Source organism: Rhodococcus sp. NPDC077669 (assembly GCF_040686915.1).
GTDB lineage: Bacteria > Actinomycetota > Actinomycetes > Mycobacteriales > Mycobacteriaceae > Rhodococcoides > Rhodococcoides fascians.
Genome location: NZ_JBFBMD010000007.1, coordinates 56120 through 113790, shown reverse-complemented (window position 1 = coordinate 113790; position 57671 = coordinate 56120). Strand labels below are relative to the sequence as shown.

The 57671-nt window shown below is 65.8% G+C and carries 54 protein-coding genes (2 of these 54 running past the window's edge); 42 read left to right on the top strand and 12 right to left on the bottom strand.

Going from position 1 to position 57671, the window contains the following annotated elements; all coding sequences use genetic code 11:
- From rplO to map, 4 genes are all read left to right on the top strand, one after another.
- Window positions 1–408 carry the 3' portion of a 50S ribosomal protein L15 gene (gene rplO / locus AB0P23_RS11370; RefSeq protein WP_027496326.1) on the top strand. 36 nt of this gene lie to the left of the window's left edge, so 408 of the gene's 444 nt are visible here — the last part of the coding sequence; its start codon lies beyond the left edge, outside the window; it ends in the stop codon at window positions 406–408.
- 314 nt (window positions 409–722) lie between these two features.
- Window positions 723–2045, top strand: a complete 1323-nt coding sequence (secY, locus tag AB0P23_RS11365) for a preprotein translocase subunit SecY (RefSeq protein ID WP_027496327.1) — start codon at window positions 723–725, stop codon at window positions 2043–2045.
- Window positions 2042–2596 carry an adenylate kinase gene (locus AB0P23_RS11360; protein ID WP_363797625.1) on the top strand — a complete coding sequence of 185 codons (555 nt, stop codon included), beginning with the start codon at window positions 2042–2044 and terminating at the stop codon, window positions 2594–2596. Before secY ends, AB0P23_RS11360 begins: the two co-directional genes overlap by 4 nt.
- Window positions 2596–3393, top strand: coding sequence for a type I methionyl aminopeptidase (gene map / locus AB0P23_RS11355; protein WP_027496329.1), 798 nt, complete (start codon window positions 2596–2598; stop codon window positions 3391–3393). The genes AB0P23_RS11360 and map overlap by 1 nt, the downstream gene beginning before the upstream one ends.
- Before the next feature lie 17 nt (window positions 3394–3410).
- Here map and AB0P23_RS11350 read toward each other — a convergent pair whose 3' ends face one another.
- The gene (locus AB0P23_RS11350) at window positions 3411–4265 is read right to left on the bottom strand and encodes a glycosyltransferase family A protein (protein WP_363797623.1); all 855 of its coding nucleotides are present in this window, start codon (window positions 4263–4265) and stop codon (window positions 3411–3413) included.
- 331 nt (window positions 4266–4596) lie between these two features.
- Here AB0P23_RS11350 and infA point away from each other — a divergent pair, with 331 nt between their 5' ends.
- The 9 genes from infA (at window position 4597) to AB0P23_RS11305 (ending at window position 9917) form a co-directional block, all read left to right on the top strand.
- The gene (infA, locus tag AB0P23_RS11345; protein ID WP_005140011.1) at window positions 4597–4818 is read left to right on the top strand and encodes a translation initiation factor IF-1; all 222 of its coding nucleotides are present in this window, start codon (window positions 4597–4599) and stop codon (window positions 4816–4818) included.
- 88 nt (window positions 4819–4906) lie between these two features.
- Window positions 4907–5020, top strand: a complete 114-nt coding sequence (gene rpmJ / locus AB0P23_RS11340; protein WP_025347279.1) for a 50S ribosomal protein L36 — start codon at window positions 4907–4909, stop codon at window positions 5018–5020.
- Window positions 5021–5224: 204 nt separating this feature from the next.
- Window positions 5225–5599, top strand: coding sequence for a 30S ribosomal protein S13 (gene rpsM, locus AB0P23_RS11335; protein ID WP_027496330.1), 375 nt, complete (start codon window positions 5225–5227; stop codon window positions 5597–5599).
- Window positions 5599–6012 carry a 30S ribosomal protein S11 gene (gene rpsK, locus AB0P23_RS11330; RefSeq protein ID WP_027496331.1) on the top strand — a complete coding sequence of 138 codons (414 nt, stop codon included), beginning with the start codon at window positions 5599–5601 and terminating at the stop codon, window positions 6010–6012. Before rpsM ends, rpsK begins: the two co-directional genes overlap by 1 nt.
- Before the next feature lie 21 nt (window positions 6013–6033).
- On the top strand, window positions 6034–6639 hold the full coding sequence (gene rpsD, locus AB0P23_RS11325; protein WP_008718223.1) for a 30S ribosomal protein S4: 606 nt from the start codon (window positions 6034–6036) through the stop codon (window positions 6637–6639).
- A gap of 99 nt (window positions 6640–6738) precedes the next feature.
- Window positions 6739–7803 carry a DNA-directed RNA polymerase subunit alpha gene (locus AB0P23_RS11320; protein ID WP_027496332.1) on the top strand — a complete coding sequence of 355 codons (1065 nt, stop codon included), beginning with the start codon at window positions 6739–6741 and terminating at the stop codon, window positions 7801–7803.
- Window positions 7804–7837: 34 nt separating this feature from the next.
- Window positions 7838–8425 carry a 50S ribosomal protein L17 gene (rplQ, locus tag AB0P23_RS11315; protein ID WP_027496333.1) on the top strand — a complete coding sequence of 196 codons (588 nt, stop codon included), beginning with the start codon at window positions 7838–7840 and terminating at the stop codon, window positions 8423–8425.
- Between the two features lie 5 nt (window positions 8426–8430).
- Window positions 8431–9327 (top strand): tRNA pseudouridine(38-40) synthase TruA, encoded by an 897-nt coding sequence (gene truA, locus AB0P23_RS11310; protein ID WP_032400137.1) that lies wholly within the window; start codon window positions 8431–8433, stop codon window positions 9325–9327.
- A complete protein-coding gene (locus AB0P23_RS11305) occupies window positions 9324–9917 on the top strand; it encodes an NAD(P)H-dependent oxidoreductase (RefSeq protein WP_230591651.1) in 594 nt (197 codons plus the stop codon). The genes truA and AB0P23_RS11305 overlap by 4 nt, the downstream gene beginning before the upstream one ends.
- 5 nt (window positions 9918–9922) lie before the next feature.
- On the opposite strand, the gene eccE is transcribed toward AB0P23_RS11305, so the two are convergent.
- Window positions 9923–11614, bottom strand: coding sequence for a type VII secretion protein EccE (gene eccE / locus AB0P23_RS11300; protein ID WP_363797619.1), 1692 nt, complete (start codon window positions 11612–11614; stop codon window positions 9923–9925).
- Between the two features lie 131 nt (window positions 11615–11745).
- Here eccE and eccB point away from each other — a divergent pair, with 131 nt between their 5' ends.
- Window positions 11746–13200, top strand: a complete 1455-nt coding sequence (gene eccB / locus AB0P23_RS11295) for a type VII secretion protein EccB (protein ID WP_363797617.1) — start codon at window positions 11746–11748, stop codon at window positions 13198–13200.
- A 22-nt stretch (window positions 13201–13222) separates the two neighbouring features.
- Here the strand turns inward: eccB and mycP are convergent, their stop codons facing one another.
- From mycP to AB0P23_RS11280, 3 genes are all read right to left on the bottom strand, one after another.
- Window positions 13223–14533, bottom strand: coding sequence for a type VII secretion-associated serine protease mycosin (gene mycP / locus AB0P23_RS11290; protein ID WP_230591649.1), 1311 nt, complete (start codon window positions 14531–14533; stop codon window positions 13223–13225).
- Between the two features lie 68 nt (window positions 14534–14601).
- Complete coding sequence (gene eccD / locus AB0P23_RS11285; RefSeq protein ID WP_283542220.1) at window positions 14602–16158, bottom strand: type VII secretion integral membrane protein EccD; 1557 nt, start codon at window positions 16156–16158, stop codon at window positions 14602–14604.
- Between the two features lie 128 nt (window positions 16159–16286).
- On the bottom strand, window positions 16287–17276 hold the full coding sequence (locus AB0P23_RS11280; protein WP_027496339.1) for an LLM class flavin-dependent oxidoreductase: 990 nt from the start codon (window positions 17274–17276) through the stop codon (window positions 16287–16289).
- 208 nt (window positions 17277–17484) lie between these two features.
- Here AB0P23_RS11280 and eccCa point away from each other — a divergent pair, with 208 nt between their 5' ends.
- From eccCa to glmM, 8 genes are all read left to right on the top strand, one after another.
- Entirely contained in the window at window positions 17485–21471 is a 3987-nt protein-coding gene (eccCa, locus tag AB0P23_RS11275) for a type VII secretion protein EccCa (protein ID WP_283551072.1), read from the top strand.
- Complete coding sequence (locus tag AB0P23_RS11270) at window positions 21468–22964, top strand: type VII secretion-associated protein (protein WP_283542218.1); 1497 nt, start codon at window positions 21468–21470, stop codon at window positions 22962–22964. Before eccCa ends, AB0P23_RS11270 begins: the two co-directional genes overlap by 4 nt.
- Before the next feature lie 187 nt (window positions 22965–23151).
- Entirely contained in the window at window positions 23152–23490 is a 339-nt protein-coding gene (locus AB0P23_RS11265; RefSeq protein WP_032365623.1) for a WXG100 family type VII secretion target, read from the top strand.
- A 64-nt stretch (window positions 23491–23554) separates the two neighbouring features.
- Window positions 23555–23836, top strand: coding sequence for a WXG100 family type VII secretion target (locus AB0P23_RS11260; protein ID WP_032365622.1), 282 nt, complete (start codon window positions 23555–23557; stop codon window positions 23834–23836).
- 112 nt (window positions 23837–23948) lie between these two features.
- Window positions 23949–24290, top strand: coding sequence for a TraR/DksA C4-type zinc finger protein (locus AB0P23_RS11255; RefSeq protein WP_027496343.1), 342 nt, complete (start codon window positions 23949–23951; stop codon window positions 24288–24290).
- Between the two features lie 183 nt (window positions 24291–24473).
- Complete coding sequence (gene rplM / locus AB0P23_RS11250) at window positions 24474–24917, top strand: 50S ribosomal protein L13 (RefSeq protein WP_027496344.1); 444 nt, start codon at window positions 24474–24476, stop codon at window positions 24915–24917.
- Window positions 24914–25438 carry a 30S ribosomal protein S9 gene (gene rpsI, locus AB0P23_RS11245; protein ID WP_027496345.1) on the top strand — a complete coding sequence of 175 codons (525 nt, stop codon included), beginning with the start codon at window positions 24914–24916 and terminating at the stop codon, window positions 25436–25438. Before rplM ends, rpsI begins: the two co-directional genes overlap by 4 nt.
- 106 nt (window positions 25439–25544) lie before the next feature.
- Window positions 25545–26891 carry a phosphoglucosamine mutase gene (glmM, locus tag AB0P23_RS11240; RefSeq protein WP_027496346.1) on the top strand — a complete coding sequence of 449 codons (1347 nt, stop codon included), beginning with the start codon at window positions 25545–25547 and terminating at the stop codon, window positions 26889–26891.
- Window positions 26892–26912: 21 nt separating this feature from the next.
- Here glmM and AB0P23_RS11235 read toward each other — a convergent pair whose 3' ends face one another.
- Window positions 26913–27953 (bottom strand): LLM class F420-dependent oxidoreductase, encoded by a 1041-nt coding sequence (locus tag AB0P23_RS11235; protein ID WP_032371046.1) that lies wholly within the window; start codon window positions 27951–27953, stop codon window positions 26913–26915.
- Window positions 27954–28103: 150 nt separating this feature from the next.
- Here AB0P23_RS11235 and AB0P23_RS11230 point away from each other — a divergent pair, with 150 nt between their 5' ends.
- Window positions 28104–28409: a type VII secretion target gene (locus AB0P23_RS11230; protein WP_027496348.1), complete on the top strand. Its 306-nt coding sequence runs from the start codon at window positions 28104–28106 to the stop codon at window positions 28407–28409.
- The gene (locus tag AB0P23_RS11225; protein WP_283551074.1) at window positions 28406–30307 is read left to right on the top strand and encodes a hypothetical protein; all 1902 of its coding nucleotides are present in this window, start codon (window positions 28406–28408) and stop codon (window positions 30305–30307) included. The genes AB0P23_RS11230 and AB0P23_RS11225 overlap by 4 nt, the downstream gene beginning before the upstream one ends.
- 283 nt (window positions 30308–30590) lie before the next feature.
- On the opposite strand, the gene AB0P23_RS11220 is transcribed toward AB0P23_RS11225, so the two are convergent.
- Complete coding sequence (locus AB0P23_RS11220) at window positions 30591–31451, bottom strand: dienelactone hydrolase family protein (protein WP_032388212.1); 861 nt, start codon at window positions 31449–31451, stop codon at window positions 30591–30593.
- Window positions 31452–31550: 99 nt separating this feature from the next.
- On the opposite strand from AB0P23_RS11220, the gene glmS reads away from it, so the two are divergent.
- The 8 genes from glmS (at window position 31551) to tsaD (ending at window position 40034) form a co-directional block, all read left to right on the top strand.
- Window positions 31551–33413, top strand: a complete 1863-nt coding sequence (gene glmS / locus AB0P23_RS11215; protein WP_363797611.1) for a glutamine--fructose-6-phosphate transaminase (isomerizing) — start codon at window positions 31551–31553, stop codon at window positions 33411–33413.
- 52 nt (window positions 33414–33465) lie between these two features.
- On the top strand, window positions 33466–34899 hold the full coding sequence (locus AB0P23_RS11210; RefSeq protein ID WP_363797609.1) for an NAD(P)H-hydrate dehydratase: 1434 nt from the start codon (window positions 33466–33468) through the stop codon (window positions 34897–34899).
- A gap of 95 nt (window positions 34900–34994) precedes the next feature.
- Window positions 34995–36179: an alanine racemase gene (alr, locus tag AB0P23_RS11205; protein WP_363797607.1), complete on the top strand. Its 1185-nt coding sequence runs from the start codon at window positions 34995–34997 to the stop codon at window positions 36177–36179.
- Between the two features lie 3 nt (window positions 36180–36182).
- Entirely contained in the window at window positions 36183–37196 is a 1014-nt protein-coding gene (locus AB0P23_RS11200; RefSeq protein WP_027496355.1) for an alpha/beta hydrolase, read from the top strand.
- Between the two features lie 49 nt (window positions 37197–37245).
- Window positions 37246–37716, top strand: a complete 471-nt coding sequence (gene tsaE / locus AB0P23_RS11195) for a tRNA (adenosine(37)-N6)-threonylcarbamoyltransferase complex ATPase subunit type 1 TsaE (protein WP_283348309.1) — start codon at window positions 37246–37248, stop codon at window positions 37714–37716.
- A 124-nt stretch (window positions 37717–37840) separates the two neighbouring features.
- Complete coding sequence (tsaB, locus tag AB0P23_RS11190; RefSeq protein WP_206498600.1) at window positions 37841–38515, top strand: tRNA (adenosine(37)-N6)-threonylcarbamoyltransferase complex dimerization subunit type 1 TsaB; 675 nt, start codon at window positions 37841–37843, stop codon at window positions 38513–38515.
- Window positions 38512–39000 carry a ribosomal protein S18-alanine N-acetyltransferase gene (gene rimI, locus AB0P23_RS11185; protein WP_027496358.1) on the top strand — a complete coding sequence of 163 codons (489 nt, stop codon included), beginning with the start codon at window positions 38512–38514 and terminating at the stop codon, window positions 38998–39000. The genes tsaB and rimI overlap by 4 nt, the downstream gene beginning before the upstream one ends.
- Window positions 38997–40034: a tRNA (adenosine(37)-N6)-threonylcarbamoyltransferase complex transferase subunit TsaD gene (gene tsaD, locus AB0P23_RS11180; RefSeq protein WP_283542213.1), complete on the top strand. Its 1038-nt coding sequence runs from the start codon at window positions 38997–38999 to the stop codon at window positions 40032–40034. Before rimI ends, tsaD begins: the two co-directional genes overlap by 4 nt.
- Here tsaD and AB0P23_RS11175 read toward each other — a convergent pair.
- Window positions 40019–41704 carry an Hsp70 family protein gene (locus AB0P23_RS11175; RefSeq protein ID WP_363797605.1) on the bottom strand — a complete coding sequence of 562 codons (1686 nt, stop codon included), beginning with the start codon at window positions 41702–41704 and terminating at the stop codon, window positions 40019–40021. The two genes, tsaD and AB0P23_RS11175, sit on opposite strands and share 16 nt — an antisense overlap.
- Before the next feature lie 522 nt (window positions 41705–42226).
- On the opposite strand from AB0P23_RS11175, the gene groES reads away from it, so the two are divergent.
- Both groES and groL read left to right on the top strand, forming a co-directional pair.
- Window positions 42227–42526, top strand: a complete 300-nt coding sequence (gene groES, locus AB0P23_RS11170; RefSeq protein WP_008718149.1) for a co-chaperone GroES — start codon at window positions 42227–42229, stop codon at window positions 42524–42526.
- Between the two features lie 98 nt (window positions 42527–42624).
- On the top strand, window positions 42625–44238 hold the full coding sequence (gene groL / locus AB0P23_RS11165; protein ID WP_027496360.1) for a chaperonin GroEL: 1614 nt from the start codon (window positions 42625–42627) through the stop codon (window positions 44236–44238).
- A gap of 79 nt (window positions 44239–44317) precedes the next feature.
- On the opposite strand, the gene AB0P23_RS11160 is transcribed toward groL, so the two are convergent.
- A complete protein-coding gene (locus AB0P23_RS11160; protein WP_027496361.1) occupies window positions 44318–44611 on the bottom strand; it encodes a WhiB family transcriptional regulator in 294 nt (97 codons plus the stop codon).
- A 686-nt stretch (window positions 44612–45297) separates the two neighbouring features.
- On the opposite strand from AB0P23_RS11160, the gene AB0P23_RS11155 reads away from it, so the two are divergent.
- From AB0P23_RS11155 to AB0P23_RS11145, 3 genes are all read left to right on the top strand, one after another.
- Window positions 45298–46140: a hypothetical protein gene (locus AB0P23_RS11155; protein ID WP_080733357.1), complete on the top strand. Its 843-nt coding sequence runs from the start codon at window positions 45298–45300 to the stop codon at window positions 46138–46140.
- 135 nt (window positions 46141–46275) lie between these two features.
- Window positions 46276–46854: a sigma-70 family RNA polymerase sigma factor gene (locus AB0P23_RS11150; protein WP_027496363.1), complete on the top strand. Its 579-nt coding sequence runs from the start codon at window positions 46276–46278 to the stop codon at window positions 46852–46854.
- On the top strand, window positions 46847–47863 hold the full coding sequence (locus tag AB0P23_RS11145; protein WP_045841989.1) for an anti-sigma-D factor RsdA: 1017 nt from the start codon (window positions 46847–46849) through the stop codon (window positions 47861–47863). Before AB0P23_RS11150 ends, AB0P23_RS11145 begins: the two co-directional genes overlap by 8 nt.
- A gap of 89 nt (window positions 47864–47952) precedes the next feature.
- Here the strand turns inward: AB0P23_RS11145 and AB0P23_RS11140 are convergent, their stop codons facing one another.
- Window positions 47953–48357 (bottom strand): DUF5319 domain-containing protein, encoded by a 405-nt coding sequence (locus AB0P23_RS11140; RefSeq protein ID WP_027496364.1) that lies wholly within the window; start codon window positions 48355–48357, stop codon window positions 47953–47955.
- A 299-nt stretch (window positions 48358–48656) separates the two neighbouring features.
- Here AB0P23_RS11140 and guaB point away from each other — a divergent pair, with 299 nt between their 5' ends.
- The 4 genes from guaB (at window position 48657) to guaA (ending at window position 54957) form a co-directional block, all read left to right on the top strand.
- On the top strand, window positions 48657–50180 hold the full coding sequence (guaB, locus tag AB0P23_RS11135; RefSeq protein WP_032365609.1) for an IMP dehydrogenase: 1524 nt from the start codon (window positions 48657–48659) through the stop codon (window positions 50178–50180).
- A gap of 54 nt (window positions 50181–50234) precedes the next feature.
- Window positions 50235–51374, top strand: coding sequence for a GuaB3 family IMP dehydrogenase-related protein (locus AB0P23_RS11130; RefSeq protein ID WP_027496367.1), 1140 nt, complete (start codon window positions 50235–50237; stop codon window positions 51372–51374).
- Between the two features lie 188 nt (window positions 51375–51562).
- Window positions 51563–53317 carry a GMC family oxidoreductase gene (locus tag AB0P23_RS11125; RefSeq protein WP_032400130.1) on the top strand — a complete coding sequence of 585 codons (1755 nt, stop codon included), beginning with the start codon at window positions 51563–51565 and terminating at the stop codon, window positions 53315–53317.
- Between the two features lie 50 nt (window positions 53318–53367).
- Complete coding sequence (guaA, locus tag AB0P23_RS11120; RefSeq protein ID WP_363797602.1) at window positions 53368–54957, top strand: glutamine-hydrolyzing GMP synthase; 1590 nt, start codon at window positions 53368–53370, stop codon at window positions 54955–54957.
- Window positions 54958–54962: 5 nt separating this feature from the next.
- Here guaA and AB0P23_RS11115 read toward each other — a convergent pair whose 3' ends face one another.
- Complete coding sequence (locus AB0P23_RS11115; protein ID WP_032374666.1) at window positions 54963–55220, bottom strand: hypothetical protein; 258 nt, start codon at window positions 55218–55220, stop codon at window positions 54963–54965.
- Window positions 55217–56608, bottom strand: coding sequence for a PspC domain-containing protein (locus tag AB0P23_RS11110; RefSeq protein WP_363797599.1), 1392 nt, complete (start codon window positions 56606–56608; stop codon window positions 55217–55219). The genes AB0P23_RS11115 and AB0P23_RS11110 overlap by 4 nt, the downstream gene beginning before the upstream one ends.
- Before the next feature lie 278 nt (window positions 56609–56886).
- On the opposite strand from AB0P23_RS11110, the gene AB0P23_RS11105 reads away from it, so the two are divergent.
- Window positions 56887–57671 carry the 5' portion of a PspC domain-containing protein gene (locus AB0P23_RS11105; protein WP_363797681.1) on the top strand. 463 nt of this gene lie beyond the right edge of the window, so 785 of the gene's 1248 nt are visible here — the first part of the coding sequence; its start codon is at window positions 56887–56889; the stop codon falls past the right edge of the window.

Sequence of the window (57671 nt, the reverse complement as noted above, 5' to 3'; positions counted from 1 at the left end):
GGATCCAAGTCGACGAAGATTCGCGTCGGCCGTGGTGAAGGTGGCAAGCGCGGCAAGACCGCAGGTCGCGGTACCAAGGGAACCGGCGCACGCAAGAACGTGCCGGCACGCTTCGAGGGTGGCCAGATGCCCCTCCACATGCGGCTCCCGAAGCTCAAGGGCTTCACCAACCGCAACCGTGTCGTGTTCCAGGTCGTGAACCTGCGCGACATCGAGCGCCTGTTCCCCGAGGGTGGTCAGATCGGTATCCCCGAGCTGATCGCCAAGGGAGCTGTTCGCAAGAACGAGCTCGTCAAGGTTCTCGGAGACGGAAACCTCACCGTGAAGGTCGATATCTCGGCCAACAAGTTCACGGGCTCCGCCAAGGAAAAGATCGCCGCTGCCGGCGGTTCTGCAACCGAGGTATGAGCATTGCTTCGATGTGCTGAGTAGCAGCGCGTCGAGCAGCAGTTCGTGACGATGGCCGCAGCCACAGCTCTCGGAGCTGAGCTGCGGCCATCGTTGCCTACAGGGAATGTCGTGTGTGTCGACCGATCGGCCAGGGTCCAACACTGACCGTCGGTCCGTTCGATGCGCACTGTTAGAGTTCTAGAGTTCAGAGAAGTTCGTATCGATGCGGTCGACGCATGTCGTCCGCAGTCCATGCTCGTGAGGCTCACGGGAGCATCAGTCGCTCCCGACGAAGCACTCGCGGCGTCAACGCAGTCGTGCCAGGAGGATCTTTGCTTTCCGCCTTCGTGTCGGCCCTCAGGACTCCTGACCTGAGACGGAAGATCCTCTTCACGCTCGGTCTGGTGGCCCTGTATCGCTTCGGTGCAACACTGCCGTCGCCGGGTGTCGACTACGCCAATGTCCGAGCATGCATCGACCAGGTCTCCGGTGGAGATTCGGCGGGCATCTACTCGTTGATCAACTTGTTCTCCGGTGGAGCGCTCCTCCAGCTCTCGGTGTTCGCGATCGGCATCATGCCGTACATCACCGCCAGCATCATCGTGCAGCTGCTCACCGTCGTCATCCCCAAGTTCGAGGAACTCCGCAAGGAGGGACAGTCGGGCCAGGCCAAGATGACGCAGTACACGCGTTACCTGTCGATCGCACTGGCCATCCTGCAGGCGACCGGCCTGGTGGCCCTCGCTTCGCGCGGCCAGTTGCTCCAGGGATGTCAGCAGGACATCATCGCCGACCAGTCCATCTTCGGGCTCGTCATCATCGTGCTGGTCATGACTGCAGGCGCAGCCGTCGTGATGTGGTTCGGCGAGGTCATCACCGAGCGCGGTGTCGGCAACGGAATGTCGCTGCTGATCTTCGCCGGAATTGCCTCGCGCATCCCGTCCGAGGGCAACTCGATTCTGGAGAGCCGCGGCGGGTTGGTCTTCGGGTTCGTCTGCTTCGCAGCGTTCCTCATCATCACCGGTGTGGTCTTCGTCGAGCAGGGTCAGCGCCGAATCCCGGTCCAGTACGCCAAGCGCATGGTCGGCCGGAAGATGTACGGCGGCTCGTCCACGTATCTGCCGCTCAAGGTCAACCAGGCCGGCGTCATCCCGGTGATCTTCGCGTCCTCGCTCCTCTACCTACCAAATCTCATCGCCCAGCTCACGTCCGCCAGCACCGCAACCGATCCGAGCTGGTGGCAGCGGATCATCAACGAGTATCTGGTGAACCCGGCGAACCCGGTGTACATCGCTATCTTCTTCGGGCTGATCGTCTTCTTCACGTACTTCTACGTGGCGATCACGTTCAACCCCGAAGAGCGGGCCGACGAGATGAAGAAGTTCGGTGGATTCATCCCGGGCATCCGACCGGGTAAGCCGACAGCCGATTACCTCAACTACGTTCTCAGTCGCATCACGCTGCCCGGTGCGGTGTACCTGGGCACCATTGCGGTGCTTCCCAACCTGTTCCTCGACATCGGCAGTTCGGGCGGAGCTCAAAACCTTCCGTTCGGTGGTACCGCCGTGTTGATCATGGTCAGCGTGGGCCTCGACACCGTCAAGCAGATCGAAAGCCAGCTGATGCAGCGTAACTACGAAGGGTTCCTCAAGTGAGACTTGTTCTGCTCGGTCCCCCCGGTGCCGGCAAAGGCACTCAGGCCGTCCTCCTCTCCGAGAAGCTGGGCGTGCCACACATTTCGACAGGCGATCTCTTTCGCGCCAACATCGGCGAGAAGACCCCGCTCGGATTGGAAGCGAAGAAGTACCTCGACGCGGGCGACCTCGTGCCGAGCGAACTCACCGTGGACATGGTGCGCAGTCGACTCGCCGAGCCCGACGCCGTCAACGGATTCCTTCTCGACGGTTTCCCGCGTTCGGTCGGCCAGGCCGAAGCTCTGGTCGACATCCTCTCCGACCTGAACGCGCATCTCGATGCAGTGCTGTCCTTTGTCGTCGACGAGGACGTCGTCGTGGACCGCATGCTGTCGCGCGGCCGTGAGGACGACAAAGAGGACGTCATCCGTAATCGGCTCAAGGTGTACCGCGACGAGACGGCACCGCTGTTGGACTACTACTCCGACAAGCTGGTCACCGTCGATGCGATCGGTGAGGTGGACGAAGTCAACGCCCGCGCGCTGAAGTCCATCGAGGACCACGGCAAGTAATGGCGTTCGGCCGTAAACGAAAAGTTGTCCCGTTCAAGAGCGCCGGTGAGCTCGACGCGATGGCGGCAGCCGGTGCCGTGGTAGGTGCCGCTCTCGTCGCCGTACGGGATGCAGCCAAGCCCGGGGTCTCGACGCTCGAACTCGACCGAGTTGCCGAGGCGGTCATCCGTGATGCCGGTGCGGTGCCCTCTTTCCTGGGGTACCACGGTTTCACCGGCAGCATCTGCTCCTCGGTGAACGACCGCGTGGTGCACGGCATTCCGTCGGCGGACGAGTTGTTGGTCGCCGGGGATCTCGTGTCCATCGACTGCGGTGCCGTTCTGGACGGTTGGCACGGAGATTCGGCGTGGACGTTCGGCGTCGGCGACATCATCGAGGCCGATGCGTTGCTGAGCGATGCGACGAGGCTTTCCATGGAGGCCGGGATCGCAGCGATGATCCCCGGCAATCGTCTGACCGACATCTCCCACGCCATCGAGTCCGGTACGCACGCGGCCGAGGATGCTCACGGTCGTAAATACGGAATCGTCGACGGTTACGGCGGCCACGGAATCGGCCGCGAAATGCATATGGACCCGTTCCTCGCGAACGAGGGCGCGCCGGGCAAAGGCCCGGAACTCGTGGTGGGTTCCACGCTGGCCATCGAACCGATGTTGACGCTCGGTACCTACGAGACCGACATTCTCGACGACGGGTGGACCGTGGTGACCACCGATGGTTCACGCGCGGCGCACTGGGAACACACGGTCGCGGTGACCGAGGACGGCCCGCGAATCCTGACGGTTCGGCCTCGCTAGAACTACCAGGTCAACGCTCACCAGGTGAGTGACGAGTACCGGCGGCCCCCTCGGATGAGTCCGAGGTGGGCTGCCGTCAGGCGCAGCCAGAGGCGAGTCGGCATCCGAGTCAGTGCGGTCGGCAGCAATGGGTTTCGTACCGCGAGCGCGAGGAGCGCTACGGAAATTGTGCGGATTCGGAACGGCGGGCATCCGGCAGCCCGATACATTCCGCGGACGTGGGCCGATCCGTATCCGAGTGCCCCCGCCTGTTTCCAATTGTCCCGGTAGCCGGTACGCAGACGATATTCGACCAGCGGCTCGGCTATGAAGTGCAGGCGGGCACCCGATTGCTGTGCGCGCCAGGAGAATTCCATGTCCTCGCTCGCATGAACGAATTCGAACATCCCGCCGAGATCTCGGTAGGTCGACGCGCGGCACGCCATACTCGCCCCGATGACGAACGGGCGAAAGGGCGACTTGCCCTGATTCGAAGGTGGGGCGAACGGAACTGCGGCGCGCGTCGCTTCGGAGTTCAGCGCCTCGGTGCTCAGGCCGGTTCCCACGAGGTCGTAGCTGTTCAGTTCGGCGGTGATGCGCCGCAGCCATGTCGGGTGTACGACGTCGTCGGCATCGCAGAAGGCCAGCAGCGGGCCCTCGGCTGCTTCCGCTCCGCGATTGCGGGCATGCGACGCGCCTGGGGTGCCGGACGAATCGACGTACTTCAGATTCAAGTGGGCCCGTAGTGCGTGGTCCTCCACGAACTCGCGCACTCCGTCGGTCGAGCCGTTGTCGCTGACGACGACCTCGAACGGGCCGTCGTAGTCCTGGTGTGCGAGCGCGCGTAGTTGCTCGTCGAGCACATCTCTGGCGTTGTGTACGGGAATGATCACGGAGACGGCTGGGCCGGACGGGTTGGAACTCGAGAGGGCACCTTGCGGGCTCGGTGGCTGAACGATGGCGGGCGGACGAAAGGTTAGCTCAGTTAATCTAACGTCGCCATCCGACGCGTTTCGTGCCCGCTTCGCGCGCATTTGGCCAGATCTGTCTTTGCCGGTAACATAGATCGACGGTGCGCCCTGCGTACCGGATGTTCGCATGCCTCGAGGGCTGTGCGGCCCTCCGGCGATACTCCGACTCGGTTCCGAGGAGTCGGTCAGTGGGCATCACGGTAACGGAAACAGATGCAATCAACCAGGTGTGAGAGCCAGGATCGCGGAGGATATGGCCAAGAAAGACGGTGCTATCGAGGTAGAGGGCCGAGTTGTCGAACCGCTGCCCAATGCGATGTTTCGCATTGAGCTCGAAAACGGCCACAAGGTACTCGCCCACATCAGCGGAAAGATGCGTCAGCACTACATCCGCATCCTTCCCGAGGATCGCGTCGTGGTAGAGCTTTCGCCCTACGACCTCACGCGTGGACGCATCGTTTACCGCTACAAGTAAGAGCTTCCTCGGCCATGTCCGGTCGGGGAGAACCATGCTCGGTCCGCTGCTCGCAGCGCGTCCGAGCTACACACAGGAGATCAACGACGTGAAGGTTCAGCCGAGCGTCAAGAAGATCTGCGAGAAGTGCAAGGTGATTCGTCGTAACGGACGCGTCATGGTGATCTGCGACAACCTGCGTCACAAGCAGCGTCAGGGATAACCACCGAGCATCACGCACGTCGGCTTGGCAACAGCTAGAAGATGACCTCCCAGCACCAACCGCAACACACGCGTTGCGGCAGACCCCCGGCACGGAGGCCGGGGCCCCACTGAGTTTGTTGAAAGACGCTTCCCACCCCAGCGGTGAGAAGGACACAGGGGACGGACTGGGAGCAGACCTCCGGACAAGAAAAGGAAATGCCACATGGCACGTCTCGCAGGTGTGGATCTGCCGCGCGAAAAGCGCATGGAGATCGCACTGACTTACATCTACGGCGTCGGCCGTACCCGCTCCAAGGAAATTCTCGCAGCAACGGGCGTCAGCCCCGACCTGCGCAGCAAGGATCTCGGCGACGACGATCTGCGCAAGCTCAGCGATTACATCAACGAGTCCCTCAAGGTCGAGGGCGATCTGCGCCGCGAGGTGCAGGCCGACATCCGACGCAAGATCGAAATCGGCTGCTACCAGGGTCTTCGCCACCGTCGTGGTCTGCCCGTCCGTGGACAGCGCACCAAGACCAATGCGCGTACCCGTAAGGGACCCAAGCGCACCATTGCCGGCAAGAAGAAGGCGAAGTAATGCCCCCCAAAGCACGCGGTACCGGTCCGAAGAAGGCGCAGAAGACGCGTCGCAGGGACAAGAAGAACGTCCCGCACGGATCTGCGCACATCAAGAGCACGTTCAACAACACGATCGTGTCGATCACCGACCCCGCCGGAAACGTCATCTCGTGGGCGTCCTCGGGACACGTGGGCTTCAAGGGCTCGCGCAAGTCGACTCCGTTCGCCGCACAGCTCGCAGCCGAGAACGCTGCGCGCAAGGCTCAGGAGCACGGCGTCAAGAAGGTCGACGTGTTCGTCAAGGGTCCCGGCTCCGGCCGTGAGACCGCGATCCGCTCACTTCAGGCCGCAGGCCTCGAGGTCGGCACCATCTCCGATGTCACCCCTCAGCCGCACAACGGCTGCCGTCCGCCCAAGCGGCGTCGGGTCTAGCGGGAAGGAAAGGTTTAGAAAATGGCACGTTATACCGGTCCTATCACCCGCAAGTCGCGTCGTCTGCGCGTCGACCTCGTCGGAGGCGACCAGGCGTTCGAGCGTCGTCCCTACCCGCCCGGCCAGCACGGCCGCGCGCGGATCAAGGAGAGCGAGTACCTGCTCCAGCTGCAGGAGAAGCAGAAGGCTCGCTTCACCTACGGCGTCATGGAGAAGCAGTTCCGTCTGTACTACAAGGAAGCCAACAGGGCCGCCGGCAAGACCGGTGAGAACCTGCTGACCATCCTCGAGACTCGCCTCGACAACGTCGTCTACCGTGCGGGTCTCGCACGTACGCGTCGTCAGGCACGCCAGCTGGTCACCCATGGCCACTTCCTCGTGAACAACAAGCGAGTGGACATCCCCAGCTACCGCGTCTCGCAGTACGACATCATCGATGTCCGCGAGAAGTCCGCGCAGACCCTGCCGATCCAGATCGCTCGTGAGAGCTACGGCGATCGTCCGGTGGCTCCGTGGCTGCAGGTCGTCCCCAACCGTCTTCGCATCCTGGTTCACCGGGTGCCGGAGCGCGCACAGATCGATGTGCCGCTCCAGGAGCAGCTCATCGTCGAGTACTACTCGAAGTAAGGCGCAGCACGCATGTGAGTCTCCCCGCGAGGCTCACATGCGTCTTCGCCTCCACACGTGGGCGTCAAATAGCGGACGCCCGTACAGGAGGAACACAGAATGCTCATTTCACAGCGCCCGACGCTGACCGAAGAGGTCATCGCCGACAACCGCTCGAAATTCGTCATCGAGCCGCTCGAGCCCGGCTTCGGTTACACACTCGGCAACTCGCTCCGCCGCACCCTGCTGTCGTCGATCCCCGGCGCTGCTGTCACCAGCATCCGTATCGACGGCGTCCTCCACGAATTCACCACCGTTCCCGGAGTCAAGGAAGATGTCACCGACATCATCCTGAACCTCAAGGGACTCGTGGTGAGCTCCGAAGAAGACGAGCCGGTCACCATGTACGTCCGCAAGCAGGGCCCCGGCGCTGTCACCGCAGGCGACATCGTGCCTCCGGCCGGCGTCACGGTGAACAATCCGGATCTGCACATCGCGACCCTGAACGACAAGGGCAAGTTGGAGATCGAGCTCGTCGTCGAGCGCGGTCGCGGCTACGTCCCCGCCGTTCAGAACAAGGCATCGGGTGCCGAGATCGGCCGTATTCCGGTCGACTCGATCTACTCGCCCGTGCTCAAGGTCACCTACAAGGTGGAGGCCACCCGCGTCGAACAGCGCACCGACTTCGATCGGCTCGTTCTCGACGTGGAGACCAAGAATTCCATCACCGCGCGGGACGCGCTCGCTTCGGCGGGCAAGACCCTGGTTGAGCTCTTCGGCCTCGCCCGTGAGCTGAACGTCGAAGCAGAAGGCATCGAGATCGGACCCTCGCCCGCCGAGGCCGATCACATCGCATCCTTCGGACTCCCCATCGAGGATCTGGACCTGACGGTTCGTTCCTACAACTGCCTCAAGCGCGAAGGTGTTCACACCGTCGGTGAGTTGGTTGGTCGTACCGAGTCCGATCTGCTCGACATCCGTAACTTCGGGCAGAAGTCCATCGACGAGGTGAAGGTCAAGCTGCACTCGCTCGGCCTTTCCCTCAAGGACAGCCCCGCGTCGTTCGATCCGAGCACCGTGCCTGGCTACGACGCCACCACCGGCACGTGGAGTGACACCGACGCAGGCTCCTTCGGCGATACCGAAGGCGCCGAGCAGGACTACGCCGAGACAGAACAGCTGTAATCAGCTCGCTGGAGCTCTTACTAGGAGATTCATCATGCCCAAGCCCACCAAGGGCCGCCGTCTCGGCGGGTCGGCGTCACACCAGAAGGCCATCCTGGCCAACCTGGCGACGTCACTCTTCGAGCACGGCCGCATCACCACCACCGAGTCGAAGGCCAAGCGCCTTCGTCCCCACGCCGAGAAGCTCGTCACCCATGCCAAGAAGGGTGATCTGGCCCATCGTCGTGAGGTTCTCAAGACGATCAACAACAAAGATGTCGTGCACAAGCTCTTCGCCGAGATCGGGCCTTTCTTCGCCGATCGCGACGGTGGCTACACGCGCATCATCAAGACCGTCCCCCGTAAGGGTGACAACTCGCCGATGGCCATCATCGAGCTCGTCAACGAGCAGACGGTGTCCAACGAAGCCGACCGCGCACGCCGCGTGAAGGCATCGAAGGCTGCTCCCGCCGCAACCGAGGCTCCGGCCGAAGACACGGCAGACGACAACGTCGTCGAGGCTGTCGAAGCCGACGCGACCGACGCCGAGGTGGCCAACGCCGACGCAGTCATCGAAGGCATCGAGGACAACGACGCTCACGCGTCGGACGCCCCCGAGGCCGAGGATGCGAAGAAGGACTAGTCCTTGTGAGCTCCGAGCACGACCGAAGCGGGCCCGCCATTTCCTCAGGAGATGGCGGGCCCGCTTTGTCGGTCCCCACCAGATACCGGCTCGACATCTCGTACGACGGCACGCACTTCTCCGGCTGGGCTCGGCAACCCGGTATCCGAACCGTGTGCGGCGTGCTCGAGGAGGCTTTCTCCACTGTGCTCCGTCAACCGGTCGAGCTGACGGTGGCCGGTCGAACCGACGCCGGAGTTCACGCGACCGGTCAGGTTGCACATTTCGACGCCGTGGGTGTGCCGGACGAGCACGACCGGTTGATTCGAAGAATGGCGCGCTTCCTTCCCGCCGACGTCCGGGTTCGTGCGATCACGGGGGTCTCGCCCGACTTCGACGCTCGGTTCTCGGCATATCGCCGTCACTACGAGTACCGATTCGGCACAGCGCTCTACGGCGTCGATCCTCTGGATGTCGCCGGAGTCGTGTCCTGGCCTCGGCCGATCGATCTGGACGCGGTACGCGAGGCGTCGCAGGCACTGATCGGACTGCACGATTTCGCAGCGTTCTGCAAGAGGCGAGACGGTGCCACGACGGTGCGAGAACTGCAGCGCTTCGACTGGGAACGCGAGGGGGATCGATTGACCGCGTACGTCAGCGCCGATGCGTTCTGCTGGTCGATGGTGCGCAGTCTGGTCGGGGCGATGCAGGCCGTCGGTGAAGGACGACGAACCCCCGACTGGGCACGTTCCCTGCTCGGTCGTCGAGAACGTGCGAGCGAGGTGGCAGTGGCCCCGGCCCACGGACTTGCCCTGGTGCGGGTCGACTATCCACCCGCCGACATGTTGGCCGCGCGCAATGCTGCCACCCGGGAGACTCGACCGGCAATAGTCGGCGACGAATGTTGTGGAGGAGAAGGATGAGCGACGATCGCGCCGGGTCCGGTGCCGACACGATGCAGCCGATTCGTCTCGCGGTGGTCACCGGCAGTGTTCGGGCGGGGCGGGTGGGCCCCACCGTCGCATCCTGGGTACGCAGCGTGGCGTCGGCGCGCGACTCTCTCACGGTTGTGGATGTCGATCTCGCGGACTTCGATCTCCCGAACAGCTTGACGTCGAGCGAGGGCTCCGAACGTTTCACCCGCATCGTGGGCGAGGCCGACGCGTTCGTCCTCGTCACTCCCGAATACAACCACGCTGTGCCCGGCTCGCTGAAGACCGCGCTCGACACGGTGAAGTACGAATGGCGTTCCAAGCCAGTGGGATTCGTTTCCTATGGCGGTCTGGCGGGTGGTGTGCGAGCGACCGAGCAACTGCGCCTCATCGCCGCAGAGCTACACATGGTGTCGGTACGGGATTCGGTATCACTCCATCGCGTGCGTCGGCGTTTCGACGAGGCCGGTGGCGTCGACGATCCCGCTGCTGTCGACTCCTTGGGGCGATTGCTCGACCAACTCGAGTGGTGGGCCGGCGCAGTGTCGAGCGCACGGGCGCGCGTCCCGTACCCCGGCTGACACTGTCAGTCTCGGACGGCGGGTCGAAGACTTCTCGGTCGACCGATGAACGCCGTTTCCTGCGGAATGGTGACCAGCGTCAGTTCGATGTCGATCGGACCCGAACGCACCCGAATACGGTCACCGGACGCACGCGGCTGAACGATCGACAGTGTCGCGGCGAATCTCTGTCGGGTCGGCCCGGGTGCCGCCGGATCATGCGGCGGTTCGTGCTCGGTCAGCGAGATCACAGTGACGCCGGGGACATATTGGTGATCGAGCGAGATGGAGCCGTCTGCGAAGTCGACCACGACGACGTCGTACGAGGGCCGCACCCGTGTGTGGTCGCTGTCGACCAGAAACCGCTCGGGCTCCCCGATGGCGTCGCGGAGGGCTCCCCAGGCGTGCGGTCTGTCCGTTCTGACGACAACTCGCGCTCCGATCGCCACGGCTCGGAACAGAAGCTGTTGGGCGAGGTAGAGCTCGCCCACGATGCTGACCCGCGGCAGGTTCGCCCCGAAGATCCGCACTGCCACACCGTTTCCGTTCGTATCCGATCCCAGTAGTTGGCCGCAACCACTCACCGGGAACGCCCAGGCCTGCAGTGCGGAGGTCGAGAGGGTTCCGACCGGCATCACTGCCGAGTGTGTTGCCACAGCCAGTGGCAATTGAGCGAGAATGCCGTCTCGTTGACGTCCGGCCATCGAGGTCAGTGAAGCAACATCGGGCCTCGAGATTGCCTCTCGCGCAGCGAATCTGCACGACGCACGAACGCGGACGCGGCTCGGCTCGTCGGTGGGGCGCAGGTGAACGGACATGGTCGTACCCAGCGACGGTGTCGCCCACAAGGCCGAAAGATCCTCGACAGTGATTGTGCTGCAATCGATTCCGTAACCCGTACTCGCGACGCCGGGCAATGGAGCGTAGGACCACACCTGAGTCAGGTCGTCGGTGTCGACACCCCGGCTCAGGTGCAATGCCGCGGCTCGGAGTTCTGTGGCCGTCGACAGCCGTGTGGACAGTCCATGAGACTCCAAGGCGCGTGCAATGCGGAGGGCTGCAACGACCGCGGTTCGGGCCGTCCCCGTCCGGCCCGTGCCCCTCGCTGCCATCGCCCGGGCGTTGGCTCGTACGTCCAGAGTGACGGACACCCACACCGTCCGCTGCGCGACGGCGGGCAACGGGCCGATGAGGCCCTCGTACACGTCGGTGGCCACCGAACCGTCGGCGGTTCGAAACCCGAGCGCGACGATGTCGATTGCGGCAACCTCGACGTCGTGTTGCCGTAAGCACGACGTCAACGCCTCGATGGGCAGCGTGTGTCGTGTGTCGGCTCGCGTTCGCGCCAGCACCGTCGTGTCGTGTTCCGGTGCAATGATCTCCACGGTGCACGTGACGGTATCGCGCTGCCAGTGCACACCGACGGGCCGGCCGTCGGGGTCGACATGTTCTGTTGTCACCCCGACGGCAGGGACTCGGCCGGATCCGAAGCGCAGAGCGACGACCAGCCAGCCGGCGATCGACGTTCGCCGAAAGGCGGCGAACGGTACGAGCGACACCGTCGCTGCGGCGGTGAGCGTCCACTCGACGGGAACGTCGGCCGCGAGTAGGGCGAGAGTTGTTGTCACAGTAGTTATTTCGGCCGCGAACAACCCTCGAACAGTTGGCACGGCGAACGACACGACCGACGTGCGCCGTCGTCTCCTCGAACGCGTCATCACATACCCTCCCCCCGAAGGTTGCAGCCCGATCGATCGTCGCCGACGCGGTCGCCGATGGGTGCGGACGAACTGTACTGTGTCGCGTGACCCGATGGGGGATCGGGTCGGCACAATCCTGGGGAGGAATCGTGGCATCTACTCCGACGACGAAATGGCAGGTCGGCGGATACCGCTTTCTCGTCCGACGAATGGAACATGCCCTCATCAGGCGCGACGCGCGGATGTTGCACGACCCGATGAAGTCGCAGTCGCGCGCGCTCATGGTGGGTGTCGTCGTCGCATGCGTGGGTCTGGCGGGCTGCGCTGCCCTGGCGCTGTTTCGGCCTCAGGACAAGATCGGCGACGCGTCGATCGTGGTCGGTAAGGAGTCGGCCGCCATGTTCGTCAGCGTCGACGGCGTGTTCCATCCGGTGCTGAACCTGGCTTCGGCGCGGTTGATCGTGGGAAGGCCCGACAACCCTGTGACGGTGAAGGAGTCGGAACTGGCGTCGCGACCTCGCGGTGCGCTGGTCGGAATTCCCGGTGCCCCGTCGGCGCTGCCGCACGACCCGGACGGCGAGGCCGAGTCGTGGACCGTGTGCGACACCGTCGATCCGATCGCCGGCGTCACGTCGACGACAGTGATCGTGGGGGAGCCCCGCTACGGCGAGAACGCGGCTGCGCTCGGCCCATCCGAGGCATTCCTGTGGACTTCGGGCGGTTCGGCGTATCTCGTCCACGACGGCACCAAGTCGCCGGTCGATCTGGCGGACAGAGCTGTCGTTCGCGCGCTGGGTCTCGAGGATGCGACGCCGACGCCGGTCAGTGCCGGTCTGCTCAACGCGGTACCGCAGGTGCCTGCGGTGACGGCTCCGTTCATAGCGCGAGCGGGTGAGATCCCCGCCTACCCGTTCGACAACCGGCCTGTCGGCTCCGTGGTCAAGGTTGCCGGCCGCGACGTTCGGTACTACGTCGTGCTCGAGGACGGCATCCAAGCCATCAGCGAAACCGCAGCCCTACTCGTCAAGTTCGCCGACTCGCAGGGCAGCCCCGACATCGCGGCCGTCAATCCCGACGTCCTGGCCGACGCTCCCAAGACGATGTCCGGGCTCGACGTATCGACCTTCCCGCCGACGACTCCCGACATCGTCGACTCGGGCCGGCGGCCGGTCGGGTGTCTGACATGGTCACCACTCGATGTCGCCGACGGTGGGCCGACTGCGCAGCTGGTCGAATCCGCAGGACGGTCGTTGCCACTCGATACCACCGCTTCACCGGTGGAACTGGCTCAGGCGGACGGCGGCGGTGATTCGGTCGACCAGGTCCATCTGTCACCGGGTAGCGGCGGATTCGTTCGAAGCACCGGTATCTCGACTGCCAGTACCCGTCAGGACGGCGTCTTCTTCGTCGCCGACACGGGAGTTCGCTACGGAGTCGAGGGTGCGGATGCAGCGTCGGCATTGGGCTTCGGACTCCCGGCTCCTGCACCGTGGCAGATTCTGCAGTTGCTGGGCAGCGGGCCGACTCTGGGGCGTGGTCAGGCGCTGACCATGCACGACGGGGTCGCGGCGGACCCGCAGGCAGCCGCGCTTCCGTCCAAGTAGTCCCGGCGAGTGGGCGGGCCGATCACAGCCGTCGGCGCAGGGGAATGGAGACTGCCGTTCCGAGACCCAGAATCACCGCGACCACCACCGACCCGGTCACCGCCGCATCGCGTGGCCGATGATCGGCGGCGGGCGGTGGGAGCGGCGCACCGATCGCGACCGCATCTGCGGGGACGGTTCGCTGCGTCGGTGTCACGACGTCGGTCACCGCAGCGAGTGGATCGACGACTCCGTGGCCGACCGACGGATTCCATCCGTCGGCCGCCGCATGAGCTGTTCGCTCGATGCGGTCGATCACTTGGAGAGCGGACAGATCGGGCCTGTACGCCCGCACCAGTGCCGCTGTCGCAGCGACGAGCGGTGCGGCGAAACTGGTTCCGGTCATCGGTACTACGCCGTCGGTGCCCCGAATGCCGTTGGCCAGGCCGTTGCCCGCCGGCGACAGCGACGTCATGTTGGAGCCCGGAGCAGCCACGTCCACCCATGGTCCGGCCAGGCTGAACGACGACGGCGAACCGTCCGACTCGACCGAACCGACGGTCAACACGTCGTCGAACCAGGCAGGTGTCGCGATGGTCGCAAACCCTTCCCACGGGTCCGCCTCGGGCCGGACCGGGTCGGGCATGGGGTTCTGTGCCCTGCACGCGTCGCTCCCGAAGTTGCCCGCCGCGGCGACGACGACGACGTTTCTCTCGCGAACGGCGTACTGCACTGCTGCGCCGAGTGGGCCGTCGGCGACGCCTGCGCCGGCCGGTACGCACGCCACTTCGGAGATGTTGATGACCGATGCGCCTGCGTCGGCCGCCGTCCGGATTGCCATGGCCATCGTCCGTACGTTTCCGTACCCGGCAGCGTTCTCGGGTTCGGTCGACTTCTCCTGGTCGGTCCTGTTGTCCACGACTTGAAACACGTTGCTGGACTGACGGATCGACAGGATGCGGGCGTCCGGAGCGCCGCCGGCGAAACCGCTGCCCGAGGCCGTCTGCGCGGCGATGAGACCGGCCACCATCGTGCCGTGCGCGTCACAGTCGAACAATCCGTCGGCGGTGCCGACGTAGTCGCCCCCAGGAATCAGACCCGGCAGACGTGGGTGAGGCGTGACGCCCGTATCGATGACGGCAATCAGTTGACCGGCTCCGCGAGTGATCGGCCACACGGACGCGAAGTCGAGTGCTTGCTGCGCCGTCGGAATTTCCTGGGCGTCGATCGTTTCGGAGGGGACGGCGCACGCGTTCTTCTGCTCGGTCGGTTCCAAAGGCGCGGGAGGGCTGGGCGGTGGCAGTTGCACCGGATCGATGAGCGGGCGTTCGGCGTGCGCGAAGGACGGTCCCATCAGTGCTTCGTAAGTGAGGGTCAGGACAGTGAGCGCGGCAACGGTGTGCGCACGACGCCGGCGCGCGGTCACAGTCCGCGGACGACGCTGTACAGACCGCACACCCATACTGCGATCGGAATGACGAGGGCGATCGCGGCGTATTCCACCAGTTCGGCCGATCGCCGCATCACCGGCGAATAGTTGCGGGTCGGAACCAGGGCTCCGAACACGGATGCGACGACGGCGGCGGCCAACGCCGCGCCGAACAACTCGAGTGCACGGTCCGGAAATGTGATCACTGCCCCGACCGAGAGCGAGAACAGGACGACCGCACCACCACCGACGAGTGGGACGGCATGTGTCACAACGGCATACGTGCGTCCGCGCAGAAGTAGCACCAGCGCGCACAGTGCGGCGAGGGCGATGCCGGGCCACCCGGAACCGGTCGCGGTGTCGCTCGCCGCCGCAGCGAGTACTCCCATCACCACCACGATCGTGAACGCCGTGAGCAATCCCGTCAGGTAGCTCCGTGCGCGCGTGGCTGCCACCTGCAGATCTGCGAACGACATCGAATCGAGCTCCGCCTCCTGGGGGGTGTCCAGTGGGGCACCGGCGGTGGGAACCGGAGGCAACGGAAGCCGCGCCTGCATCATCGACAGTCGGGCCGACACGGCGATTCCGGTCAGACCTACCAGTGCTGCGACGGTACCGATGGCCGCCGGCGTCATCACGGTGAACAACGCGCAGACCGCCGCGGCGAACGCCGACACTGCCAGCACGATCGACCCGGTGAACACGGCGAGCCCGGCACCGCCGATTCGCAGAGACAACAGCGCGATCGAGCCTGCCATGGCCGAACCCAACATCACGTGAGCTGCCCCGAACTGGCCGGGCACGAACAGAGTTCCACCGGTGAACATCAGCGCCGACGCGCATCCCCCGAAAAGCACCGCGACGGCCACCTGCTCGTACAGCCGGCCGAGGATCATCCCCGCAACGGCGAACAGGACCGCGGCCGTGACCGCGGCGACTGCCTCGACCGGGCTGCTCGTGTTCTCGGCACCGGATCGAACCGGGTCACTCAGAACGATTCCGCAGGCGAGCAGCACCGTCGAGCCCGTGATGATCGAACCGACCGTGCGTGCAGTACGCGCGGTCCACTGAGCAACGTCGTCGGTGCCGGAACGGGCCACGGCATCCATGAGATCGTCGAACAACGGAGTCGGTGTCGGACGCTCGGCGACACCCAACACGAGCAGGTCGCCGTCACGTACGCCCAGTTCCGACAGTGTGGACGTCGACGGTAGCGGCGGGCGTCCGATACGGGACAGCGTCCAGGCCCCCGACAACCCGTCGGATCCGGAGTCCGCGGTCCGGCTCCCGACCGGACCCGGTCCTTCCGCAGGCTCCGCTCGTGACGCGATCATGTCGACGATCCCCGGAATCAACAGCGACACCGGAACGTCCACGGGCAGTGCCATATCAACCTGGGTCGACCTCGCCGACACCGTCACCCGGCACACGTCCTGGGCGAAGACGGCACGCAGCCCCTGCGCACGTCGGGCCGGGTCCGATGCGATGGTCGGTTCGGCTGCGTCGGACGGTGTGTTCGTCGTTGCGGGACGGCTGTCGGCGCGTGTCATGGATATCCCCCCCGGATGCGTGCAGTGCACTGTCGATGCCCGCCCCCCGGGCATCGTGCGTCCACACCCTACGACATCACGCCGACACTCGACCGCTCGTCGCCTCCGCCGAGACCTGCTCGCAGCAGTCAGGCAGGAACCAGCTCGCTCACCTGGGCCAGCAGCTCGAACGACCTGAGCCAGGATCGACGATCGGAGACGCCCGAGGCGACGATCAACTCGTCTGCTCCCGTGCGTTCGGCGAATCGGTCGAGGTACTCCCTGACCATGTCGGGCGTCCCGACGGCCGAGTACTTCGTCATCTTCGAGATCTGTTGCCCCGCGGGTGCTTCCAGCACCATGTCGGCTTCCTCGTCGGTGAAGGTGCGACCCCGTCCGAGCAGCAGGCTAACGCGGCTTCTCTTGGTTCGGAGGAACTGGGCCTGAGCCTCGGCGACGGTGTCCGCAGCGATCACGTTGACGCCCACGATGAGGTGAGGTTCGGACAGCTGCGCCGACGGACGGAAGTCGCGGCGATAGATCTCCACGGCCTGTTCGAGTGCGTCGGGTGCGAAATGCGACGCGAATGCGTACGGCAGGCCGAGGGCTGCCGCGAGCTGTGCGCCGAAGAGAGACGATCCGAGGATGTACAGCGGCACCTCGGTGCCGGCACCCGGCGTGGCACTGACCCCGGGGACGAGGGACTGCTGGGACAGGTACCCCTGCAGCTCCTGGACGTCCTGGGGGAATCGGTCCGAGGACGCGGGGTCGCGGCGCATGGCGCGCATGGTCACCTGGTCGCTGCCGGGGGCGCGGCCCAGTCCGAGATCGATCCTGTCCGGGAACAACGTGGCCAACGTGCCGAATTGCTCGGCGATGGTGAGCGGCGCGTGGTTGGGAAGCATGATCCCGCCGGAGCCGAGTCGAATTCGCTTCGTGTGTGCGGCCACGTGCCCGATCAACACCGACGTCGCCGACGATGCGATCGTCTTCATGTTGTGATGTTCGGCGTACCAGATGCGCTGGTAACCCCAGTTCTCGGCGTGCTGGGCGAGCGTCACGCTGGCGTCGAAACTGTCTCGGATTGTTTCGCCCTCGCCCACGTGTGCGAGATCGAGGATGGACAGGGGTACGGACACGGAAGCCGACCTTTCGTTCGTCGAACATGTGCGGCCTCGGAGCCGCATTCTTCGTTCAACCGAATGCGGTGCCGTTCTATTTCTGTATCCCGATGCTTCGACGCAACGGTGGACCCTCCGGTTGTGCATGCGTTAGCCTGTCGTCCACGCGGCCTCGGGGGGAGGTCGCCGCGAATGCAGTTGTGGGGGCGGCCGTGGGGGCTGATCGATGAGTACCGTGCGCTTCGTTCGCAGCGCGCGCCGGGAAGTACCTCGGTCACCGGGCGGCGAGGTCGTACTTCAACCGCCGCCTCCCGTGCCGCGCGCGGTACCCGGCAATCTCCTGATGAAGCTGATGCCGCTGGTGATGGTCGCCGCCATGGTCGGAATGGTTGCGCTCATGTTCACTTCCGGTGCGGCAGCGAACCCGATGATGTTGATGTTCCCAGCCATGATGCTGATGTCGATGGTGGGCATGTTGGCAGGCGGGGGCAAGTCCGGGGGAGCACGTACCGCCGAGGCGAACGAGGACCGTAAGGACTATCTGCGGTATCTCGACCAGCTTCGACGAGACGTCGCCGACACCGAGCGAGATCAGCGCAGGGCACTCGAGTGGAGCCACCCGGATCCGGGCACTCTGTGGTCGACGGCCGGAACGCACCGTATGTGGGAACGTCGGCCTCAGGACGCCGACTTCGCCCACGTGCGGGTCGGGCTCGGCGATCAGCGTTTGGCGACCCGACTCGTGCCCCCCGAGACCGGACCTGTGGAAGAGCTGGAACCGGTGTCCGCGGTGTCGCTGCGCCGATTCGTGCGAGCACACTCGGTGGTGGCCGAGTTGCCGATTGCCGTGTCGCTGAGGGGATTCGCCGCTCTGTCGATAGCCGGGGATCGCGATGCCGCTCGTGCGATGGTGCGCTCGATGGTCGCCTATCTCTGTACCTTTCACGGACCGGACCACCTCGCGGTTGCCGTCGTCTGCGGCCCCGACACCGTGGAGCAGTGGGAATGGACCAAGTGGCTGCCGCACACACAACACGACGTGTTGCGAGACGGTGCCGGTTCTGCGCGAATGATCTTCGGCAGTGTCCTCGAGCTCGAGAGCGCGCTGGGGGACGTCCTGTCGATGCGGAATCGCTTCGCACGTGGGGCGGTGAACAGTGGGGTCACGCAGTTGGTGATCGTGGTGGACGGCGGACTGGTCGCCAACCGTTCGACCGACCTCACCGACACCGGCCTCGATTCCGTCACCATCGTCGACCTGTCCGGGTTGTGTACGCGACTGGCGGCAAGTCGCGGGCTCCAGCTGGTGGTCGAGAACGGCTCGATCGGTGCGGTCAGCGGCACGGCAGTCGAGGTCTTCGCTGTGGCGGACGCGATGAGTACCACCGAGGCACACGCCGTTGCTCGACGCCTTTCTCCGTATCGCGCGCCGTCGTCGCCCTCCGCTGTCGATACCGTCACCGACGACGGGGCCGCAGTGTCGGGATGGAACAGCCTCGTCGGAATCGCCGACGTCGGTGCGCTCGATACGGATCGAGCGTGGACAGTGCGTCGCGGTCGAGACCGGTTGCGGGTACCCATCGGCGTCGCACCCGACGGCAGCGCGGTCGAGATCGATTTGAAGGAGTCTGCCGAGAACGGCATGGGTCCACACGGATTGTGCATCGGCGCAACGGGTTCGGGTAAGTCGGAGTTTCTGCGTACGCTCGTTCTCGGGTTGGTGTCCACCCACGCCCCGCAGCAGTTGAACCTGGTACTGGTCGACTTCAAGGGCGGGGCGACCTTCGCGGGGCTCGAGGCCGCGCCGCACGTTGCGGCCGTGATCACCAACCTGTCCGAGGACCTGGCTCTGGTCGACCGGATGCGTGATGCCCTCGCCGGCGAGATGAACCGTCGACAGGAGTTGCTGCGCTCGGCCGGAAACTTCGCCAATGTGTCCGACTACGAGAAGGCGCGCGCAGCGGGAGCTGCTCTGGCGCCGTTGCCCGCTCTGTTCGTGGTGGTCGACGAGTTCTCGGAATTGCTCAGTCAGCAACCGGAATTCGCGGAATTGTTCGTGGCGATCGGGCGGCTCGGACGTTCGTTGCACATGCATCTGTTGTTAGCCAGTCAGCGTCTGGAAGAAGGCAAGCTGCGCGGACTCGACAGTCATCTGTCCTATCGAATCGGTCTGAAAACGTTCTCGGCCAACGAGTCACGTTCTGTTCTCGGTGTTCCCGACGCGTACCACCTGCCTGCTCAGCCCGGTGCCGGCTATCTCAAGTGCGATTCGGCCGAGATCGTCCGCTTCGCTGCGGCCTACGTGTCCGGACCGTACGTTCCGCCACGTTCGAGTGCGGGGGCACCCGCCGCGCAGGGCGTCGATATCCGTCCGAGGCCGTTCACCGCATATCCCGTCATGGTCGATCCCGTCGAGAACGACGTCCGTGTCGAGCCGGTGGTCGAACCGGATCCGGTCGAGAACGACGACACCGGCGCGACCGTTCTCGACGTCGTCGTCGGCCGAATCGCAGGTCGCGGTATGCCGGCCCACGAGGTATGGCTACCGCCGTTGGACAAGGCACCGACACTGACCCGCTTACTGCCTCGGTCGGTACTGAGCGGCGGCGTCGATGCGCTGAGCACACTTCGTGCTCCGATCGGCATCATCGACCGGCCGTTCGATCAGCGGCGGGATCTGCTCACCGTCGACCTGTCCGGTGCAGCCGGGCACGTGGCGATCGTGGGGGCTCCGCAGTCGGGGAAATCGACGGCCCTTCGGTCGCTGATCATGGCTCTGGCGATGACGCACACACCCGCTCAGGTTCAGTTCTACTGCTTGGACTTCGGGGGTGGAACGCTGGCCGGGTTGGCCGAACTACCGCACGTCGGATCGGTGGCCAACAGATTGGACGTCGACCGAGTGCGCCGGACCGTGGCCGAGGTCGCGGCTGTCGTTCGTCAGCGGGAGAAGACTTTTCGAGATCGCGGCATCGATTCCATGGTCGAGTTCCGGCGGCTGCGGGCGATGCAACCGGTCGATGCGAACGACCGGTTCGGCGACGTCTTCCTGGTGATCGACGGATGGCAATCCATCAGATCCGACTTCGAGAGTCTCGAACAACAGATCGCGACGCTGACGACCCAGGGACTGGCATTCGGTCTGCACCTCGTTCTGACGGCCTCTCGCTGGGCAGAAGTGAGGCCCGCGACGAAGGATCTGATCGGGACCCGGCTCGAGTTGCGACTCGGAGATCCGTCGGACTCGGACATCGGCCGAACGAAAGCCGCCAGTGTGCCGCAGGGCCGACCGGGCCGGGGCATGACCAAGGACGGTCTCCACCTGCAGATCGCACTGCCTCGGGTCGACGACCGTCGATCGGTGGCCGACCTGTCCCGAGCTGTCGCAGAGTCCGTCAGCGCGATCGCCGCAGCGTCCACGGGGTCGCCTGCCCCGCCGGTCCGCATGTTGCCGGAGATGCTCGAACGGTCGGAGGTGCTCGATCGACTCGCCGGCGCCTGGCCCCGCGACCGTGGCACCGTTGCGGAACTGAGGGTTCCGATCGGCATCGACGAGGCCGAGCTGGCTCCGGTGACGGTCGACTTCGCCGAGAACCCACATTTCGTCGTCTTCGGCGACAGCGAATGCGGGAAGACGTCCCTGCTGCGGGGGATCTGTCGATCTTTGGTCGATGCGAACCCACCCGATCGGGTGAAACTGATCGTGGCGGACTACCGTCGAACTCTCTTGGGCACAGTCGATTCCGAGCATCTGGCCGGCTATGCGGCCGCGCAGGCGACGTTGACGGCGATGATCGTCGATCTCGCAGGCAGAATGAGCAGGCGCATGCCGGGATCGGACGTGACCCAGCAGCAACTTCGCGAGCGGTCGTGGTGGGACGGGCCCGAGGTGTTCGTCGTCGTCGACGATTACGACCTGGTGGCCACGGCGTCCGGAAACCCGTTGTCGCCCTTGGTCGAGCATCTGCCACACGCCCGGGACATCGGACTGCACCTCATCGTGGCGCGTCGCTCGGGCGGGGCGGGGCGGGCACTGTTCGACCCGGTGATCGGGCGGCTACGCGACCTGGTGACTCCGGGATTGGTCATGAGCGGGAGCCGAGACGAGGGGAGCTTGATCGGCACCGTGCGTCCGAGCCCGATGCCGCCCGGACGTGGAGTGTTCGTCGATCGGTCCGGCCCCGCGCTCGTGCAGCTCGGACACTCGAGTTGACGAGGGCGCAGTGGCGTTACGCGGCTGTGCATCTGAGTCATTCGGAGATTTCTGTCGTCGCGTCCGGTGCGACGCTGCAGGGTCCACGCGAACACGTCGGATCCGCATACGCGGTATCGGAGGGTGGTCGTCTCGTCTTCGGGCGGGCGGGCGCGGACACCGAGGTCCCTCCGCTGCTGTGTCTCGACGATCGATCGATCCTCGTGGGCGGCGCAGTGTGGGATCGCGGCGAAGTCCTGCACGGGATCGTGTGGTCGGCGCTGCAGGGAGCCGGGATACACGACCGACTCGATCTGCTCGAGATCGCGTATCCCTCGACGTGGGGCGACGAGCGTCGAGAGCTCCTCCGAGCCGTGTTCGCCACGTCGGCGAGCGAGGTCGTCGTCGTGGAGACGGCGATCGCCGCGGTCGCGTCGGCAGGAGAACGCGCACCGGCTGCTGCGGTGGTGATCGAAGTGGGCACTCTCGACACGACGGTCGTTCTGGTGGACGAGGCAGGAACTCACGGCTGCGACATCGGTGCAGTACTTGCTGTCGGAGAACGAAACGACAGCTGGCGACGACGAGCCGACGACTACCTTCGATCGTCGGTGTCGCAATGTCCCGAGGACATTTTCATCGTGACGGAGTCGGGTTCGAGCTCGAGCCCCGCTGCGGAAGATCCGGCACGATGGCTGACCGGTCTCGACGTGGCCAGGTCTCTGTATCGACGTGCGGGAGCGGAGGTGGAGACTGCCCCGCCAGGTCGAGCCGCGGCAGGGCGCTCGGCGGCATGGCTCGACGAAGTGACCGTCGCGGTGCCACCTCCCCGAAGAAGCGGATTGCCGGTTCGAGCGTTCGGTGCGGTGGCCGCATCGGTCATCGTTGCCGGTGGTGTCGTTGCACTGACGTTCGTCCTTCGGTCTCCGGAAGAGGTGGCCGTCGCGACCTCGCCGCCGTTCGCGGTGCCTGCCACCCAGGCGGTGTCGACGACCGAATCCACCTCCGCGACCGAAGCCGCCCCCACGACCGAAACGACCTCGGCGACAGCAGTATCGGCGACGAGCGAGTCACCGTCGGTGATCCCGTCGGCGACGTTCGTCTCGGGCCGGGCGTCGCTGCGACTACCGGCGACCTGGACCAGGATGGAGGACCCGGCCCGGATGGTGTTGATTCCGCCGACAGCACCCGAGCGTCGCATCGTCGTCACAGTGCAGGAATTGGTGCCCGGCTCGACGCTCGAACAGGTTGCGTCCGAGCTCGGTGCGGCAGTCGACGCGCGTGGACCCGACTCCCCGATCGGATCGCTGGAGCCTGCCCGGGATTTCGGAGGTCGGGTGGGGATCTCGTACGTCGAGCGGCCGGCCGATGCGTCCACAGTGTTGTGGCGTGTGCTCGTCGAATCGGATGTGCAGGTGAGCATCGGCTGTCAGATCGAGGGACCGGACTCGTCCGCGATCGACACCGAATGTGATCTGGCCACCCAGACTCTGGAGGTCGTGCCGATGCGTTGAGGCCGCCGCGCAGATTTTCGCCGTATACCGGAACCGAACCGAGGGGTGGCTGCGTCCAAGGAGATGTAGGGGAGTGAGCGGGCCGCACGCGGTCCCTCGGTCGAGCGTCATGTGCGCCGCGGGCGTACGTGGATACGAAAATCGAAGCAGAGGAGTCGAAGTGGGATATCCAGGGGGACCGGAATCTATGGGTTCGTCGAACGGCGTCACCGTCACACCGCAGGAGCTCGTTGCTGCCGGGGCGACGATCGAGGGCCTGAGCGTGTCGATCGATGCGTCGAACTCGGCCGTGCGTTCCATCGTCGAGCAGACCGCTGAGGCATGGGTGGGCAAGGCCGGCAAGTCGTTTCAGGATGTCATGTCGCAGTGGGACACCAGTGCCCAGAAGATGCGCAGCGCGCTCGAGCAGATCTCGGCGGACATCAAGACCAACGGCCACGGCTACTCCGATGCGGACGACGACAACGTGGCGGCTGTGAACCAGGTGGCGGGATCGCTCGGTTCGGGACTGACCACGTTCAACTGACGGCACGACCGGCCACCGAACGGCCGACCACACGACCGAGCTCTATCTAGGAGACTGATTCGACATGAAGTACGACTTCGCTCAAATCGCGGCGTTGACCGAGGCGATGAACAAGCAGGCGAACGTGACCAAAGACCTTCTCGCCGACGTGGACGGCACTGCGAAGAGACTTTACGAATCGTGGGAGGGCGACGCGATGACGTCCTACTACGAACTCCAGCGTCAGTGGAACTCCGCATCCGACGAGCTCAATCTCATTCTGTCGAGCCTCGTCGCGGCCGCCCGCACCGGCGGCGAGGCCATGCACGGGGTGGAGATGGCGAACAAGGCGCGCATGGCGCGCTGACCGTCGACCACGAGCGTCGTATGCCCCGATCGGCACTTGTCGGTCGGGGCATACGACTGTCGAGGGGGCGCGACACCTGGCGTGGGTTGCGGTGGCGGTGTGTACTGGACGGATGACGGATTTCGGGACGGCGATCGATGCCGAGCGTTCTCGCGCCGAACACCGCCTGCACTCCCTTCGCGACGAGCTCGCGTCGGTCATCGAAGGCAGCCGGTGGACCACCGACGACGACGAACACGACCCGGAGGGTTCCACCATCGCCTTCGAGCGTGCCAAGATCGCAGCCCTGATCTCCGACACCGAGTCCGAGATGCGCGAGCTCGACGCCGCGTCCACGCGGTGGGATCTCGGGACGTACGGCACGTGCGAGCGGTGCGGAGAGTCGATACCGGCGATCAGGCTCGAGGCATTGCCTGCGGCCCGCCGCTGTGTGCGGTGCGTTCGCCTGTCCTGAGCCGGTCTTCCGCGTCGGAGGCGTTTTGACCTGGGTGCCGGCTCCCGGTATCGTTCCCCGTTGGCGTGTATGGGCTCGCCGCATTTTTCGATGCGCAGAGCTCTTGTCCTCGGGTCTCAACTGGCCGCCGAGGGCATCCACACGTCTTGGCCAGCAGCGACATCATGAAGACAGGAATTTTCTGTGTCTACTTACGCCCCGAAGGCCGGGGACACCACCCGGACGTGGCATGTGATCGACGCCACGGACGTCGTGCTCGGACGCCTCGCCGTCCAGGCCGCGACACTGCTCCGCGGTAAGCACAAGCCCACCTACGCACCCAACGTCGACGGTGGCGACTTCGTCGTCATCATCAACGCCGAGAAAGTTGCCATCAGTGGCAACAAGCTCGATGGCAAGTTCCACCACCACCACTCCGGCCATCCGGGCGGTCTGAAGTCGCGCTCGACGCGTCAGGTGCTCGAGAACAACCCCGACCGTCTCGTGGAGAAGGCCGTTGTCGGCATGATCCCGAAGAACAAGCTCGGAAATGCCATCGCGAGCAAGCTGAAGGTCTACGCGGGACCGAACCACCCGCATGCCGCTCAGCAGCCCGTTCCGTTCGAGATCAAGCAGGTGTCCCAGTGACGGCGCCGGAGGGAAATGACGTGACGTCGCAGGAGAACATCGAAGAGATCGCCGCCGACGAGTTCGTGGCAGTGGAAGATCCCGAGGTGGCCACGGAAATCGAAGCTGCTGCAGCTCCGGCCCCCATCGTGTTCGATCGCCCGATCCAGACCGTCGGCCGCCGCAAGGAAGCCGTCGCTCGTGTTCGGTTGTCCTCGGGCACCGGTGGATTCAAGCTCAACGGCCGCACCCTCGAGGATTACTTCCCGAACAAGGTGCACCAGCAGCTGATCAAGGCTCCTCTGGTGCTGGTCGACCGCGCGGAGTCCTTCGACATCGTGGCACTGCTGCACGGTGGCGGACCGTCGGGACAGGCAGGCGCGCTGCGTCTGGCCATCTCGCGTGCGCTGATCGAGCTCACCCCGGACGATCGCCCGGCTCTCAAGGCCGCCGGCTACCTCACGCGTGACGCGCGTGCGGTCGAGCGCAAGAAGTACGGCCTGAAGAAGGCCCGTAAGGCGTCGCAGTACTCCAAGCGCTGACGCGTCTTACCCGTTCCATCCTCGAGGGCAGGCTCCAGCAAGATCGGATGCCTGCCCTCGAGGCATTTTCCGACGATGTTCTCTCTGTTCGAAGGGGTCTTCATTCATGGCGCGATTGTTCGGCACCGACGGAGTGAGGGGACTCGCAGGCGGGGTCCTGACGGCAGAGCTCGCCATGACCATCGCCCGGGCTGCCGCCGCCGTGCTGGCACCGGATGTCGACGGTGGTCGACGGACAGCGGTCGTCGGCCGTGACCCCAGAATCAGCGGTTCGATGCTCGGTGCCGCAGTGTCGGCCGGGCTCACTGCCTCGGGTGTCGACGTGATCGACGTGGGCGTGCTGCCGACCCCCGCGGTCGCCTACCTCACCGGCGAATACGGCGCGGCGCTGGGCGTGATGATCTCCGCCTCGCACAATGCGATGCCCGACAACGGAATCAAAATTTTCGCCGCAGGCGGGCACAAGCTCGACGACGACATGGAAGATCGCATCGAGGCGTTGCTCGGGGTGGACGGCCGCACCGAGAAGCCGGTCGATGTGACCGGCGCTGCCATCGGTCGCATCGACGTCGCTCCCGACGCTGCCGAGCTCTATGCCGGGCACCTCGTCGCACCGCTCTCGCACCGACTCGACGGTGTCACCGTCGTGGTGGATTGCTCGCACGGTGCAGCCTCGACGGTCGGACCGGAGATCTACCGCCGGGCCGGTGCGACGGTCGTGGCGATCAACGCCGAGCCCGACGGGCTGAACATCAACGACGGGTGTGGTTCGACGCACCTGGAAGGGCTGCAGAAGGCTGTCGTCGAGCACGGGGCCGACCTCGGGATCGCGCACGACGGCGACGCCGACCGCTGCCTCGCGGTCGATGCCTCCGGTGCGGTGGTGGACGGGGACGCGATCATGGCTGTGCTGGCCATCGCGATGAGTGAGAACGGCACGCTGACCGACAACACGTTGGTCGCCACCGTCATGAGCAACCTCGGGCTCCACATCGCGATGCGCGAAGCGGGAATCACGTTGCGTACCACCGCGGTCGGTGATCGATACGTCCTCGAGGAGTTGCGCCGCGGAGGGTACGCACTCGGTGGTGAGCAGAGCGGACACGTCGTACTCCCTGCGATCGGGACGACCGGCGACGGGATCGCGACCGCACTGCGTGTGATGGAGCGGATGGCCCGGACCGGACGCACCCTGGCGGATCTGGCGTCGCCGATGCGCACGCTGCCCCAGGTGTTGATCAACGTACGTGTCTCGGACAAAGCTGCGGTGGCGTCGGCGCCGTCGGTGTCGGACGCCGTGGCCGTCGCCGAGCTCGAGCTCGGCCAATCGGGGCGAGTTCTGTTGCGTCCCAGCGGGACCGAACAGCTCGTGCGAGTGATGGTGGAAGCGTCGGAACTCGACGTCGCGACCCGGCTCGCCGAGGAGTTGGCGGGCCGGGTCGCGGCGGTCTGATCGTCAGGCAGTGTCCGATCGTCAGGCGGTGAGTGCTCGCAAGGCGGTGAGCTGCGCGACGCGTCCTGCGGTGTCCTCGGCCAACGGTGCGACGTTGAGTGTCGTCACGCCGGCTTCGGCGAAGGCTGCCACGCGCTCCTTGACGTAGCTCTCCGGTCCGATGAGATTCACCGAACGCGCGAGCTCGTCCGGAACCGCCGCTGCTGCTTCCTCTTTCTTGCCGGCGAGGTACAGGTCCTGAATCTTCTCGGCCTCGGCTTCGTAGCCGTAGCGCTGAGCAAGGGAGTTGTAGAAGTTCTTACCCTTGGCCCCCATGCCGCCGATGTAGAGCGCCAGGTGCGGCTTGACCCAGGGGAGGTACTTGTCGGCGTCCTCGCCGATGGCCAGGGTGGGACTGGCGAACACCTCGAGTTCGCCGAGTGACGGATCGCGTTTGGCCTTGCCTGCGGCCAGCGATTCGCCCCACACGTCGGCTGCCTTCTCCGGGAAGTAGAAGATGGGCTGCCAGCCCTCTGCGATCTCTGCGGTGAGCTCGACGTTCTTCGGTCCGAGAGCGGCGATGACGACCGGAATGCGTTCGCGCACAGGGTGATTGATCAGCTTCAGTGGCTTGCCCAAGCCGGTTCCCTTGTCCGCCGGCAACGGGATCTGGTAGTGCTTGCCCTGATACTGCACTTTTTCTCGACGCCACACCTGGCGGCAGATCTCGATGACCTCACGGGTTCTGGCGATGGGTGCGTCGTACTTGACGCCGTGGAAACCCTCGACGACCTGTGGCCCGGATGCGCCGAGTCCGAGAACGAAGCGCCCGTCGGAAACGTAGTCGAGGCCGGCGGCCGTCATGGCCGTCAGCGACGGCGTTCTCGTGTAGATCTGGAAGATGCCCGACGCGATCTTGATCGTGCTCGTCTTGGCCGCAAGGAACCCGAGTTGACTGACGGCGTCGAAAGAATAGGCCTCGGGCACGAAGATGATGTCGAGGCCCGCCTTCTCGAGTTCGGCTACCTCGGCAACGGTCTCGGTGAAACCACCGCTGTAGTTCAGCATCGTTCCGATGTGCATGGGACTCCTCGTTCTCGAGTAGCTGGTGGAGCTGCTCGGTTGTCTGTTACCGACGTTTCGTATCGGGACGTTACCGCTCGCCGGGGAACCGATGGGAGTCGGCGCACGTCATAGAGGGAAAGGGGCACTTCGAGCGGGAACGGGCGGGCGATGAGCGACGGATTCTGGGTGGACGCGGTCCGCGTGCGCGAGGTGGCGAACTCGATGACGGCGTCGGCGGAGGCCCTGGGCACGGCGGCCGATTCGATCGCATCACCGGGATTCGGTACCGCCGCCGCAGGACGGAACTACGGAGACCTGGGCGCGGCCTATCTCGACGCCCACTCCGGGCTCGGGCGAGCCGTCGGGGTGTGGCGATCGTCGGTCGACGACATCGCGGATGCCCTCGTCGCCGCGATGAGCGCGTACGAAATACAGGACGACGCCGGTGCCCACGCGATCGACTCGTTGCGGTGACTGTTTCTTCCACCTCGCCCGCCGAGGCAGCATCGGTCGACGAGATTCTCGACGCCAATGCCGTCGGGCTGCTGTACTTCGAGCGTTTCCTGCCGTTGGCCGAGCGCGTGCCCGGCAGCGAAGTCCCGCGCTACGACGAGGTGTGTGCATGGTACGACGAGCAGCGCGGCCTCAACCTGGATGCTTTGACGTCCGACGCAGATGCGGTCGGGGCGATGGCTGCGGCGCTGAGCGAACAATTGGACGAGCAGGCGCAGCTTCTGATCGTTCTCCGACTGCGGTGGCACGGTGACGCCGGTGAGACGGCGCAGCAGTACGTGGGCACCGAGCAGGAGAGAGCAGGAGTGCTTCTCGACTCGGTCGAGGATGCGCTGCAAACGATGTACGCGGCTGTGGACGTACTGCGTGAGGCTGTGACCGACAAGGCCGAGCTCGTCGGAAGCCTCGATACCGACGCCGTGGAAGGACACGATCCCGACCGAACCGATGCGCTTCTGCTGGCCTCGGGCATCGAGTGCGTCCCGGTCGACCGGGCAACCGTGTTCGCCCGCCTGGCACCGGCGTTTCCGGAATGGGCCGAGCGATTCGCGCGAGCAGACGTATCGGACGAGTTCGCGGCCGAGGTCGCCGACCGGTCTCGAGAATGGATCGAGGGCGAGTTCGTGCCACATGTGCAACGCACGTGTGCCGCAATGTCGTCTGCCTGCACGGCCACGGACACGGCCGTTCGAGAGTGCTTGGCCCTGGTGGTGAAGGTCATCGAGGAAGTCGTCCACCCCGTGTTCGACGAGCTCGACGAGCGCAGCTGGGTGCCGCTGGTTGTTTCCGAGCACTCGAGCGAGCGGTCGTCGCCCGAGAACTCCCCAGCGGCGGTCACGGCCGGAGCCGGGGGAGATGCAGCCGTCACCGGACCCACATCGACAGCCCAACCTCCGTCCGAGGTGCTGGCCTCGGCTCAACCGGCACCTGCTCCGGATACACGTGCCACCGGTCCCAAAGCGTGGGGCGAAACCGAGAACGACAATGGTCGCGAAGACAGTCGGGTCGATGCAGTCGCCGGACTCGTCGACGGCATTGTGGACGGCATTGTGGACGACATCGTGGACCGGGTTGTCGAGGCGCTCGGTGACACGACCGGCGACGGGAGTGTCAGTGACGAGACCGATGCCGACCCCACCGCAGAATCCGGCCCCACCGCAGAACCCGACCCCGCCTCAGAACCCGACCCCACCGCAGAACCCAATCCGACTGCAACGCTCGATGATCCGCCCGCTTCGATCCCGTCGCCGGAATTCGGTGATGCATCGAAGGTCGTCGGCGAGCGCGGCCATCTCGAGGCCGAACTCGACGGCCATCGTGCCCGTATCGCGCTCGAACACGATGGGGCCGTATCGCTTCGACTCGAGACACCGGGCCTCGGGGTGCGCACGTTCGAGTTGCGCGTTGGTCCCTTCGGGTTGCCGGAGATCGTCGAAGTTCCCGGGACCGTCGACCCGAGCGGTGTCGGGGTGTCGAACCGGTCTTCGGCGACCGTGGAACCGCCGGAGCCCGCCGCGGGGGATCGAACCACACCCGATGCAGAACCCGAGATCGAACCGGCACCTCCTTCTGCCGAGTCCGGCGCTCCCGAGCCGAACACAGCGACCTCACCGCCGGTGGATGTCGCACCGGCCGACGAGCCGCAGGTGGGTAGTGAACCGACGGACTTGCAGCCCGCATCGACCGCGGACACTCCGGAGGTATGCGTTCCTGAAACTTCGGGCGAGGAGCGCTCCGTCCGGCAGGGCTCGAACGAGACTCATGAGGTACCTGCAGCTCCCGTGGCCCCTCCGGTCACCGAACCTCAGCCCAGCTCGGCGGGGTCCGGCGCGGGCTTGAGCGAGGCGGGTGCACTGTGAATTCGGACCCCGCGTGGCGTCGTGAACTGCACCGTATTCGCGACGCGCATCGGTCGGCGATGGCGGATGCCGCCGAACGGCTACGAAATCCAAGAGAACCGGCGAGAACCGATGTGGGGCAGGGGGTTTCGGACCCGTTGAGCGGAAGCGACACTCGGTCGGCAGCGGGCTCGGTTTTGCGCCCGGCTCACCTGGATCGGCGGCACGGCGCACCACACGTCGAACCGGACCCCGACGAGCAACCCCGATCGTGGCTGGTGTGACGACGCCGAACCCGGAAGGGTCAGCCGCGTCCCAGTAGAGCCTTGATCGAGGCGGTCGCCTTTGGCTTGGGCTGCTCGGTCAGCGGCGCGTGAGGATCGACAGCACGGGTGCCGGCGATGTCGCCGTTCGTTCCGGCCAATTCCTCGTAGTCGGAGTCGCCGGTCAGGTGGTAGAGCAGAAATGCGGTCAGTGCAGCGCGGGTGCGTTGCTGGGTCTTGCGGTCGGAGCTGTTGACTCCCAGTGCGCGGAGCATTCGCCGGCCTTCGACGAATCCGTCTGCCGTCGAGCCGTCGATCCGTCGGAGGACGGACGGTCCGTGCCAGGCCTGGGCGAGAGCCAGTGAATTGTCGTTGAGCGAATCTGCGTTCGAGCTGTCGCCGACGACCAGTCCGGGCACGTCGAGGCCTGCGGCGGCGTCCTCGGACGACGGTGCCGTCGGTGCCGGAAACAGGGCGGCGACCGCTTTGACATCCGGTCGTCGGGAGGCAGCGAGTACGGCGGTCCCGGCGCCCATCGCGTGACCGACTGTGGCCAGATTCTCGGGATGCACGCTGATGTTGCCCGAGCCCAGGCGAACGCCGGTCATGATGTCGAGCACAGTGCCCAGGTCGGTGGCGAGTCCGCGGTGCGAGGGCACGAGGCCACGCTCGGTGTCGGGTGCTGCCACGACGAACCCCCACGACGCCAGGTGCTTCAGGGTGTCGGTGTAACTGCCGGGGCGGAGCATCCAACCGTGCGCGAACGCCACACCGGGCAGGCCGAAGCCCTCGGCCGGGGTGTAGACGACGCCAGGTTGCCCGGCCAGGGCCAGGTTCCCTCTGAGTACCTTGTGCGGGCCACGCTTGGAGAGAGCAGATGCCAGCTTCTTCGGTTTCGCCACGAGAGATGACGCTACCGAATGTGCTCGGGTATGGGGACGCCGGACACGGCGACCTGAGCGAATGGGTCGTGCGCGTCGTGCCGAGTACCCTGATGCACCATGTGCGGAATCGTTGGATATGTCGGCCACCGCCCAGCTTTGGGTGTGGTGGTCGAGGCGCTTCGGCGTATGGAATATCGGGGCTACGACTCCGCAGGAATCGCGATACTGGACGGCGCGGGCTCTACCGCGGTGGAGCGCAAGGCCGGGCGTCTGGCAAACCTCGAGGCCGAACTGGACGACATCGGCACCGATACGTTCGTCGGGACCACCGGCATGGGACACACGCGGTGGGCGACCCACGGGCGTCCGACCGACCGCAACGCTCACCCACATCGCGCCGCGTCCGGAACGGTGGCGGTGGTGCACAACGGCATCATCGAGAACTTCGGTCCGCTGCGTGCCGAACTCGAAACGGCGGGTGTGGAGTTCCTGTCCGACACCGATACCGAGGTCGCTGTCCACCTCGTCGCTCGGGCATACGCGGACGGGCCTACTGCGGGCGATTTCGTGGCCAGTGCGAAGGCAGTGCTGCGTCGCCTCGAGGGTGCGTTCACGCTGGTCTTCACTCATTCCGATCACGCGGACACGATCGTCGCCGCGCGTAGGTCGACCCCTCTGGTGCTCGGAGTCGGCGACGGCGAGATGTTCCTCGGGTCCGATGTCGCTGCGTTCATCGAGCACACGCGCGACGCCGTCGAACTCGGGCAGGACCAGGTCGTCGTCATCACGGCCGATGGCTACGACATCAGCGATTTCGACGGCAACGAGGCGCAGGGGCGTCCGTTCCGGATCGATTGGGACCTCGCGGCCGCCGAGAAGGGCGGCCACGACTACTTCATGCTCAAGGAAATCCAGGAGCAGCCCGCCGCCGTGGCCGACACGTTGCTCGGCCACTTCGACAACGGCCGGATCGTGCTCGACGAGCAGCGTCTTTCCGATCAGGAACTGCGTGACGTCGACAAGGTGTTCGTCGTCGCTTGTGGCAGTGCCTACCATTCGGGTCTGCTCGCCAAGTACGCCATCGAGCACTGGACCCGGCTGCCGGTGGAAGTGGAACTGGCCAGCGAGTTCCGCTATCGCGACCCGGTACTGGATCGGTCGACCCTGGTCGTGGCCATCTCGCAGTCCGGCGAGACCGCCGACACCCTCGAAGCAGTGCGGCACGCCAAGGACCAGAAGGCGCGCGTTCTTGCGGTGTGCAACACCAACGGCTCGCAGATTCCCCGCGAGGCCGACGCAGTTCTGTACACGCGTGCAGGTCCGGAGATCGGCGTCGCGTCGACCAAGGCGTTTCTCGCCCAGGTGACCGCGAACTACCTCGTCGGCTTGGCTCTCGCTCAGGCGCGCGGCACCAAGTACCCGGACGAGGTGGCGCGCGAGTTCGCCGAACTCGAAGCGATGCCGGAGTTGGTGCAGCGGGTGCTCGAGACGGTCGAGCCGGTGCGTGCGCTCGCGCGCGAGCTGTCGACGTCGTCGACCATCCTGTTCCTCGGTCGACACGTCGGTTACCCCGTCGCACTCGAAGGCGCGCTCAAGCTCAAGGAGCTCGCCTACATGCACGCGGAGGGATTCGCCGCCGGTGAGCTCAAGCACGGTCCGATCGCGCTGATCGAGGACGGCGTTCCGGTCATCATCGTCATGCCGTCGCCCAAGGGCCGTGCGGTGCTGCACTCGAAGATGCTCAGCAACATCCGCGAGATCCAGGCCCGCGGCGCTCGGACGGTCGTCATCGCGGAGGAGGGCGACGAAGCGGTCCGGCCTTTCGCGGACAGCCTCATCGAGATCCCGGCGGCGTCGACACTGCTGCAGCCGTTGCTCTCGACGATTCCGCTGCAGGTCTTCGCAGCCGAGGTTGCTCAGGCACGCGGCTACGACGTGGACAAGCCGCGAAATCTGGCCAAGTCCGTCACGGTCGAGTAGAAGGACCGGCGGGGCTCGACACACACGACGGCACGAGCGGGAGGACCTCGGCATGCGCGGCTACTACACACCCGAGCAGATCAGGAACGCCGAGGCTCCGCTGCTGCAATCGTTGCCCGACGGCACGTTGATGCGCCGCGCTGCGTACGGCTTGGCCTCGGTGGTGGCGCGCGAGCTCTTCTCGCGAACCGGCGGCGTCGCGGGGCGACGAGTACTGATACTGGTCGGATCGGGAGACAACGGCGGAGACGGCCTGTGGTCAGGTGCGTTCCTGCGCAGGCGCGGCGTCGCGGTGTCCGCGCTGCTGCTCGATCCGGACCGTGTGCACACCGAAGGTCTTGCGGCCCTGCGAGCCTCGGGGGGACGGGTCGTCACGGAGCCGGACGATCCGGACCTCGTCATCGACGCCATCGTCGGGATATCAGGGAAGGGTCCGCTACGTCCCCACGCTGCCGGGATGGTCGACCGGATCACCGCGCCCATCGTCTCCGTGGACATCCCCAGTGGCGTCGATGCAGAAACCGGTGAGGTGTCGGGACCGGCGGTGACCGCCGATGTCACCGTCACGTTCGGCGCTCGCAAACCGGTGCACGTGTTGGCCGTACCTCGTTGTGGCCGAATCGACGTGATCGACATCGGGCTGACCCTGCCGTCGCCCGAGATCGAGTCCTTCGAACCGGCCGACGTAGGCCGAATCTGGCCGATTCCCACCGCGTCGGACGACAAGTACTCGCAGGGAGTCGTCGGCGTGTTGGCCGGCAGTGCCACGTATCCCGGGGCTGCGTTGCTGTGTGTCGGCGCAGCCGTCGCCGCCACGTCCGGGATGGTTCGGTACGTGGGAAGTGCCGGCGCAGAAGTGGTCTCGCACCACCCGGAGGTCGTCGTCGCACCGGATCTGGATGCAGCGGGGAGGGTGCAGTCGTGGGTCGTCGGCCCCGGCTTCGGCACGGACGACTCCTCGGCGGACATCGTGCGTCGAGTTCTCGAATCGAATCTGCCGGTGGTCGTCGACGCCGATGCATTGACGATCCTCGCGGACAACGAGCAGTGGGTCGTCGATCGCACTGCACCGACGCTGTTGACCCCGCACGCCGGGGAGTTCGCCCGCCTGACCGGATCGGAACCCGGTCCCGACCGCGTAGCGGCCGTACGAGGCCTCGCCGCTCGGTGGGGCGTCACCGTGCTGCTGAAGGGCCGCGCGACGGTCGTCGCCGACTCGGACGGCACCGCGTTCGTCAGTGACGCGGGCGGATCCGCCGCGTCCACCGCCGGATCCGGGGACGTGCTGTCCGGCGTCCTCGGTGCCCTACTCGCAACCGGAATGGCACCGTCGACCGCGGCCGCGTGCGGAGCCAAGGTGCACGCACTGGCCGCAGCCCATGCCGCGCACGGAGCCGATGGCGAATTCGCCGCCCCGATCTCGGCGACACCGTTGTCGAACAGCCTGCGAGAAGCCATCCGGACGGTCCGCTCGGTCGCTGTCTGAGCTGCACCGGGCTCGCCGGCCGATCTGCCGGTGTGTCCATGAGTTGTGCCACCTGATCCGTGGTGTGTGCGGCAGGGATGGCACTATCGAATGTTGTGACTATCGGTAACGGCGACGTGGAGACCGATCCGCGGACGGATTCGGGTGCTCTGGCAACCGTCGATCTCGATGCCGTGGCCCACAATGTCCGGGTTCTGCAGGAATTCGCAGGCGACGCCGCCGTGATGGCCGTCCTGAAATCCGACGCCTACAACCATGGGGCAGCCCCCGTGGCACACGCTGCCGTCGCGGCCGGCGTGCACGAATTCGGGGTCACGACGATCGGCGAGGCCCTGGAACTGCGCGCAGCCGGAGTCACCGTGCCGGTGCTGGCGTGGCTGCACCGTGCCGATTCGGACTTCGGTGCTGCGATCGCCGAGGACATCGGAGTCGGGGTGTCCACGGCCGGCCAGCTGAACTCGGTCATCGCCGCAGCCAGGCGGACCGGTCTCACTGCCGACCTCTCGCTCAAGATCGATACCGGCCTCAATCGCAACGGCGTTGCGCGGGCGGACCTCGACGTCGTCCTGGATGCCACCGCGTCCGCCGTCGCCGAGGGGTCCGTGCGATTGACGGGGATGTTCTCGCATCTCGCCTGTGCAGACGAACCGAATCACCCGGCCAACGACGCCCAGGCAGAGCGGCTCCGCGACGCTGTTGCCCGCGCCGGCCGGCGCGGTATCTCGCCGGCCGTCGTGCACCTGTCCAACTCGGCGGCAACGCTGACCAGGCCGGACCTCGGTTTCGACATGGTGCGTCCGGGTATTGCGCTGTACGGCCTGTCGCCGGTGCCCGATATGGGAGATTTCGGCTTGCGTCCGGTCATGACATTGTCCGCGCAGGTGGCCCACATCAAGAAGGTGAACCGAGGTGAATCGGTGTCGTACGGATACACCTGGACAGCTCCGACCGACACCGTGGTCGCACTGGTGGCGCTGGGTTATGCCGACGGGGTCGTACGCCGACTCAGCGGTCGTTTCGAGGTGACCATCGACGGTCGTCGCTACCCGTCGGTGGGGCGCGTGTGCATGGACCAATTCGTCGTCGATCTCGGCGGCGACAGCTCGGGTGTCGCCATCGGCGACGAGGCGATACTGTTCGGGCCGGGGGACAGCGGAGAGCCGCACGCTCAGGATTGGGCGGATGCGCTCGACACCATCGGCTACGAGGTCGTCACCGGCGTTCGTGGACGTGTTCGACGTCGTTTCGTCGGCACGCGCTCAGGGGAGGCGACGAAGTAGGCCATGCTGGGATTGCTGGAGAGTCTTGCGATAGTGGTGCGGGAGACGGCGTTTCGATCCAACAAGGATCCGCTGGCGACCGAGAATCTCGACCTGATGGACGCCGATCGAGGCAGTATCGTCACGGCGGACGACGGTGTTCCGCTGGCGGTCCGTGAGGTGGGGCCGGCGGATGCACAACTGACCGTCGTGTTCGTGCACGGATACTGCCTGCGCATGTCGTCGTGGCATTTCCAACGACGTGCGCTCGAACAGCAGTGGGGTTCGAGCGTGCGCATGGTGTTCTACGACCAGCGCGGTCACGGCCGCTCCGGGGTGCCCAGTGCAAGCAGTTGCACCATCGGTCAGCTCGGCCTCGACCTCGACGCGGTCATCCGTTCGGTCGTGCCCAAGGGACGCATCGTTCTGGTCGGGCACTCGATGGGCGGCATGTCGATTCTCTCCATGGCGCGACAGCGGTCGTCCGTCGTCCGGCAGCGAGTGATCGGTGCCGTGCTGATCTCCACTACGGCTGCCGGCCTCGCACAGACGGGAGTCGGCCGCAGCCTGCAGAATCCGGCAGTCGATGCTTTTCGACTGGCTGTACGCACGTCACCCGGCCTGGTGCAATTCGGGCGAGGAGCGGTGCGCGCCATCATTTCACCGGTGCTGCGCGCGGCCTCGTACGGAACGCGGGTGTCTCCTCGGCTGGTGGCATTCTCGCAGTCGATGATCGACGACACCTCCGTTGTCACCATCGTGAATTTTCTCGAGACCCTCGAACTGCACGACGAGTCGGCGGCTCTGGCGGAATTCGAGAACATTCCGGTGTCGGTGGTGTGCGGCGACGAGGACTGGATCATTCCCTTCGCAAGTTCGGAGGCACTCACCGACGCTCTGCCGAAATCGGAGATGGTGCGGGTGCGTCAAGGTGGGCACCTGGTGCAGTTGGAGTTCCCCGAACAGGTCAACGGTGCGATCCTTCGCCTGGTGGCGCGAGCATCGGAGCCCAAGAAGAAGCGGTGGGGCGTTGTCTGATTCCGAGAGTCCACCGAACTCCCGGCTCGACCTGCCCGTCGAGGCCGAACTGGCGACGGCGACGGACACGGCCGAGTTCGGTGTTCGGCTCGCGGACATTCTGGTCGCCGGCGATCTCGTCGTACTCGACGGTCCGCTCGGTGCAGGGAAGACCGCGATGACCAAGGGGATCGCGGCGGGTCTCGGGGTGCACGGTCGCGTCACCTCACCGACGTTCGTCATCGCCCGCGAGCATCGACCAGGCGTGCGCCCCAACGGTTTACCGCCTGTCGCCCTCGTGCACGTCGACGCCTACCGTCTGGGTATGACGGGGCAGTCCGCGTTCGACGAGCTGGACGCGTTGGACCTCGATACCGATCTCGAGCACGCCGTCGTCGTCGTCGAGTGGGGCGAGGGCGTGGTGGAGACCCTGACGGATCAGCATGTCTCCGTGCGCTTGTCACGCGATCCGGAATCGGACGTCCGAAGGGTGAGTGCTCGACGGGTGAATGGCGATGCGCTCGGCCGCCCACCCGAGTGAGCACCGAAACCCGGCGCGCCCGTAACGACACTCGACGAAGCGTGCGATGCGGGTATCCCGGGTTCGTGGTGCCGCGGCTACGGGAGTGCTGGGTGCGGCCACCGGGCGGGTAGCCTTGATCCTCGTGCTCGTACTTGCCGTGGACACCTCGACCCCTGCCGTCACCGCAGGTGTGGTGCGGTTGTCCGACTCCGCTGCCGACGGGGCCGATGTCACCACCGTCGCCACCCGCATCAAGGTCGACGCGCGATCGCACGCCGAGGTTCTGACTCCCCACATCCTCGAGTGCCTGGCCGAGGCCGGCATCGTGGCTACCGATCTGGCGGCCGTCGTCGTGGGAGTGGGCCCCGGTCCGTACACCGGCCTGCGGGTGGGGATGGCGACCGCGGCCGCATTCGGTGATGCGCTCGGACTGCCGGTCCACGGTGTCTGCAGTCTCGACGCGATCGCGGCGGACGTCGACGAATCCGGTTCGCTGTTGGTGGTCACGGACGCACGTCGTCGTGAAATCTATTGGGCACGTTACGAAGCCGGGGTTCGGGTAGCGGGCCCCGACGTGATCGCTCCGGCGGAACTGGAGCACGGAGGTGTCGACGCTGTTGCCGGTTCCGCGTCGCATGCCGCACTGTTCGGGTTGCCGGTGCGTGACGTGCAGGCCCCGTCCCCGGCAGGTCTGGTCCGGGTGGCTGCCACCGACATCGGCAGCGGGACTGTACCGGGACCGCTCGTTCCGCTCTATCTGCGGCGCCCGGACGCGAAGACACTCGCCGAACGGGCTGCGGAGAAGGCCGCGCGATGACGGTGACGATCGAACCGATGACGGTGCACGACTGCGCACGATGCGCGTATCTCGAGACGGTGCTCTTCGAGGGTGACGACCCGTGGTCGGCAGACGCATTCGTGGCGGAACTGGCTGCGCCGCACAATCATTACGTCACGGCGAAGGAGGCCGGCGAGATCGTCGGTTACGCGGGAATCTCTCTGCTGGGGCAACCGAGCCGCGGCGCATTCGTCGCCGGTGAGGCCGAGGTGCACACCATCGGTGTCGATCCCGCGCACCATCGCCGGGGGATCGGCGGACGACTGTTGAGCGAATTGCTGCGCGTCGCCGACGATCACGGTGGGCCGGTGTTTCTCGAGGTGCGCACAGACAACGACCCGGCCATCGAGTTGTACCGACGTGAGGGCTTCGAGATCGTGGGTACCAGGGCGAAGTACTACCAGCCCAGCGGAGCCGATGCGTTCACCATGCGTCGGCCGGAGAAGACGGAGGCTGCCCGATGATCGTCATGGGTATCGAAAGCTCCTGCGACGAGACAGGAGTCGGCATCGTCCGCTGGCGCGACTCGGGTGTGTGCGAGTTGCTGGCCGACGAGGTGGCATCCAGTGTCGACGAGCACGCCCGGTACGGCGGAGTGGTACCCGAGGTGGCGTCGAGGGCCCACCTCGAGGCCATGGTTCCGACGATGCGCCGCGCTCTCGCCGCCGCCGACATCGATCGTCCCGACGCGGTCGCAGTGACCATCGGACCAGGCCTGGCCGGCGCCTTACTGGTCGGAGTTGCCGCTGCCAAGGCCTACGCAGCGGCATGGGACGTCCCCTTCTACGCCGTCAATCATCTGGGCGGCCACGTCGCGGTCGACACCCTCGAGCACGGTCCGATGCCGTCGTGCGTGGCACTTCTGGTCTCCGGCGGACATACTCATCTGTTGCACGTCGACGATCTGTCCAAGCCCATCGCGGAGCTGGGTACCACTGTCGACGACGCGGCCGGTGAGGCGTTCGACAAGGTGGCCCGCCTGCTCGGTCTGGGCTACCCGGGCGGTCCGGCGCTCGACGATGCGGCGCGCGAAGGCGATCCGACTGCGATTGCTTTTCCCCGCGGAATGACCGGCCCACGGGACGCTCGCTACGACTTCTCGTTCTCGGGGGTCAAGACGGCCGTCGCCCGCTTCGTCGAGGCACGTCAGCGGGCCGGAGATCCGATTCCGGTCGCCGACATCGCGGCGTCGTTCCAGGAGTCCGTTGCGGATGTGTTGACGATGAAGGCGGTACGCGCGGCGACCGACGTGAACGTCGACACCCTCGTTCTCGGTGGAGGTGCAACGGCCAACTCGCGGATTCGCTCGTTGATCGAATCACGGTGCGCGCAACAGGGTTTGACGCTGCGAATTCCGAAGCCGCGGCTGTGTACCGACAACGGTGTCATGATTGCCGCCCTCGGTGCTCACCTGGTTGCCGGGGGCGCGGCACCGTCGGCTCTGACAGCGGTGACGGACCCCGGCCTGTCGGTCGCGACCAGTCAGGTTCCCGGCTGAGCGTCCTGAGGGGGCTCGGAGGTTCGCGGCGCTGCCGTGTCCGGTGACGTCCGGGGCTCGACGCTCTGACCGGATACAGCAGGTGGTGGTGACCAGACCGTCGGCGGAGCGGTCAATTCCGGAGTGGAATCCGAGCCACGGACGACCGTCGTGGGAACGGTGATCGATCCGGTCGGGACTTCCGAGCTTTCCGGAACCGACCCTGCCGAGGGTCGAGGTGTCGGTCCTGGGCTGAGCTCGATCGGGCCGGACGGCGTGGTGGGTTCGGAGGTCTCACCCGGGGCCGGGGTCGGCTCGACAGGCGAGCTGGTGGTCGGCGCGGGCGTCGTCGTGGGCTCGGGCGAGACCGGCGTCGACGGCTCGACGGTGACGCTGGTGCCCGCGTCGGGCGACGACGACTCCGGTGCCGGATCCATGGGCCAGTCGATCCGCGGGAGGTCGGGAGCAGGTCGCAACGTCGGCGTGGTGGTCGGTGCGGAGGACGCGGGGAGTCGGGACGTCGGACGCGAGGAATCGGCTGTGGTCGCTGCGGGGCCGATAGGGTCAGCCGAGTAACGGGTCGAAGTCGGCGTATCGCTCGGCGAGTAGCCCTCGGCTGCGGGTCGTCCTGCGTCCCCGGCTGCGACGGGTTCGGTGGCGCTACCGGCAGGGGACACGCTGGGGTCGTCTGCCGGGGTCATCGTCTGCAGCCCGTAGGCGAGGACCAGCCCGCCTGCGACGACGGCCGCCGCGATCGCACCCGAGTAGCGACCCATCCGGCCCGCAGTCCGGCGTGCGGCCGAGACCAGGGGGTAATCGTTGTCGGTCACCGATGCGGCGACGACGGCCGCGCCCACAGCCAGCACGGCATCCGGCTCGGGGAGACGAACGATGCGTGCATGGAACGTGTCGGTCAGAGACGTGGCCAGCAGCGGGATGTGGGCACCGCCGCCGATCAGCACGATGGCCTCGGGTTCGTGGGTGCTTTCGTCGAACACGCTGCGCACGAACTGCGCTGCCTCGTCGAAGAGGGGCGATGCAGCGGTCTCGAATGCAGCGCGGCTCACGGTAAGCGGTACACCGCTGTATCGCTCGATGCGTGCTTCGTTCTCGTGTGAGAGCAGTTCTTTGATCGCCCGGTACCGCGCCGATCCGATTCCGCGGTCGTCGCGAATGTCGTCTCGCAGATTGTCGAGCGTCATGTTCTGAACGAGGTCCTTGACCAGTGCGTCGAGAACGACGCCGCCGATGGCCTCGGATCGGCCGTAGGACAGAACGACACCGTCGGTACGGCGGGCCACGGTCACCGACAGTCCACTGGCTCCCAGGTCCACCAGGGCGATGGTGTCGTACCCGTCGACCAGACCGGTGGTGGCCAAATGTGCCGACGCGGCGGCGGCTTCCGGAACGAGCCGAACGTCTCGCGTGGTGTGCGCGAGTGCAGCGCGGATGCGCGCCGCGTGTTCTTCGGTTCGGAAGGTGACTGCGATGGAATCGGGCTGCCGGTCGCCTGGAACGAGGGACGCCATCAGCTCGACCGCGGACGTCACGAGATCAACGACATCGATCTTCGCCTGGCGATCCGCCGAGACGGTGCGGTATTCGACTGCATGGCTGCCGTCGGATTCGACGGTGACCAGGGCTGCGCACACGCCCTCGGATCCGGTGGATACACCGACTCCTACCCGCATGGTGTACCTCCGCCCCGTTGTCCGTGTGTGGGAACCGTTCGGTTCCGCCGATGTGGTGCAGTGCCTCTTGTCTGTCGAGTCGTGGCACGGCTGTCGATCGTTATCGTTCGGACAGCTCCGTTATCGTAACGTTACCGATCCCGTTGCGCGACCGTAATAATCTGCTCGGTCGGTTACTTCGCAGGCTCGGGTGCGGCCTCACCTGCACCTTCGGCAGTGTCGCGGCGTCGAGAAAAAAAGTGCGGAAATCCCCGTGTCGCGTGCCGAGGCGACCGGTGCGGGTCGGGTGGAAGTGCGATCCGGCCGAGTCGGTCGCCCGAACGCAAGCCTGGCGAACCCAGCCCTTGAGTGCTGGCACTCTCGTGTATAGAGTGCTAGTTGGCACCGAGCGAAGTCCCGGCACCCGCGACGACGGGACCGAGTTTCGTGCCGAGTTTGTCAGGACCGCACGAGAAGTACTTACACACAGCTGTCCGGGGATCCGACCCCGGACGCGTACCCCATAACTTTGGAGGGCTCAACGTGGCGAGCGTGAAAATCAAGCCGCTCGAGGACAAGATCCTCGTCCAGGCCAACGAGGCCGAGACGACGACCGCCTCCGGTCTGGTCATCCCCGACACAGCCAAGGAGAAGCCCCAGGAGGGCACCGTCGTCGCCGTTGGCGAAGGCCGTGTCACCGAGAAGGGCAACCGAATCCCGGTCGACGTCAAAGAAGGTGACACCGTCATCTACAGCAAGTACGGCGGCACCGAGATCAAGTACGCCGGCGAGGAGTACCTGATTCTGTCGGCACGCGACGTGCTGGCAGTCATCGCCAAGTAGGCCACAACGCATCCCGCCCCGGAATCCGATTTCAGTGTCGGTCCCGGGGCGGAGTGCGTTCGATCGAGTTTCTTTACTCGAAGGAGTAACACCGAAACATGGCAAAGCAAATCCAATTCAACGAGGAAGCACGCCGCTCTCTCGAGCGCGGCGTCGACAAGCTCGCCGACGCAGTCAAGGTCACTCTCGGACCGCGTGGTCGCCACGTCGTCCTCTCCAAGGCCTTCGGTGGCCCCACGGTCACCAACGACGGTGTGTCGATCGCTCGTGAAATCGACCTGGAAGATCCGTTCGAGAACCTCGGTGCCCAGTTGGTCAAGAGCGTCGCCACCAAGACGAACGACGTCGCAGGCGACGGCACCACCACGGCGACCGTTCTCGCACAGGCTCTCGTCCGCGGCGGACTGAAGAACATCGCCGCCGGAGCCAACCCCATCGCGCTGGGCACCGGCATCTCCAAGGCAGCGGACAAGGTTGCCGAGGCACTGCTCGCCGCCGCCACCCCGGTCGAGGGCAAGCAGGCCATCGCTCAGGTTGCGACCGTGTCCTCGCGGGACCCCGAGATCGGCGAACTCGTCGGTGAGGCGCTCACTCGCGTCGGTGCAGACGGCGTAGTCACCGTCGAGGAGTCCTCGACTCTGCTCACCGAGCTGTCGGTCACCGAGGGCGTCCAGTTCGACAAGGGCTACCTCTCGCCGTACTTCGTCACCGACGTCGACACGCAGGAAGCTGTGCTCGAGGACGCCTACGTCCTGCTGTACCGCGAGAAGATCACCTCGCTTCCCGACTTCCTTCCGCTGTTGGAGAAGGTTGCCGAGAGCGGCAAGCCGTTGCTGATCATCGCCGAGGACACCGAGGGTGAGGTTCTGTCGACTCTGGTCGTGAACTCCATCCGCAAGACGATCAAGGCCGTTGCCGTCAAGGCTCCGTTCTTCGGCGACCGTCGCAAGGCGTTCCTCGACGACCTCGCAGTCGTCACCGCAGGCCAGGTCATCACTGCAGATGTCGGCCTGAGCCTGAAGGAAGCCGGCCTCGAGCTGCTCGGCCGGGCGCGTCGCGTCGTCGTCACCAAGGACGAGACGACAATCGTCGACGGCGCCGGCTCGCAGGACGACATCGATGCCCGCGTCGGCCAGCTTCGTCGCGAGATCGAGAACACCGACTCCGAGTGGGATCGTGAAAAGCTCGAAGAGCGGCTCGCGAAGCTCTCCGGCGGCATCGCCGTCATCAAGGTCGGTGCCGCAACCGAGACCGAGCTCAAGGAACGCAAGTTCCGCGTCGACGATGCAGTTGCAGCGGCCAAGGCTGCAGTGGAAGAAGGCATCGTTCCCGGCGGTGGCTCCGCTCTGACTCAGGCCGCGTTGTCGCTGGCCGACGATCTCGGCCTCACCGGTGACGAAGCCACCGGCGTCGCAGTGGTGCGCACTGCACTGAACGCACCGCTGTTCTGGATCGCCACCAACGCCGGCATCGACGGTTCCGTCGTCGTCAGCAAGGTGGCCGAGTTGCCGAAGGGCCACGGTTTCAACGCTGCGACCCTGACGTACGGCGACCTGCTTGCCGACGGTGTGGTGGATCCGGTGAAGGTGACCCGATCTGCCGTGGTCAACGCCGCATCCGTCGCGCGCATGATCCTGACGACGGAGAGCTCCATCGTCGAGAAGCCCGAAGAAGAATCCGAGGCCGCAACCGGCCACGGACACGCTCACTGATTTTCGGGTAGTACGACGAAACCCCCAACCCGAACGGGTTGGGGGTTTCGTCGTGTGTGCAGCTGTGAATGTCGTGTGCTCAGACCGCGATGCGACGGCGGTTGTGCCGGGCGTGCAATTCGCGCTCCGTCTCGGACATCCCTCCCCAGATGCCGTACGGCTCGCTGACGTTGAGTGCGTGGGTGCGGCACTGAGCGAGTACCGGACAGCTGCGGCACATCTCTTTGGCGCGCATCTCTCGCTGTGCTCGCGCCCGACCCCGCTCGCCGTCGGGGTGGAAGAACATGGACGAGTCGACGCCACGGCACAAGCCGTGCATCTGCCAATCCCAAATATCGGCGTTCGGCCCAGGGAGGTGATTCGGCTGCGGCATGGAAACTCCTAGGGTGGTGTGGCTTCGACGGATTCGTGATCCGAACAGCGACAACGTTATGTGGGTCGACGAAATCGAGTCAATAGAGCTCGATCGTGGGCAAATGCATAGCGGGAGGGCGAAGAATTAACACGCTCGATATTTACTTCGAGCCGCTCTCATGTGTGCGCCTCCGGTTGAGAAATCGGCCGAGTCGGGAGACGATGCTCATGGCACGACGCGGCGCAGGATCGACGGTGACGTGTCGGCGCGAGCCGGTGCCGCTCCGAATTTCACCGCGCGTTTCTCGAAGACCTGCAGCTCGAAGGTGTTGTCGCAGAGCGTCGAGCGGTGGCGGGCCGGGTTCGGCGTCGCTGCACGAGCGGCCGAGCGGATCGAGCGAGGAGTCGGTCGTTGTTGCCGAACGATTCCGATCGGCGGTGTCGAATGTGCCCGACGCATTCTTCTCCGACTCCGATAAACGACCCGCCGTTTAACCCATTCGCCACACAGCGTTCAGACAACTGTTTCCGAAACAACACCTATTCACATTGTTAATTCTGTGAAAACTGCAGCGGCGTCCTGAAAGGTCGTCGTGAATGCGACAGCCGTCCGGCGCGACATTCGCATTCGTGCGTTGCGTGTCCGTCGTTCTCGGTCGGCCGACTCGCGTGCCTGCAGTCCGTCCGTGGCCATACCCTGACGTCGTGCACAGTGTTTCGAAGTCCTCGCGCGTCACCGGAGAGCCCGATTGCATCGGGCTCTCGCTGAAAAAGGCGGCGTTCGGAGCAGACCCCGGTCGAACCGACCTACCGGCGGCTACCGATGCGCGGCAGAGTTGGTGCCGCGGCGTCGCACTGGCCGGCCAGGGTCGGTACAACGCTGCCCGGGTCGAGCTCCGGCGGTTCCGGCCGACGTCGCAGGCGCTCGAGTCCCTGTACGAGTCGACCAGGGCGTCATGGCTACGCCAGGTCGGTCGGCACCGGCTCGCCCGCGGGTTCGACGGGAGGGCGGTGTTCCTGATCGGGCTCACCGGCGAGGCGCGAACGACGGACGCGGTGGAGGCGCGCAGTGATGCGCTGGTCGGACTGGCGGCGGATGCACTGGGGACCGGCCGATTCGGGTTCGCGGATGCGTTCCTGGCGCGCAACGCAGAGCTGCTCTCGGTGCGTGGCGGGTCGGATCTGTGGCGTCCGGCGCTGCGCGCGCACTGGGTGGCAGCCGAGCTGGCAATGATGCGTGGGGACGGCTCGGGAGCGCTCCGACACGCCGAGTCTGCTCGCGCACTTGCCGACGACACCGATTCGTTACGGCATCGCATCAAAACCGATCTGGTGATGGCCGCTGCCCTGAGCTGCGCCGGTGCGACCGAGCGCGCACGTGCAGGAGCCGTCGACGTGGCCTGCGCTGCGGCGATGCACGGTTTACTGCCCCTGCGCTGGGCCGCGACGATGCTGTGCGAAGGAACCGGGGGAGCGGATCCGAACATGGTTCCGGCGCGCGACCTGGGAGCCGCACTCGAACGACTGGGTGGATCCGCGGTCGGTTGACCTGGACCGTAGCCGCACACGGACCGAGCGGTTCGATTGTGGGCCGTCGGTATCGCTATCCTTGGTTCGTTCCACCACCACGTGGAAGCGCTCCCAGGCGGGTGCGTACCTGTAACGCGGGGAAATTTGTCGACGATGAACAGTGCGGGTGAGGAGTTGGACTCTTTCGTCGTTGCCGCAGCGCAAGGCGATCGACTGGCTCTGTCCCGGGTCTTGGAATTCATCCGACCACTCGTCGTCCGGTATTGCCGGGCTCGAGTCGGTTCGGCTGAGCGTGGTCAGCTTTCGGCCGACGACGTGGCGCAGGAGGTCTGTTTGGCAGTCATGACCGCCTTGCCGCGTTACCAGGATCAAGGTCGTCCGTTCATGGCATTCGTGTACGGCATCGCGGCGCACAAGGTCGCAGATGCTCATCGCAGTGCGTCGCGTAACAAATCGGACCCGGCCGCCGAAGTACCAGATGTCGTGTCGACAGAACACGGTCCGGAGCAGCGAGCTCTGGAATCCGAGTCGAGTCGTCAGATGACTGCACTACTGGACACCTTGCCCGCCAAGCACCGCGAGATTCTGGTGCTCCGACTCATCGTCGGATTGTCGGCCGAGGAGACGGCAGCTGCGGTCGGCAGCACTGCAGGCGCTATCCGCGTGGCTCAGCACCGAGCTATCGCAAAACTGAAGAACGAAGTTGTGAGAGCAGGTGAAATGTATGGCTAGGGACAATGGTCACGGTGGCACCGGTGAGACCCCGCGTCGCGGAATCTCGCGTATCGGAGAGCACGTGACACCCACTGGACCGAAGCAGAACGATCCCTATGCCGACATCGGCGCAGACGGTGGTCCCGTGGACCTCGTCGCCGTTCGTCGTGACGATGCCTTCATCGACGCGATCAGTGGTGACGGACCGATCGCAACCGATGATGCGGACGATTACCAACTCGCGCTCCTGCTCGCCAATTGGCGAGCGGACGTGATCACACCGTCCATGCCGGCCGGTCCTTCTCTCGACACCGTTGTCGCGGCCGTCGAGCGCGAGAAGATGGCTGCCGACATGGCGCGATCCAGCGCTGCGAACCGCGGGGGCCGGATGCGACTGTTGCGTCCTCTCGCCGGTGCCGCCGCCGCGATCGCGGTCGTGATGGGCGGTCTGGTGGTCATCTCGTACAACTCGACGCCCGAGGATCCGCTGTGGAGCGTCAAGTCGGTCGTGTTCTCCGAGCAGGCCGATTCGACTGTCGCGCAGATAGATACGACGTCGAAGCTGCAGGAGGCGGAGAACCTTCTGTCGTCCGGCGATGCCGACGCTGCCCGCGCTCTTCTCGACGGTGCATCGAACCGCAGTTCTGCGGTCATCGACGATGCTCAGCGAGCCGAACTCGACCAGTGGCTGGCCCGTTTGCTGCAGGAGTTGCAGGCCATGACGGTGCCGCCCGTGGTACCTCCGATGGGTGTGGCCCCGGCAGCCCCGTTGTCGGTGCCCAGCCAAGCAACTCTGGTTCCGACGGCTCCGGTGGAGACGGTTGCACCGGAATCCACCGCGGTTCCGAGCACGCCGAATCCGGAAACGACGACACCGGTCAGCCCGCCCGTCACCACGAGTCCGAGTCCGACGACCACCGACGTCACACCGACGGTGCTCGACAACCCGAATCAGCCGACGGCCACTGCCAGTGGCAGTTCGCCCGAGAACGGCGACCGCATGTCGGTTCCGTCCGGCGGAAGCTGAGCGACAGGCCCTGTTCGACGACGCAGACCGTGAACAACGAAGAAGCCCGACACGATGATCGTGTCGGGCTTCTTCGTTTGTCTGGGGTCTCAGCTCTCGAAACCGTCTCCGTGCAGAGCGTCGTTCATGGATGCATCGGCGAAACCACGGCAGTAATCCCACGTGACGTACGCGTCGGGCACCGGGTCGTAGGCCGGCTCGTGCGGGCGCACGGTGCCGTCGACGAGCAGCTGCAGCAGATTCGCACGCAGCATGTCCCAGTCGTGGTAGTGGTCCTGCTGGCAGTCCTCGCAGCACACGACGAGTCCACGGATACCGCGGTGGCCGAGGAGTGCCTCGTAGACAGCGAGGTCCGCCAAGTCTTCTTCTACGGCCAGCCGTTCTTGGGGATCGAGAGGCTGGCCGGGCTCGATTGCATCGAGGGCGGCCGACGGGTCGGCGGGGTCTCCGGCGAACGGATCCGGGGGTAGACCGGGAGGCAGTTGATCGCGCACGCCTCCACGGTACGCAGAACTGGTGGGTCTGCGCCAGCCGTTCGAGCGCGACATGCCGGACGATCCGTACCGCCGGACCCGTCGGGTCTTCGATTCGGTGCCTCCGAGCGTCCGCAGCGGGAGGCGTGCGCACTGATTGTGCCGCAGGCCGATACCATGGTTCCCGGCGCTGAACAGATGAGTGCAAGTGCCGAAACTCCATCCGTTCTCCAACACCGCACCGCGGTGCGCCTGCGAGCTCTCACCGGCCGCATGCCGCGCCCACGATGCAACCAGGCTCTAGGGAGGGCCAGATTCGTATGAGTAGTCCCGGAGCCCACGTCCGCACAGGCGGCGACGATCCCAACAAGGTCGCGATGCTCGGCCTCACGTTCGACGACGTCCTGCTGCTGCCGGCCGCTTCGGATCTGATCCCCAGCGCCGTGGACACGTCCAGTCAGATCACCCGCGAGATCAGGCTGCGAGTCCCGCTGGTCAGTTCTGCGATGGATACCGTCACCGAGGCGCGGATGGCCATTGCTATGGCACGTGCAGGCGGCATGGGTGTGCTGCACCGCAATCTCTCGCTGCACGATCAGGCGTCTCAGGTCGAGACCGTCAAGCGCTCGGAGGCCGGGATGGTCACCGACCCGGTCACCTGCAAGCCCACCGACTCGCTGGCCGAGGTCGACGCGATGTGTGCGCGCTTCCGTATCTCGGGGCTCCCGGTCACCGACGAGACCGGTGCGCTGGTCGGCATCATCACCAACCGCGACATGCGGTTCGAGGTGGATCAGAACCGTCGCGTCGCCGACGTCATGACGAAGGCACCGTTGATCACCGCGCAGGAGGGGGTCACCGCCGAAGCGGCCCTCGGCCTGCTGCGTCGCCACAAGATCGAGAAGCTACCGATCGTCGACGGCAAAGGCGCACTCACCGGCCTGATCACGGTGAAGGACTTCGTCAAGACCGAGCAGCACCCCGACGCCACCAAGGACCGTGACGGTCGTCTGCTGGTCGGAGCAGCAGTGGGCGTCGGGCAGGATGCCTGGGCCAGGTCGATGGCACTGACCGATGCCGGCGTCGACGTCATCATCGTCGACACCGCGCACGGCCACAATTCTCAGGTGCTCGAGATGGTCAGCAAGCTCAAAGCAGAGGTGGGCGAGCGCGTTCAGGTCGTCGGCGGAAACGTCGCCACCCGCGCGGGCGCACTCGCCCTCGTCGAGGCCGGTGCCGATGCGGTGAAGGTGGGCGTCGGACCCGGATCGATCTGCACCACCCGCGTGGTCGCCGGCGTCGGCGCTCCGCAGATCACCGCCATCCTCGAAGCCGTGGCCGCGTGCAAGCCGCACGGTGTGCCGGTCATCGCCGACGGCGGTATGCAGTTCTCCGGTGACATCGCCAAGGCACTCGCTGCAGGCGCGTCGACCGCGATGCTCGGATCGTTGCTGGCCGGCACCGCCGAGTCTCCGGGGGAGCTGATCCTGGTCGGTGGCAAGCAGTTCAAGAGCTACCGCGGCATGGGCTCGCTCGGTGCGATGCAGGGACGCGGGGGAGCGAAGTCGTTCTCGAAGGACCGCTACTTCCAGGACGACGTGCTGGCCGAGGACAAGCTGGTTCCCGAGGGGATCGAGGGACGCGTCCCGTACCGGGGTCCGTTGAACCAGGTCATCCACCAGCTCACCGGTGGGTTGCGCGCTGCCATGGGGTACACCGGGTCGACGTCCATCGAGCACCTGCAGCAGGCTCAGTTCGTGCAGATCACCGCGGCCGGTCTCAAGGAGAGCCACCCGCACGACATCACGATGACCGCTGAGGCTCCGAACTACACCACCCGATAGTCGTGTCGGCCCGTGTGGCCGATCGATTCGCTCTCGAAGTAGAAAGGTGCGCGCGTGCGCGACCTCGTTGAAATCGGCATGGGCAGAGAAGCCCGCCGCACCTACCAGCTGGACGACGTCGATATCGTGCCGTCTCGGCGCACCCGGTCGTCCAAGGAGGTGTCGACTGCCTGGCAGCTCGATGCCTACCGGTTCGACATCCCGGTGCTCGCCCATCCGACCGATGCGTTGGTCTCGCCTGCGTTCGCCATCGAGCTCGGTAAGCAAGGCGGGCTCGGGGTGATCAACGGCGAAGGGCTGTGGGCGCGGCACGCCGACGTGCAGGCCAAGCTCGATCAGTTGATCCACATCGCCGAGACCGATCTCGATCCCGACGCGCCGATCGCATTCCTGCAGGAACTGCACGCTGCGCCGTTGCAGCCCGATCTGTTGGCCGCCGCAGTGGGCCAGGTGCGTGATGCAGGCGTCACTGTCGCTGTACGAGTGAGCCCGCAGAACGCCCGTGCTCTGACGCCTGCGCTGATCGCATCGGGTCTGGATCTGCTGGTCATCCAGGGCACGATCATCTCCGCCGAGCACGTTGCGCACGGCGACGACGAGCCGCTCAACCTCAAGACGTTCATCGCAGAGCTCGACGTCCCCGTCATCGCCGGCGGCGTCAGCGATCACCGGACCGCGTTGCACCTGATGCGCACGGGTGCGGCCGGCGTCATCGTGGGCTACGGCTCCGTCGAAGGCGGCACCACCACCGGTGAAGTTCTCGGCATCGGTGTTCCGATGGCCACTGCGATCGCCGACGCGGCGGCCGCACGTCGGGACTACCTGGACGAAACCGGTGGACGCTACGTGCACGTCATCGCCGACGGTGACATCACCACGTCCGGCGCACTGGCGAAAGCCATCGCCTGCGGCGCAGATGCTGCGGTGCTCGGTGCGCCGTTGGCCGTGGCCGCCGAGGCTCCCGGTGGCGGCTGGTACTGGCCGTCCGCCGCGGCGCATCCGTCGATGCCGCGTGGCGCGTTGCTGCCGATGTCCGCGGGGGAGCGTCCGAGCCTCGATCAGGTGCTGCACGGACCGTCGCGTGAGTCGTACGGCTCGATCAATCTGGTGGGTGGGCTGCGTCGCTCGATGGCGAAGTCGGGCTACTCCGATCTGAAGGAATTTCAGAAGGTGGGCCTGAACGTTCGGGCCTGACAGAACCCCCATACGACAGGGCGCGCACTCGATCTCCGGGTGCGCGCCCTGTGTCGTTCGTCGGGCATGTCCCGGTAAGCCGACCCTCGGTTGGTGATACCTTCCGTAACAGCTAGAATCGCTTGTGGCGGTAGTCACACAGCGATGTGCATACTGTTCGACAGGTAACGGACGTAGCGGAGGTCACCATGGGTTCAGCTGGACGCGCAACGGATTACGACGTTCTCATCGTCGGTTCGGGCTTCGGTGGAAGCGTCACCGCGCTTCGGCTGGTGGAGAAGGGATACCGCGTCGGAATCCTGGAAGCCGGGCAGCGATTCGAGGACAAGGACTTCGCCAAGAACAGCTGGGATCTCAAGCGCTTCCTGTGGGCACCCAAGCTGGGTCTCTACGGCATCCAGCGGGTGCATCTGCTGCGCGACTGCCTGATCCTCGCCGGTGCAGGGGTCGGCGGCGGATCGCTGAACTACGCGAACACGCTGTACAAGCCGCAGGCACCGTTCTTCGAGGACAAGCAGTGGGCGCACATCACCGACTGGAGCAGTGAGCTCTCCCCGTTCTACGACCAGGCCACCCGCATGTTGGGTGTCGTGCGTAACCCGCACATGACCCCCGTCGACGAGGTGATGAAGTCGGTGGCCGAGGACATGGGCGTTGCCGACACGTTCATTCAGACCCCGGTGGGCGTGTTCTTCGGAGACGAACCCGGTAAGACCGTCCCGGACCCGTACTTCGGTGGTGCCGGCCCCGAGCGCACCGGATGTATCGAATGCGGCGAGTGCATGACCGGTTGCCGCCACGGAGCCAAGAACACCCTGCTGAAGAACTACCTCGGCCTGGCCGAGCGCGCAGGAGCCGAGATCGTGCCGATGACCACGGTCACCGGTCTCGTTCCCCGATCCGACGGCACCTGGGACGTCGACACCGAGCGCACCGGAGCGCGTCTGCGCAAGGGTCGCAAGACGTACAGCGCTGCCAATGTCGTGCTGGCAGCCGGCACGTGGGGCACGCAGAACCTCCTGCACAAGATGAAGGACACGGGCACGTTGCCGCGGTTGTCGGACACTCTCGGTGAGCTGACCCGCACCAACTCGGAGTCGATCGTCGGAGCCGCGAAGTTGGCGGTCGATCCGAACATGGATCTCACGCGCGGCGTCGCCATCACGTCCTCGTTCCACCCCAGCCCCAACACCCACATCGAACCGTGCCGCTACGGCAAGGGCTCCAACGCGATGGGCATGCTGCAGACCTTGATGACCGACGGCGGAGGAAGGATTCCGCGCTGGCTCAAGTTCGTCTTCGCGATGATCGCGCATCCGATCCAGTTCGTCCGTGTCGTCAACGTCCGGCACTGGAGCGAACGGACCATCATCGCGCTGGTGATGCAGAACCTCGACAACTCGATCACCACGTTCACCAAGCGGGGCCCGTTCGGCCGCAAGATCTCGAGCCGTCAGGGACACGGTCAGCCCAACCCGACGTGGATTCCCGAGGGCAACGACGCCACTCGGCGCATCGCGAAAAAGATCGGCGGCGTCGCAGGTGGGACGTGGGGCGAGCTGTTCAACATCCCGCTCACCGCACACTTCCTCGGTGGGTGCGCTATCGCCGAGGACGCCCAGCACGGCGTCATCGACCCGTACCACCGCGTCCACGGCTACCCGACTCTCAGCGTGGTCGACGGTGCGGCAGTCTCGGCCAACCTCGGAGTCAACCCGTCGCTGACCATCAGCGCGCAGGCCGAGCGGTCGGCGGCTCTGTGGCCGAACAAGGGCGAGTCGGACCTGCGTCCGGCGCAGGGCCAGCCCTACCAGCGCCTCGATCCGATCGCTCCGAACTCGCCCGTCGTGCCCGTCGACGCACCCGGCGGCCTGCGGCTGCCGATCGTGCAGATCAGGTCCGGTTCGGCGGCCATGCCCGTCGAACATTCGGGTGTCGCGTGAGCGATTCGGGTGCTGCGAGTACACCGAAGCCGTCCCACTAGACTGACCAGGTGACCGACTCCTCTGCACACGATCCCGCACACGCACGGCCGGTTCTGGTCGTCGATTTCGGAGCCCAGTACGCACAGCTGATCGCCCGCCGGGTGCGTGAGGCCAGCGTGTACTCCGAGGTCATCTCGCACACCGCGACCGCCGAGGAGATCGCCGCCAAGGATCCCGTTGCTCTGGTGCTGTCCGGAGGGCCGTCCAGCGTCTACGCCGAGGGTGCACCCGAACTCGACTCCGCCCTGCTCGAACTGGGCGTCCCGGTCTTCGGTATCTGCTACGGCTTCCAGGCCATGGCGCAGGCGCTCGGCGGAACCGTCGAGCACACCGGAACACGTGAGTACGGGCGTACTCAGCTCAGCGTCGACGGCGGCCGCCTGCACGACGGTCTGCCTTCCACCCAGCCGGTCTGGATGAGTCACGGTGACGCGGTCACCGCTGCTCCCGACGGCTTCACCGTCACCGCGACCAGTGCCGGTGCTCCGGTTGCTGCCTTCGAGAACGAAGAGAAGCGGATGGTGGGTGTGCAGTACCACCCCGAGGTACTCCACTCACCACACGGACAGCAGGTCCTGAGCCGATTCCTGCACGAGACCGCCGGAATCAAGCCGGACTGGACCGCCGCGAACATCGCCGACGCGCTGGTCGACGCCGTCCAGGAACAGGTCGGTCCGACGGGTAAGGCGATCTGCGGCCTGTCCGGTGGTGTCGATTCCGCGGTGGCCGCGGCGCTGGTGCAGCGTGCGATCGGTGATCGGCTCACCTGTGTCTTCGTCGACCACGGCTTGCTGCGCGCAGGCGAGCGGGAGCAGGTGCAGCAGGACTTCGTAGTCGCGACCGGTGCCAAGCTCGTCACCGTCGATGCCGTCGACACCTTCCTCGGCGCGCTCGAAGGGGTGTCGGACCCCGAGGAGAAGCGCAAGATCATCGGCCGCGAGTTCATTCGCAGTTTCGAGGGTGCCGTTGCCGAGGTGCTGGGCGAGAACGCCGAGCACGGTGATTCCGTCGAGTTCCTGGTGCAGGGCACCCTGTACCCGGACGTCGTGGAGTCCGGTGGCGGTTCGGGTACCGCGAACATCAAGAGCCATCACAACGTCGGCGGACTGCCCGACGACCTGCAGTTCGCGTTGGTCGAGCCGTTGCGGGCGCTGTTCAAGGACGAGGTGCGCGCCGTCGGACGCGAGCTGGGCCTGCCCGAGGACATCGTCGGCAGACAACCGTTCCCGGGACCGGGACTGGCCATTCGCATCGTCGGCGAGATCACCGCGGACCGACTGGCCACGTTGCGTCACGCGGATTCGATTGTCCGAGAAGAGCTTACGGTCGCGGGCCTGGATCAGCAGATCTGGCAGTGCCCGGTGGTGCTGTTGGCCGACGTGCGCAGCGTCGGCGTGCAGGGAGACGGTCGGACCTACGGCCACCCCATCGTGTTGCGTCCGGTGTCGAGCGAGGATGCGATGACCGCGGACTGGACCCGGTTGCCGTACGACGTGCTGGAAACGATTTCGACTCGGGTGACCAACGAGGTTCCGGAGGTCAACCGAGTCGTACTCGACGTCACGAGCAAGCCGCCGGGCACCATCGAGTGGGAGTAGCGGGTTCAGTGCTTTCTGCTGGGACCCAGCAGTAAGGCCGCGCCCACCACGACCGCAGCGATGACGAACACCCAGCGGAACTGAATCTCGGCCAGGGCGGTGACGGCGTCCTGGCCGATCAGCGCGGCGATCGCCACGATCAGCGCGGCGAGTCCGGCGAGGAACAACGGAGCCGATGGGCCCTGCCTGCTCGAACTCTGTGCCGCGGTGTCCGAAGAACTGTCTCCGTGGCCGTATTCGGTGTGAATCCCGTTGTCGCTCATTGCTGCACCACTTTCAGTTCTCCGAATGTCGCATCGCCTTCGATCGTCAAGACCGGCGCGTCGGGTCGTGCGTCCTTTCCGGCGCGGACGCCGGGATCACCGCACTCGGCCGAACCGAATTCGGCGTTGCATTTCGTCTCGATGCTCATCGTGCTCGGTACGGTCACCACGGCACTGCCGAACGTCACATCGATCGCCACAGTCTTGTTCTGGGTGAGTGTCAGGCCGGTGAGGTCGAGGTCCAGTTCACCGAAGCCGACGTCGTAGGCGGGGGCAAGTGCGGCGGCGGTGAGCGGGGCAACCCGTTGCGCGCCCGACACACTGTCGTCCAGATTCACCGGCCCGACAACCGATGCCAGGATGACGAACCCGGCCAGCGGCGCGCCGACGACCAACAGGCCGTAGCCCTTTCGGAGAAATGCGCCCAGGATCAGACCCACTGCGATGATCGACAACGCGACGGCACCGACGCGGCCCGGAGTGATCCAGTCGGAACCTGTCAGAGCTCCGAGTCCGGTGGTGACGGCAGCGCCGAGCAATGCTAGGCCGAGAAAGCTTGCCGTCCAACGCGATCGACGCTTACGTTCGATCGGTGCCGGTGGGAAGGTGCCGGCCGGTTCGGGGAGGTCCCACGCAAACGGTGCCACTCCCAATGGGTCCCACGACGGAGGTGTCACGGCCTGGGGTGTGGTCGGAACGGCAGTGGCAGAAGTACTTTCGGCACGTGTGCTCTTGGTGAGGTCGACGGTCGGTGCAGTACCGGATTCCGATACCGGCTGTGTTGTCTGCGATGTCGGCTCGTAGCTCTTGGGCAGCGTCGTGTACGGGGTGTACTGCTCGTACTGGAACTGCGGCGGCCGGTATTGCGCGGCGGACCACTGCGCCGCGGAGGTGGTGGACGAGCCGAAGGGCATCGGTGCGTACTGCTGCCGGGTGAATTCCGCTGTTCGCAGGTACGGCGGCGGCTCGGGGCAGCGCTGGTGAAGCAACCACAGTCCGCCGAGCATCGCCGCGAGAGAGATCACGCCGGATCCGCCGAGTCCCACACCGGCCGGACCGAGTGTCGACAGTGCGATCACCAACACGACCGCCACGACGACGGTCTTGGTCGTCGAATCGGAGCTGTGCCCGCGGCCCACCATGGATTCGACCCCCGAGGCGGAGTCGCCGGCGCGGCTGAGGACCAGCCACGCCGCCAGGTACAGCACGATTCCGGTGCCGCCGAAGAGGGTGGACACGACGAATGCGACCCGGATCAGTACGGGGTCGACGTCGTATCGGTAGCCGATACCGGCTGCTACACCCGCCACGTGTCCGCGTTGCGGCAAGCGGTGCGGACGGGTGCGCCACATCTGCTGTAGCTGATCCGAGACGGTCACGTTGTTCATGACAACCATCGTGTCGGCTCGAACCTCGGAACACATCAGGGATTCCCCTGATCTCGTACCCCGGAACTCCGCCCGGGTCTGTTGCAAGGGCGAAAGATCAGGGCGAACCCTGATGCGGTACTGCCCCCGGCCGTGCCAGGATCGTGGGCGTGCACCCTGTCGACAATCCAGCCGTTGACGCCGCCGTCGGCGCGTCCGCCGCGCCCGGTGCTGCGCCGTCGACCCGTCCGCTCCCGCCGCACCCTGTCGTTGCGTCGGGTTCGGCTTCTCGTGCAGCGTTGGAACGGTCGGCCCCCGCACCGTATCGGCGCCGCGGCGGCGGTCGTATCGTCGGCGGCGTCGCGGGCGGACTCGCCGATCATCTGGGTGTCGACGTGTTCAAGATCCGGGTGGCGTTCGCGTTGCTCGCGGCGTCAGCCGGTGCAGGGATCGTTGCGTACGGCCTGATTTGGATGTTCACCCCGGTCGGTGACGACACGGCACGCCCGAGCGCTACCGAGCGGCAACGAGCATTGGGACTGGCCGCCATCGGCCTCGGACTCGCCGTCGGGCTGGCCTGGTTGCTCAGTGGTACTGCGGCATCGGTTGTCGTGCCGGTCGTCGTGGTCGTCGTCGGTGCTGCCCTGGTGTGGCGAGAATTCGATGCCGAGGGGCCGCGGACGGCGCTGGGGCTGCCCAAGCAACCGACCGTGCTCAGCTGGGCTCGTGTCGTCGGCGGCGCGACGTTGATCGTCCTGGGCCTGGCCGTGGTGGTGTTGGCCCGCGTCGATCTCGCGTCGCTTCGGTCGTCCCTGTTGGCGGTGGTGGTCACCCTCGTCGGAGTCGGTCTGTTGACGGTGCCGATCTGGTTGCGGACCTGGCGTGCGCTCGGGGCCGAGCGATCGGCGCGTATCCGAAACGACGAGCGTGAAGAGATTGCGTCGCATCTGCACGATTCGGTGCTGCAGACGCTGGCGCTCATTCAGAAGCAGGCGGATCGGCCGCAGGAGGTCATGCGGCTGGCGCGTGGGCAGGAGCGAGAACTGCGCAAGTGGTTGTTCGACGGCGGCGACACAGACAATTC

What these genes read in the sequence shown, in the direction of transcription:
- rpsD (WP_008718223.1), top strand. Translation starts at nt 6,034, where the DNA reads ATGGCACGTTATACCGGTCCTATCACCCGCAAGTCGCGTCGTCTGCGC.
- AB0P23_RS11265 (WP_032365623.1), top strand. Translation starts at nt 23,152, where the DNA reads ATGGGTTCGTCGAACGGCGTCACCGTCACACCGCAGGAGCTCGTTGCT.
- AB0P23_RS11175 (WP_363797605.1), bottom strand. Translation starts at nt 41,704, where the DNA reads ATGCGGGTAGGAGTCGGTGTATCCACCGGATCCGAGGGCGTGTGCGCA.
- AB0P23_RS11210 (WP_363797609.1), top strand. Translation starts at nt 33,466, where the DNA reads ATGCGCGGCTACTACACACCCGAGCAGATCAGGAACGCCGAGGCTCCG.
- eccCa (WP_283551072.1), top strand. Translation starts at nt 17,485, where the DNA reads ATGAGTACCGTGCGCTTCGTTCGCAGCGCGCGCCGGGAAGTACCTCGG.
- groL (WP_027496360.1), top strand. Translation starts at nt 42,625, where the DNA reads ATGGCAAAGCAAATCCAATTCAACGAGGAAGCACGCCGCTCTCTCGAG.
- infA (WP_005140011.1), top strand. Translation starts at nt 4,597, where the DNA reads ATGGCCAAGAAAGACGGTGCTATCGAGGTAGAGGGCCGAGTTGTCGAA.
- rpsK (WP_027496331.1), top strand. Translation starts at nt 5,599, where the DNA reads ATGCCCCCCAAAGCACGCGGTACCGGTCCGAAGAAGGCGCAGAAGACG.
- AB0P23_RS11150 (WP_027496363.1), top strand. Translation starts at nt 46,276, where the DNA reads ATGAACAGTGCGGGTGAGGAGTTGGACTCTTTCGTCGTTGCCGCAGCG.
- rpsM (WP_027496330.1), top strand. Translation starts at nt 5,225, where the DNA reads ATGGCACGTCTCGCAGGTGTGGATCTGCCGCGCGAAAAGCGCATGGAG.
- AB0P23_RS11320 (WP_027496332.1), top strand. Translation starts at nt 6,739, where the DNA reads ATGCTCATTTCACAGCGCCCGACGCTGACCGAAGAGGTCATCGCCGAC.
- AB0P23_RS11230 (WP_027496348.1), top strand. Translation starts at nt 28,104, where the DNA reads ATGAGCGACGGATTCTGGGTGGACGCGGTCCGCGTGCGCGAGGTGGCG.
- AB0P23_RS11110 (WP_363797599.1), bottom strand. Translation starts at nt 56,608, where the DNA reads ATGAACAACGTGACCGTCTCGGATCAGCTACAGCAGATGTGGCGCACC.
- rimI (WP_027496358.1), top strand. Translation starts at nt 38,512, where the DNA reads ATGACGGTGACGATCGAACCGATGACGGTGCACGACTGCGCACGATGC.
- glmM (WP_027496346.1), top strand. Translation starts at nt 25,545, where the DNA reads ATGGCGCGATTGTTCGGCACCGACGGAGTGAGGGGACTCGCAGGCGGG.
- AB0P23_RS11125 (WP_032400130.1), top strand. Translation starts at nt 51,563, where the DNA reads ATGGGTTCAGCTGGACGCGCAACGGATTACGACGTTCTCATCGTCGGT.
- AB0P23_RS11160 (WP_027496361.1), bottom strand. Translation starts at nt 44,611, where the DNA reads ATGCCGCAGCCGAATCACCTCCCTGGGCCGAACGCCGATATTTGGGAT.
- AB0P23_RS11260 (WP_032365622.1), top strand. Translation starts at nt 23,555, where the DNA reads ATGAAGTACGACTTCGCTCAAATCGCGGCGTTGACCGAGGCGATGAAC.
- rplQ (WP_027496333.1), top strand. Translation starts at nt 7,838, where the DNA reads ATGCCCAAGCCCACCAAGGGCCGCCGTCTCGGCGGGTCGGCGTCACAC.
- eccE (WP_363797619.1), bottom strand. Translation starts at nt 11,614, where the DNA reads ATGACGCGTTCGAGGAGACGACGGCGCACGTCGGTCGTGTCGTTCGCC.
- AB0P23_RS11200 (WP_027496355.1), top strand. Translation starts at nt 36,183, where the DNA reads ATGCTGGGATTGCTGGAGAGTCTTGCGATAGTGGTGCGGGAGACGGCG.
- AB0P23_RS11255 (WP_027496343.1), top strand. Translation starts at nt 23,949, where the DNA reads ATGACGGATTTCGGGACGGCGATCGATGCCGAGCGTTCTCGCGCCGAA.
- eccD (WP_283542220.1), bottom strand. Translation starts at nt 16,158, where the DNA reads ATGACACGCGCCGACAGCCGTCCCGCAACGACGAACACACCGTCCGAC.
- map (WP_027496329.1), top strand. Translation starts at nt 2,596, where the DNA reads ATGGCGTTCGGCCGTAAACGAAAAGTTGTCCCGTTCAAGAGCGCCGGT.
- AB0P23_RS11115 (WP_032374666.1), bottom strand. Translation starts at nt 55,220, where the DNA reads ATGAGCGACAACGGGATTCACACCGAATACGGCCACGGAGACAGTTCT.
- AB0P23_RS11235 (WP_032371046.1), bottom strand. Translation starts at nt 27,953, where the DNA reads ATGCACATCGGAACGATGCTGAACTACAGCGGTGGTTTCACCGAGACC.
- mycP (WP_230591649.1), bottom strand. Translation starts at nt 14,533, where the DNA reads ATGGGACCGTCCTTCGCGCACGCCGAACGCCCGCTCATCGATCCGGTG.
- AB0P23_RS11305 (WP_230591651.1), top strand. Translation starts at nt 9,324, where the DNA reads ATGAGCGACGATCGCGCCGGGTCCGGTGCCGACACGATGCAGCCGATT.
- guaB (WP_032365609.1), top strand. Translation starts at nt 48,657, where the DNA reads ATGAGTAGTCCCGGAGCCCACGTCCGCACAGGCGGCGACGATCCCAAC.
- glmS (WP_363797611.1), top strand. Translation starts at nt 31,551, where the DNA reads ATGTGCGGAATCGTTGGATATGTCGGCCACCGCCCAGCTTTGGGTGTG.
- tsaD (WP_283542213.1), top strand. Translation starts at nt 38,997, where the DNA reads ATGATCGTCATGGGTATCGAAAGCTCCTGCGACGAGACAGGAGTCGGC.
- AB0P23_RS11145 (WP_045841989.1), top strand. Translation starts at nt 46,847, where the DNA reads ATGGCTAGGGACAATGGTCACGGTGGCACCGGTGAGACCCCGCGTCGC.